Source organism: Comamonas sp. Z1 (assembly GCF_008121555.1).
Taxonomy (GTDB): Bacteria; Pseudomonadota; Gammaproteobacteria; order Burkholderiales; family Burkholderiaceae_C; genus Comamonas; species Comamonas thiooxydans.
Genome location: NZ_VOQT01000002.1, coordinates 227,531 through 284,570, shown reverse-complemented (window position 1 = coordinate 284,570; position 57,040 = coordinate 227,531). Strand labels below are relative to the sequence as shown.

Annotated in this window: 51 protein-coding genes (2 of these 51 cut by a window edge); 32 read left to right on the top strand and 19 right to left on the bottom strand. The window is 62.4% G+C overall.

The genetic code is table 11. From position 1 onward, the window contains the following. The 9 genes from FSY45_RS04665 to FSY45_RS04625 form a co-directional block, all read left to right on the top strand. Positions 1-256, top strand: the end of a protein-coding gene (locus FSY45_RS04665) for an acyl-CoA dehydrogenase C-terminal domain-containing protein (RefSeq protein WP_148747928.1). It extends 1,541 nt beyond the left edge of the window; 256 of the gene's 1,797 nt are visible here — the last part of the coding sequence; the start codon falls outside the window, past its left edge; the stop codon is at positions 254-256. A gap of 87 nt (positions 257-343) precedes the next feature. Then, entirely contained in the window at positions 344-787 is a 444-nt protein-coding gene (locus tag FSY45_RS04660) for a DUF2147 domain-containing protein (RefSeq protein WP_148747927.1), read from the top strand. Positions 788-869: 82 nt separating this feature from the next. Continuing rightward, positions 870-3,272, top strand: a complete 2,403-nt coding sequence (locus FSY45_RS04655; protein WP_148747926.1) for a 3-hydroxyacyl-CoA dehydrogenase/enoyl-CoA hydratase family protein — start codon at positions 870-872, stop codon at positions 3,270-3,272. Positions 3,273-3,452: 180 nt separating this feature from the next. Continuing rightward, positions 3,453-4,649, top strand: a complete 1,197-nt coding sequence (locus tag FSY45_RS04650) for an acetyl-CoA C-acyltransferase (protein ID WP_046460550.1) — start codon at positions 3,453-3,455, stop codon at positions 4,647-4,649. A 14-nt stretch (positions 4,650-4,663) separates the two neighbouring features. Then, positions 4,664-5,629 (top strand): alpha/beta fold hydrolase, encoded by a 966-nt coding sequence (locus FSY45_RS04645; protein WP_003068062.1) that lies wholly within the window; start codon positions 4,664-4,666, stop codon positions 5,627-5,629. Positions 5,630-5,666: 37 nt separating this feature from the next. Further along, entirely contained in the window at positions 5,667-6,500 is an 834-nt protein-coding gene (locus FSY45_RS04640) for an acyl-CoA thioesterase II (RefSeq protein ID WP_046460551.1), read from the top strand. A gap of 46 nt (positions 6,501-6,546) precedes the next feature. Then, positions 6,547-7,341 (top strand): enoyl-CoA hydratase, encoded by a 795-nt coding sequence (locus FSY45_RS04635; RefSeq protein WP_039050041.1) that lies wholly within the window; start codon positions 6,547-6,549, stop codon positions 7,339-7,341. A 260-nt stretch (positions 7,342-7,601) separates the two neighbouring features. Continuing rightward, positions 7,602-8,114, top strand: coding sequence for a thioesterase family protein (locus tag FSY45_RS04630; protein WP_046460552.1), 513 nt, complete (start codon positions 7,602-7,604; stop codon positions 8,112-8,114). Between the two features lie 241 nt (positions 8,115-8,355). Then, a complete protein-coding gene (locus FSY45_RS04625; RefSeq protein ID WP_034362797.1) occupies positions 8,356-9,000 on the top strand; it encodes a polymer-forming cytoskeletal protein in 645 nt (214 codons plus the stop codon). 67 nt (positions 9,001-9,067) lie between these two features. Here FSY45_RS04625 and FSY45_RS04620 read toward each other — a convergent pair whose 3' ends face one another. Then, positions 9,068-9,535, bottom strand: coding sequence for an acyl-CoA thioesterase (locus tag FSY45_RS04620; protein ID WP_003068067.1), 468 nt, complete (start codon positions 9,533-9,535; stop codon positions 9,068-9,070). A gap of 212 nt (positions 9,536-9,747) precedes the next feature. On the opposite strand from FSY45_RS04620, the gene FSY45_RS27770 reads away from it, so the two are divergent. From FSY45_RS27770 to FSY45_RS04575, 9 genes are all read left to right on the top strand, one after another. Beyond that, positions 9,748-10,239, top strand: a complete 492-nt coding sequence (locus tag FSY45_RS27770) for a hypothetical protein (RefSeq protein ID WP_003068069.1) — start codon at positions 9,748-9,750, stop codon at positions 10,237-10,239. Continuing rightward, on the top strand, positions 10,197-12,026 hold the full coding sequence (locus FSY45_RS04610) for an ABC transporter ATP-binding protein/permease (protein WP_012839889.1): 1,830 nt from the start codon (positions 10,197-10,199) through the stop codon (positions 12,024-12,026). The genes FSY45_RS27770 and FSY45_RS04610 overlap by 43 nt, the downstream gene beginning before the upstream one ends. A 182-nt stretch (positions 12,027-12,208) precedes the next feature. Continuing rightward, the gene (locus FSY45_RS04605; protein WP_046460553.1) at positions 12,209-12,973 is read left to right on the top strand and encodes a GntR family transcriptional regulator; all 765 of its coding nucleotides are present in this window, start codon (positions 12,209-12,211) and stop codon (positions 12,971-12,973) included. A 71-nt stretch (positions 12,974-13,044) separates the two neighbouring features. Then, positions 13,045-14,121 (top strand): aromatic ring-hydroxylating dioxygenase subunit alpha, encoded by a 1,077-nt coding sequence (locus FSY45_RS04600; protein ID WP_034354483.1) that lies wholly within the window; start codon positions 13,045-13,047, stop codon positions 14,119-14,121. 107 nt (positions 14,122-14,228) lie between these two features. Further along, positions 14,229-14,708: a MarR family winged helix-turn-helix transcriptional regulator gene (locus FSY45_RS04595; RefSeq protein ID WP_003081275.1), complete on the top strand. Its 480-nt coding sequence runs from the start codon at positions 14,229-14,231 to the stop codon at positions 14,706-14,708. A 161-nt stretch (positions 14,709-14,869) separates the two neighbouring features. Continuing rightward, on the top strand, positions 14,870-16,228 hold the full coding sequence (locus FSY45_RS04590) for an MFS transporter (RefSeq protein ID WP_148747925.1): 1,359 nt from the start codon (positions 14,870-14,872) through the stop codon (positions 16,226-16,228). A gap of 14 nt (positions 16,229-16,242) precedes the next feature. Next, positions 16,243-17,322: a Rieske 2Fe-2S domain-containing protein gene (locus FSY45_RS04585; RefSeq protein ID WP_046460555.1), complete on the top strand. Its 1,080-nt coding sequence runs from the start codon at positions 16,243-16,245 to the stop codon at positions 17,320-17,322. 30 nt (positions 17,323-17,352) lie between these two features. Next, positions 17,353-18,321, top strand: a complete 969-nt coding sequence (locus FSY45_RS04580) for a PDR/VanB family oxidoreductase (RefSeq protein WP_046460556.1) — start codon at positions 17,353-17,355, stop codon at positions 18,319-18,321. Positions 18,322-18,414: 93 nt separating this feature from the next. Further along, positions 18,415-19,356: a 2-hydroxyacid dehydrogenase gene (locus FSY45_RS04575; protein WP_046460557.1), complete on the top strand. Its 942-nt coding sequence runs from the start codon at positions 18,415-18,417 to the stop codon at positions 19,354-19,356. 287 nt (positions 19,357-19,643) lie between these two features. Here the strand turns inward: FSY45_RS04575 and FSY45_RS04570 are convergent, their stop codons facing one another. From FSY45_RS04570 to FSY45_RS04560, 3 genes are all read right to left on the bottom strand, one after another. Then, positions 19,644-20,681, bottom strand: a complete 1,038-nt coding sequence (locus tag FSY45_RS04570) for a DctP family TRAP transporter solute-binding subunit (RefSeq protein ID WP_046460558.1) — start codon at positions 20,679-20,681, stop codon at positions 19,644-19,646. 204 nt (positions 20,682-20,885) lie between these two features. Continuing rightward, the gene (locus FSY45_RS04565) at positions 20,886-22,184 is read right to left on the bottom strand and encodes a TRAP transporter large permease (protein ID WP_046460559.1); all 1,299 of its coding nucleotides are present in this window, start codon (positions 22,182-22,184) and stop codon (positions 20,886-20,888) included. Next, positions 22,181-22,744, bottom strand: a complete 564-nt coding sequence (locus FSY45_RS04560; protein WP_003068089.1) for a TRAP transporter small permease — start codon at positions 22,742-22,744, stop codon at positions 22,181-22,183. Before FSY45_RS04560 ends, FSY45_RS04565 begins: the two co-directional genes overlap by 4 nt. Positions 22,745-23,169: 425 nt before the next feature. Between FSY45_RS04560 and FSY45_RS04555 the strand changes: the two genes are divergently transcribed. The 5 genes from FSY45_RS04555 (at position 23,170) to FSY45_RS04535 (ending at position 27,870) form a co-directional block, all read left to right on the top strand. After that, positions 23,170-24,120 (top strand): LysR substrate-binding domain-containing protein, encoded by a 951-nt coding sequence (locus tag FSY45_RS04555; protein WP_039050033.1) that lies wholly within the window; start codon positions 23,170-23,172, stop codon positions 24,118-24,120. Positions 24,121-24,550: 430 nt separating this feature from the next. Further along, a complete protein-coding gene (locus FSY45_RS04550; protein ID WP_003051113.1) occupies positions 24,551-25,450 on the top strand; it encodes a transporter substrate-binding domain-containing protein in 900 nt (299 codons plus the stop codon). A 113-nt stretch (positions 25,451-25,563) separates the two neighbouring features. Further along, positions 25,564-26,316: an amino acid ABC transporter permease gene (locus FSY45_RS04545; protein WP_003068095.1), complete on the top strand. Its 753-nt coding sequence runs from the start codon at positions 25,564-25,566 to the stop codon at positions 26,314-26,316. A 1-nt stretch (position 26,317) separates the two neighbouring features. Then, the gene (locus FSY45_RS04540; protein WP_003068096.1) at positions 26,318-26,989 is read left to right on the top strand and encodes an amino acid ABC transporter permease; all 672 of its coding nucleotides are present in this window, start codon (positions 26,318-26,320) and stop codon (positions 26,987-26,989) included. A 143-nt stretch (positions 26,990-27,132) separates the two neighbouring features. After that, positions 27,133-27,870: an amino acid ABC transporter ATP-binding protein gene (locus FSY45_RS04535; RefSeq protein ID WP_003068099.1), complete on the top strand. Its 738-nt coding sequence runs from the start codon at positions 27,133-27,135 to the stop codon at positions 27,868-27,870. 77 nt (positions 27,871-27,947) lie between these two features. Here the strand turns inward: FSY45_RS04535 and rocF are convergent, their stop codons facing one another. Then, positions 27,948-28,901 carry an arginase gene (gene rocF, locus FSY45_RS04530; RefSeq protein WP_046460560.1) on the bottom strand — a complete coding sequence of 318 codons (954 nt, stop codon included), beginning with the start codon at positions 28,899-28,901 and terminating at the stop codon, positions 27,948-27,950. A 13-nt stretch (positions 28,902-28,914) separates the two neighbouring features. Next, positions 28,915-30,021: an ornithine cyclodeaminase gene (locus FSY45_RS04525; protein WP_003068103.1), complete on the bottom strand. Its 1,107-nt coding sequence runs from the start codon at positions 30,019-30,021 to the stop codon at positions 28,915-28,917. Positions 30,022-30,150: 129 nt separating this feature from the next. Here FSY45_RS04525 and pyrC point away from each other — a divergent pair, with 129 nt between their 5' ends. From pyrC to FSY45_RS04495, 6 genes are all read left to right on the top strand, one after another. Then, the gene (pyrC, locus tag FSY45_RS04520; protein WP_034362813.1) at positions 30,151-31,197 is read left to right on the top strand and encodes a dihydroorotase; all 1,047 of its coding nucleotides are present in this window, start codon (positions 30,151-30,153) and stop codon (positions 31,195-31,197) included. Positions 31,198-31,346: 149 nt separating this feature from the next. After that, positions 31,347-32,228 (top strand): NYN domain-containing protein, encoded by an 882-nt coding sequence (locus FSY45_RS04515; protein ID WP_046460561.1) that lies wholly within the window; start codon positions 31,347-31,349, stop codon positions 32,226-32,228. A gap of 14 nt (positions 32,229-32,242) precedes the next feature. Further along, positions 32,243-33,061, top strand: coding sequence for a DUF3025 domain-containing protein (locus FSY45_RS04510; protein ID WP_080944388.1), 819 nt, complete (start codon positions 32,243-32,245; stop codon positions 33,059-33,061). Positions 33,062-33,134: 73 nt separating this feature from the next. Next, positions 33,135-34,007: a protease HtpX gene (gene htpX, locus FSY45_RS04505; RefSeq protein ID WP_003068113.1), complete on the top strand. Its 873-nt coding sequence runs from the start codon at positions 33,135-33,137 to the stop codon at positions 34,005-34,007. A 124-nt stretch (positions 34,008-34,131) separates the two neighbouring features. Further along, the gene (locus FSY45_RS04500) at positions 34,132-34,500 is read left to right on the top strand and encodes a YXWGXW repeat-containing protein (protein ID WP_046460562.1); all 369 of its coding nucleotides are present in this window, start codon (positions 34,132-34,134) and stop codon (positions 34,498-34,500) included. An 86-nt stretch (positions 34,501-34,586) separates the two neighbouring features. Further along, positions 34,587-35,381 carry an oxepin-CoA hydrolase, alternative type gene (locus FSY45_RS04495; protein WP_046460563.1) on the top strand — a complete coding sequence of 265 codons (795 nt, stop codon included), beginning with the start codon at positions 34,587-34,589 and terminating at the stop codon, positions 35,379-35,381. 18 nt (positions 35,382-35,399) lie between these two features. Here the strand turns inward: FSY45_RS04495 and FSY45_RS04490 are convergent, their stop codons facing one another. From FSY45_RS04490 to FSY45_RS04470, 5 genes are all read right to left on the bottom strand, one after another. Continuing rightward, entirely contained in the window at positions 35,400-35,969 is a 570-nt protein-coding gene (locus tag FSY45_RS04490) for a hypothetical protein (protein WP_046460564.1), read from the bottom strand. 176 nt (positions 35,970-36,145) lie between these two features. Continuing rightward, positions 36,146-37,930 carry an NAD(P)/FAD-dependent oxidoreductase gene (locus FSY45_RS04485; protein WP_046460565.1) on the bottom strand — a complete coding sequence of 595 codons (1,785 nt, stop codon included), beginning with the start codon at positions 37,928-37,930 and terminating at the stop codon, positions 36,146-36,148. A 220-nt stretch (positions 37,931-38,150) separates the two neighbouring features. Then, the gene (locus FSY45_RS04480; RefSeq protein WP_148747924.1) at positions 38,151-40,118 is read right to left on the bottom strand and encodes a TRAP transporter large permease subunit; all 1,968 of its coding nucleotides are present in this window, start codon (positions 40,116-40,118) and stop codon (positions 38,151-38,153) included. Further along, positions 40,115-40,687, bottom strand: coding sequence for a TRAP transporter small permease subunit (locus tag FSY45_RS04475; RefSeq protein ID WP_003068125.1), 573 nt, complete (start codon positions 40,685-40,687; stop codon positions 40,115-40,117). Before FSY45_RS04475 ends, FSY45_RS04480 begins: the two co-directional genes overlap by 4 nt. A gap of 116 nt (positions 40,688-40,803) precedes the next feature. Next, positions 40,804-41,919, bottom strand: a complete 1,116-nt coding sequence (locus tag FSY45_RS04470) for a TRAP transporter substrate-binding protein (RefSeq protein ID WP_003068127.1) — start codon at positions 41,917-41,919, stop codon at positions 40,804-40,806. A 339-nt stretch (positions 41,920-42,258) separates the two neighbouring features. On the opposite strand from FSY45_RS04470, the gene FSY45_RS04465 reads away from it, so the two are divergent. After that, complete coding sequence (locus FSY45_RS04465) at positions 42,259-43,203, top strand: intradiol ring-cleavage dioxygenase (protein ID WP_223305620.1); 945 nt, start codon at positions 42,259-42,261, stop codon at positions 43,201-43,203. Positions 43,204-43,211: 8 nt separating this feature from the next. Here the strand turns inward: FSY45_RS04465 and FSY45_RS04460 are convergent, their stop codons facing one another. Genes FSY45_RS04460 through FSY45_RS04445 form a run of 4 tightly spaced genes read right to left on the bottom strand, consistent with a single transcriptional unit; the run spans position 43,212 to position 48,461 of the window. Next, a complete protein-coding gene (locus tag FSY45_RS04460; RefSeq protein ID WP_046460568.1) occupies positions 43,212-46,643 on the bottom strand; it encodes an AAA family ATPase in 3,432 nt (1,143 codons plus the stop codon). Beyond that, positions 46,640-47,884 (bottom strand): exonuclease subunit SbcD, encoded by a 1,245-nt coding sequence (gene sbcD / locus FSY45_RS04455; RefSeq protein ID WP_046460569.1) that lies wholly within the window; start codon positions 47,882-47,884, stop codon positions 46,640-46,642. Before sbcD ends, FSY45_RS04460 begins: the two co-directional genes overlap by 4 nt. 30 nt (positions 47,885-47,914) lie before the next feature. Then, the gene (locus FSY45_RS04450) at positions 47,915-48,193 is read right to left on the bottom strand and encodes a hypothetical protein (RefSeq protein ID WP_046460570.1); all 279 of its coding nucleotides are present in this window, start codon (positions 48,191-48,193) and stop codon (positions 47,915-47,917) included. Between the two features lies 1 nt (position 48,194). Beyond that, positions 48,195-48,461 (bottom strand): DUF2164 domain-containing protein, encoded by a 267-nt coding sequence (locus FSY45_RS04445; protein ID WP_003068137.1) that lies wholly within the window; start codon positions 48,459-48,461, stop codon positions 48,195-48,197. Between the two features lie 241 nt (positions 48,462-48,702). On the opposite strand from FSY45_RS04445, the gene FSY45_RS04440 reads away from it, so the two are divergent. Both FSY45_RS04440 and FSY45_RS04435 read left to right on the top strand, forming a co-directional pair. Next, positions 48,703-49,677 (top strand): quinone oxidoreductase, encoded by a 975-nt coding sequence (locus tag FSY45_RS04440; RefSeq protein ID WP_046460571.1) that lies wholly within the window; start codon positions 48,703-48,705, stop codon positions 49,675-49,677. A gap of 15 nt (positions 49,678-49,692) precedes the next feature. Beyond that, the gene (locus FSY45_RS04435) at positions 49,693-50,637 is read left to right on the top strand and encodes a LysR family transcriptional regulator (RefSeq protein WP_046460572.1); all 945 of its coding nucleotides are present in this window, start codon (positions 49,693-49,695) and stop codon (positions 50,635-50,637) included. Between the two features lie 78 nt (positions 50,638-50,715). Here the strand turns inward: FSY45_RS04435 and FSY45_RS04430 are convergent, their stop codons facing one another. The 4 genes from FSY45_RS04430 to FSY45_RS04415 form a co-directional block, all read right to left on the bottom strand. Further along, the gene (locus tag FSY45_RS04430) at positions 50,716-51,957 is read right to left on the bottom strand and encodes a LuxR family transcriptional regulator (protein WP_046460573.1); all 1,242 of its coding nucleotides are present in this window, start codon (positions 51,955-51,957) and stop codon (positions 50,716-50,718) included. 215 nt (positions 51,958-52,172) lie between these two features. Beyond that, positions 52,173-53,417 carry a TolC family protein gene (locus FSY45_RS04425; protein ID WP_046460574.1) on the bottom strand — a complete coding sequence of 415 codons (1,245 nt, stop codon included), beginning with the start codon at positions 53,415-53,417 and terminating at the stop codon, positions 52,173-52,175. A gap of 65 nt (positions 53,418-53,482) precedes the next feature. Further along, positions 53,483-56,581, bottom strand: a complete 3,099-nt coding sequence (locus FSY45_RS04420) for an efflux RND transporter permease subunit (RefSeq protein ID WP_046460575.1) — start codon at positions 56,579-56,581, stop codon at positions 53,483-53,485. Then, positions 56,581-57,040, bottom strand: the final stretch of a protein-coding gene (locus FSY45_RS04415) for an efflux RND transporter periplasmic adaptor subunit (RefSeq protein ID WP_046460576.1). Its footprint extends 608 nt past the window's final position; the window shows 460 of its 1,068 coding nt (coding positions 609-1,068); the start codon falls outside the window, past its right edge; it ends in the stop codon at positions 56,581-56,583. Before FSY45_RS04415 ends, FSY45_RS04420 begins: the two co-directional genes overlap by 1 nt.

Below are 57,040 nucleotides of genomic sequence, written 5' to 3'. Positions count from 1 at the left end.
CCCCGACGAAGTCGGCGCTGCGGCCGTGGACTATCTGCGTGTGGCGGGCCATCTGGTCTTCGGCTACCTGTTTGCCCGCATGGCCCAGGTGGCGCTGCGCGAGATCGCGGCGGGCAATGCCGATCCCTTCTACCAGGGCAAGCTGCAGACCGCGCGCTTTTACTTCGCCAAGCTGTTCCCCGAGACGGCGACGCTGATGCGCACCGCGCGCGCCGGCAGCCAGTCGCTGATGGACAGCGACGCGGCCCTGGCCTGATGTTCCGCAGGCGCATGCTGTAATGCTATTGAAAGAGTAGCTGTATGCGCCTATTCATCCCTTGTTTTGAATATAAAGGACTAGGAAATGAAGAAGATAAAAGCGGTAATAGCTCTGGTATTGATAGCGGGCAGCATGTCGGCCGCCTGGGCGCAGATGTCGCCCGTGGGCACCTGGCGCAGCATGGATGAAAAGGAAAACACGCCCAAGGCGCAGGTGAAGATCACCGAGGCCGGAGGCGTGGTCACGGGCAAGGTCGAGGCCCTGCTGCGCAAGGGCGCTGACCCGAATGCGCTGTGCACCGAGTGCAAGGACGAGCTCAAGGACAAGCCCGTGGTGGGCATGACGCTGATCAGCGGTGTCAAAAAGGTCGAGGGCAAGGAGGTCTGGGAAGGCGGCAGGATTCTCGATCCCGAAAACGGCAAGACCTATACCGTGCGCCTGACGCCCGTCGATGCAGGCCAGAAGCTGGAAGTGCGCGGCTCCATCGGTCCTTTCTGGCGTACCCAGACCTGGATCCGCGTTCAGTAAATCTCAAGACAGAAAACAGCCAGCACCTCAGTCCCATGCTTTGTCCGTGGCAAGGCCGCTGGCCCTTAATGGAACATAGCTCATGTCCCGATTCAATGTGAAAAAAGTCGCCGTGCTGGGCGCGGGCGTGATGGGTGCGCAGATCGCCGCCCATCTGGTCAACGTCAAGGTGCCGGTCATTTTGTTCGACCTGCCCGCCAAGGAAGGCTCCAAGAGCGGCATTGCAGAGCGTGCCATTGCCAATCTGAAGAAGCTCAAGCCTTCGCCGATCGGCGTGGCCGATGATGTGGAACTGATTCAGGCGGCCAACTACGAAGAGCATATGAAGCTGCTCAAGGGCTGCGATCTGGTGATCGAGGCTATTGCCGAGCGCATGGACTGGAAGCTGGACCTGTATCACAAGATCGCTCCCTTCGTCGCCAAGCACGCGCTGCTGGCGTCCAATACCTCGGGCCTGTCGATCACCAAGCTGTCCGAGGCCTTGCCCGACGCCATCAAGCCGCGCTTTTGCGGCATCCACTTCTTCAACCCGCCGCGCTATATGCAGCTGGTGGAGCTGATCAACACGCCCACCACGCAGGCCGAGGTGCTGGATCAGCTCGAAGCCTTTGTCACCAGCACGCTGGGCAAGGGCGTGGTGCGAGCGCACGACACGCCCAACTTCATCGCCAACCGCATCGGCATCGCCGGCATGCTGTCCACGATGAAGGAGGTCGAGAACTTCGGTCTGTCCTTCGACGTGGTGGACGACCTCACGGGCAAGAAGCTGGGCCGTGCCTCCTCGGGCACCTTCCGCACTGCCGACGTGGTGGGCCTGGACACCATGGCCCATGTCGTCAAGACCCTGCAAGACAATCTGAGCCTGGAGACCGACCCCTTCTATGGCAGCTTCGGCACGCCGCCCGTACTGGCCAAGCTGATCGAGCTGGGCAACCTGGGCCAGAAGACCAAGAAGGGCTTCTACAAAAAGGTCGGCCGCGACATCTTCCAGTTCGAGCTCGACAGCGAGGACTACATTCCCGCAGGCGGCAAGGCCGACGAAGTCTACGGTCGCATGCTCAAAAAGCCCGCTGCAGAGCGCCTCAAGCTGCTGCGCAATGCCGAGGGCAAGGAGGGCCAGTTCCTCTGGGCCATTCTGCGCAACAGCTTCCACTATGCTGCCGTGCATCTGCAATCCATCGCCGATTGCGCACGCGATGTGGACCAGGCCATGCGCTGGGGCTTCGGCATGAAGCAGGGTCCGTTCGAGCTGTGGCAGGAAGCCGGCTGGCTGGAGGTGGCCAAGATGGTCCAGGAGGACATCGACGCCGGCAAGGCGCTGTGCAAGGCGCCGCTGCCCCAATGGGTCTTCGAAGGCCCGGTGGCCGAGGCCGGCGGAGTACACACAGGCAATGGTTCGTGGAGCCCTGCGCGGAACCAATTCGTGCCGCGCCGTGTGCTGCCCGTGTACGAGCGCCAGCTGTTCCCCGAGAAGCTGCTGGGTGAAACCGATCTGCCCGACTGGCAGACGGCTGGCACGACGATTGCCGAAACCAGGGCGCTGCGCACCTGGACGCTGGACGGCAAGATCTTGATCGCCAGCATCAAGAACAAGATGCACGCCATCAGCCCCGAAGTCATGGAGGGTCTGATGGAGGCGGTGGATACGGCCGAGAGCGACTTCGACGGCATGGTCATCTGGTCCGGCGATGCACCCTTCAGCGTGGGCGCGGACCTGGAGGCCACCATGCCTGCTTTTGTGATCGGTGGAGCGGACGCCATCGAGAGCATTGAGCAGGAGCTGCAGAACCTGATGCTGCGCCTGCGTTATGCACAGGTGCCGGTGGTGTCTGCCATCCATGGGCTGGCGCTGGGCGGCGGCTGCGAGATGGCGGTGTACTCGGCACGCCGCGTGGCCCATATGGAAAGCTATATCGGCCTGGTGGAGGTCGGCGTGGGCCTGGTGCCCGGCGCCGGCGGCCTGACCTATATCGCCCGCCGTGCTGCCGAAAATGCCGCCACCAGCACCGGCAAGGATTTGCTGCCCTTCCTGACCGAAGGCTTCACGGCCGCAGCCATGGCCAAGGTGGGGACCAGCGCGCTGGAGTCGCGCAAGCTCGGCTATCTGCTGGACAGCGACATCGTCGTGGCCCACAAGGACGAGGTGCTGTTTGTCGCCATCAACGAGGCCAAGGCCATGGCAGCCAGCGGCTGGCGTGCGCCGCACAAGCGCAGCTTCCCCGTGGCGGGCCGCAGCGGCCAGGCCACGATCAAGGGCTCGCTGGTCAATATGCGCGACGGCGGCTTCATCAGCGAGTTCGACCAGCATATTGCGGGCCTGATCGCCAATGTGGTCTGCGGCGGCGATGTCGATGCCGGCACGCTGGTGGATGAGGCCTATCTGATGAGCCTGGAGCGCAAGGCCTTCTGCCATCTGATTGCTCACCCCAAGACCCATGAACGAATCCTGGGCATGTTGAACACCGGCAAGCCGGTTCGCAACTGATTTGATATGAGCATCCCCCTGAGTCGCTGCGCGCCTTCCCCCTTCTCTCGCGTTGCGGGAAGGGGGACGCCAGCAACGCTGCGGGGCGGCCCTTGCTCGCTGGCTGCTGGTATGCGCCGCGAAGTCATTGAAGCCTCGCACACAGGTTAAAGAGCTAAGAGACAACCAAGGAATTTGGTCATGAAACAAGTACAAGACGCCTATATCGTTGCTGCCACGCGCACGCCCATCGGGCGCTCGCACAAGGGTTTTTTCCGCAACTACCGTCCCGACGATCTGCTGGCTACCACGCTCAAGGCGGCGTTGGCCCAGGTGCCTGGCCTGGACCCCAAGGCGATCGAGGACATCGTCTGCGGCTGCGCGATTCCCGAAGCCCAGCAGGGCCTGAACGTGGCGCGTATCGGTGCAGTGCTGGCGGGACTGCCCACCAGCATCGGCGGCATCACCGTCAACCGTTTTTGCGCCTCCGGTCTGTCGGCCGTGGCCATGGCGGCGGACCGTATCCGCGTCGGTGAAGCCGATGTGATGGTTGCTGCCGGCGTGGAGAGCATGAGCATGGTGCCCATGATGGGCAATGCGCCCAGCCTCTCGCCCAGCATTTTCGAGCGCGACGGCGATGTGGGCATTGCCTACGGCATGGGCCTGACGGCGGAGAAGGTGGCCCAGCAGTGGAAGGTCTCGCGCGAGGCGCAGGATGCGTTTGCACTCGAATCGCACCGCCGCGCGATTGCCGCGCAGCAGGCCGGCGATTTCGCGGCCGAGATCACGCCGATCGAAGTCACCGACCGCACGCTGAACATCGCCACCGGCGAGGCCGTGGCCAGCACGCGCACCGTGAGTCTGGACGAAGGCCCGCGCCCCGATACCAGCCTCGAAGGCCTGGCCAAGCTGCGCACCGTGTTTGCGGCGCGCGGCACGGTCACGGCGGGAAATAGCTCGCAGACCAGTGACGGTGCGGGCGCGCTGATCCTTGCCAGCGGCGATGCCGTCAAGCGCTTTGGTCTGACGCCGCTGGCGCGCTTCGTCAGCTATGCCAGCAAGGGCGTGCCGCCCGCCATCATGGGCATTGGCCCCATCGAGGCCATTCCCGCCGCGCTGCGCTATGCGGGTCTCAAGCAGGACGATATCGACTGGTACGAGCTCAACGAGGCCTTTGCGGCCCAGTCCCTGGCTGTCATCAACACCCTGGGTCTGGACCAGAGCAAGGTCAACCCCATGGGCGGTGCGATTGCGCTGGGCCATCCCCTGGGGGCGACCGGTGCCATCCGTGCCGCCACCGTGGTCCATGCGCTGCAGCGCAAACAGCTCAAGTACGGCATGGTGACCATGTGCGTGGGCATGGGTCAGGGCGCGGCAGGCATCTTCGAGCGCGTCTGAACGCCGCAGCCGCCATGCAGACCGCCCAGTCGCAAGCCTCCGTACAAGTTCCGGTGCAAGCTGCCGTGCAATGGACGGAGATGGCCTTGCCCATCTCCGTGGGTTCGGCCCATCTGGTGCTGCGCCAGTGTCAGCCCAGGGCGGCAGCGCCGCTGGCGCAGGTGGTGGTGGCTGGCGCCATGGGCGTGCAGCAAAGCTATTACCAGGCCTTTGCCCGCTGGCTGGCGGAGCAGGGCTATGGCGTCACCACCTTCGACTACCGTGGCCATGGCCTGTCCCTGCAAGTGCCGCTGCGCGACGCCAGGGCCGACTTGCTGGACTGGGCCAAGGACTGCGAGCTGGTGGCAGCGCAGCTCAAGCAGCAGTTTCCTGAGCAGCCGTTGATCTGGATCGGTCATAGTGTGGGCTCGCAATTGCCGGGTCTGGCTTCCATCCCTCTGCCCATCAACGGCTTGCTGTCTGTGGGCAGCGGCAGCGGCTACTGGCGCGATAACGCGGCGCCAACCAAGCGCATGGTCAGGCTGTTCTGGTGGGGCGTCGCTCCGCTGGTCACTGCTTTGTACGGCGCGTTTCCGGGGCGCAAGCTGGGCATTGTGGGCGATCTGCCGGCAGGCGTGATCTGGCAATGGCGTCGCTGGTGCCTGAATCCTTTGTACGCCATGGGGGTGGAGGGGCGCTGGGCGGCCGAGGCCTATGCGGCAGCCCACTACCCCTTGCATGCGCTGTATTTCGAGGACGACGAAATGATGTCGCTGGCCAGCGTGCAGTCTTTGGTGGACTGGTACAAAAGTGCGCCCAGCACGCTGGAGCGTGTCGATCCGGGCCTGGCTCCGTCCGGACGCATAGGCCATCTGGGGTATTTCAAGGAAGAGATGCGTGAGCTACTGTGGCAGCCCCTTTTGCCCTTGCTGCAGAGCTGGCGCGACGGTGACCGTGGCCCAGGCAAACCCTTGTTCGGGCCGCTTGAGTCACCTGTTTGACGGCTTTCATTCCCGCCCTTGGGCAACACTGCCAATCATGAGCACAGACCTCCACCCCTTTGATCGTGCCGTAGCGCTGAGCGCTACGGGCGTGCCCAATCAGTACCAGGGAACGGCTTCGCCCGATTACTGGAATATGGTCGGCCCTTATGGCGGCATCACGGCGGCCAGCCTGGTGCAGGCCATTCAGCAACACCCTCAGTGTCTGGGCGATCCGCTGTCCATCACCGTCAACTATGCGGCAGCCGTGGGGCCGGGTACGTTTGAGATCGACGCCAACCCGGTGCGTACCAACCGCTCTACCCAGCACTGGCTGCTGACCATCACCCAGCCCGATGCCCAGGGCCAGCCGCAGGTCGTGACCACGGCCACAGCCGTGACGGCGGTACGCCGTCAGACCTGGAGCGTCAGCGATATGCCCATGCCCGAGGTCCGGGCTGCTGCCGAGGTGGAGCGCGTGCCGCCGCTGTTCAAGGCCTCCGAGTGGCTGACCCGTTATGAGATGAGATTTGTCGACGGCATCCTGCCGCGTGAGGAGGACGGAGCCGAGCGCGACAGTTTGACGCGGCTGTGGGTGAGAGACAATCCGCCGCGTCCGCTGGATTTCGCGTCGCTGGCCGCGGTCTCCGATGTGTTCTTTCCACGGGCGTGGTTGCGCCGCGCCAAGCGCGTGCCGGCGGGTACGGTGTCCATCACGGTCTATTTCCATGCCGGACGCGAGGAACTGGCTGCAGCAGGTGACGGATTGCTGCTGGCGCAGGCGCGAGGGCAGGAGTTCCGCAACGGCTTTTTTGACCAGACGGCCCAGCTGTGGAGCCAGTCCGGTCAGATGCTGGCGACCAGCCACCAGATTGTTTACTACAAGGAATAGCGCGCCGAAACCAGCAAGCTGTTCACATCATTCACAAGGCAAGACCATGAGCAATACCCAGGATAGCCAGGACATCCTGGTGCACACCGAAGAGGGCGTGTGCACCATCACCTTCAACCGTGCGGCGAAGAAGAACTCCTTCACCGAGGCCATGTATACCCAGATGGCGGATGCATTGGCCGCCGCCAAGGTCGACGCAGGCGTGCGCGTGGTGGTGTTTCAGGGCGACATCGCCATCTTCAGCGCAGGCAACGATATTGCGGACTTCCTGAAGCAGGCCTCAACCCCCGGTGCAATGGGGGCCGATGCGCCCGTGTGGCGTTTTCTGCAGGAAGTCTCGGCCTTCCCCAAGCCTCTGATTGCTGCCGTCTGTGGTCCGGCCGTGGGCATTGGCACGACGCTGCTGCTGCACTGCGATCTGGTCTATGCCGGCGATAACGCCGCATTCTCGCTGCCCTTCATCAACCTGGGCGTATGCCCCGAAGCGGCATCCAGCCTGCTTCTGCCCCAGATGCTGGGTTATCACCGTGCCGCCGAAGCCCTGCTGCTGGGCGAGCCCTTCATGGCAGAAGCCGCGCTGGAAGTGGGCCTGATCAACCGCGTGGTACCGCCCAGCGAATGCAATGCCCTGGCACAGGCCCAGGCCAGGAAGCTGGCGCGCAAACCCCTGTCCTCGCTGATCGAGACCAAGCGCCTGATGAAGGGCGGCCAGGCCAAGGCAGTGGGCGAGCGTATCGTGGAAGAGGGCGCGGTCTTCGCCCGCATGCTGCGCGAGCCCGCGGCCAAGGAAGCACTGACGGCCTTCATGGAAAAACGCCACCCTGACTTCAGCCAGTGCTGAAGTTAGACATTGCGGCAGCAAGACGAGCGCAGCGATGGGGGGCGATTTCGCCAAAAACGCCACCCTGACTTCAGCCAGTGCTGAAGTCAGACATTGCGGCAGCAAGACGAGCGCAGCGATGGGTGGCGGTGTTACCCAAAGCGCTATCCGGATTTCGGCATGTGTCGAATCCGGGCCAGCTTCGCCAGCTTGTACCAGTGCCGATCTGAGAATCGCCCCTTGCCGGGCGATTTTTCTTTGACCTCTTTTCAGGGTTGCCTATGACATCCAGGTCCGTATCGTCCCGTCATTCAGCGCAGGAAATCGCCGAGCCCGTGCAGTTCGAGCCTGAGTTCATCTCCGGCTTGCGAGAGATCTTTGAAACGCGCGTGGCCTTCAACCAGACTATCGGTCTGAAGATCGGCGAGATCACGCCCACGCTGGTGCAGGGGCATATCGCCATGCGACCTGATCTGATCGGGCATTCGGCCTACCAGCGCATTCATGGCGGCGTGATCAGCGCCGGCCTGGACTCCATGGGCGGGCTGGCTGTGATGGCGGCCATTGCGGCCAAGCATATGGACGATACGCCCGCGCAAAGACTGCATCGTTTTTCCCGGCTGGGCACAATCGATCTGCGTGTGGACTACATGCGCCCCGGCATCGGCAAGGAATTTCTGCTCACGGCCAGAGTGCTGCGCCTGGGCTCGCGGGTGGCGAATACTCAGATGGAGTTTCTGTCGGTGGATGGTGAGTTGCTCTCTACCGGCACGGCGGCCTATATCGTCTCTTGACGATCTCTGAAACGAGAGCGTAAAGCGCCGGCGAAATATGGGCTGGCAGCAAAAAGTGCCTCAAAGACAGGCAAGTGAACGCTTGCCCGGATGCTGCCAAATCTTTCATTGTGTGAGATCAGGCAATGCATGCAAGTAACTGAAACTTGTGAAAGCTTTGCTTACCGTTATTGCGAGATGACGGTAAATGTTGCTACTTATGCTGCATAGGATGGCACTTTCTGACTAGGAGATTCCCGCCATGGCTGTGCAAAACCCGTTCTTCGGCAAACGCGATAACGATAACTTTCCTTCACGCAGTTCCGTCACCGGGCTTTCGACAGCGAATACCGCTGCGACATCTGGCGCCAGCTCCCTGAGTAACGCGGGCCTTGGCACGGCACCATCCAGCCCCATGCGTGCGGCTGCGACTGCTGCTCCCACCGCGCCTGTTGCGGAGGAAAACGGTGGCAGCAAGCTGACCGTCGGTCCGAACATCAAGCTCAAGGGCGTGGAAATCACGGACTGCGATACCTTGGTCGTGGAGGGAACGGTTGAGGCGACCATGAACTCCCGCGTCATCAAGATTGCCGAGCAGGGGGCGTTTCACGGTACGGCCGAGATCGATATTGCAGAAATCCACGGCAAGTTCGACGGTACTCTCACGGTGCGCGAAAAGCTGGTGATCTATGGCTCCGGCAAGGTCAGCGGCACGATCCGCTATGGCAAGGTGGTGATCGAAGAGGGTGGCGAGTTGACGGGGCAGATCGAAGCGGGAACCCGTTCCGGCACCAGCAGTTCCAGCAATGCCTCCGCTTCCGCCTGGAGCAAGAGCAGTGCCGGCAGCAGCACGGCGACAGCTGCAGCCAGCAGCAGTGAAACCACGGGTAGCGCTGCTGTCGCCTGAATCTCTGCGCACAGCCCATGAAAAAAGCGACCGCTAGAGGTCGCTTTTTTCATGCTCGATGCATGGATCAGCTCTTGGCGGCCGCCTGAGCCTGGAGTTTCTCGCGCCAGGCACGTGTCTGCTCGGTATCAGGCAGAGACTGGGGCTTGCCGGTGGCATCAATGGCCACATAGGTCAGGCGGGCCTCGGTCACCTTCACATATTTGCCCTGGTCGGAAAAGCGCTCGGCAAAGACTTCCACATCCACAGCGACCGAGGTGCGACCCACATGCTGCACGCCCGCGTAAAAGGACAGAATGTCGCCCACGCGCACGGGCTGCTTGAAGATGAACTCGTTGACGGCCACAGTCACCATGCGGGTGTGGCTGATGCGCTGAGGCAGCACCGAGCCGGCCAGGTCCACCTGCGCCATGACCCAGCCACCGAAGATGTCGCCATTGGCATTGACATCGGCAGGCATGGGCACGACTTTGAGGACCAGTTCCTTGTCGGCGGGCAGGGCAACGCTGGGAAGGTCGGGCGAACGGGGAGGCATGGAAATCTGTGACACGAATGGAAAGATTGAATTGTCCCTCAACATCGGGTTTCTACCATGTTGGCGAGAGAAAGCCACTAGCGACGGTTCGGGCAAGTAAGTAGGGGGTAACTATGGGACGGTGTTTGTGGTGGATCTGTGGATGCCTGAGTGTCGTGCTGGCGGCTTGCAGCAGCCATCCGGTAAAAGCCCCAATATCGGGCAGAGACGATGTGACATCGGCAAGGTCGCTCAAGCCGCCTGTGCAGGCCGTGCAGCCCTCCTGCCATCCGGAACCCCTGACCGGCGCGGCAGCGCTGGCCGGACCTTTCACTGCAATGAATCCCAGGCAGGCCTTGCAGGCCGGTGCGCTGAATGCGCGTGTCTGCTGGGCTGGCGGGCTGCGCACCATAGCGGCGGTCGGCGAGCAGCGCGATTGCATGGTTCTGTTGCATGCCGAGTTCAGCGAACAGGGCTTTCTGTCCTGGCCACGCGAGGCGAGCTTTTTCAAGGCCTGCGGTGCTGGCCCGTATGACAGGCAGTTGCTGCAGCCCTTCACCCTGGTCTGGGTGAGCGCAAAAGTGACGGGACAGGCAGAATTCGCGGGTACCCCGATTCCCGTCATAGAAATAGACGCCCTCTACCGCGGCTCCGACTGCCAGCAGGGCGACACAGCCCCACAATGCGTTCACAGTTACCTGCAACCCCAGAAGAAGCCGCAGTAGCGGCAAACCAGTCAGACGGCGCCACGCTGCGTCGCCTCTTTCCCTATATCTGGCGCTACAAATGGCATGCGCTGGCGGCGCTGGCGTTCATGATCTGCGCCAAGCTGGCCAATGTGGGCGTGCCCATCTTGCTCAAGCATCTGGTCGATGCGCTGGATATCAAGCCCGGGCAGGCCCAGGCCGTGCTGGTGGTCCCCGTGGGTCTGCTGGCGGCCTATGGATTGCTGCGGTTTTCCTCAACGATGTTCACCGAGCTGCGCGATCTGGTCTTTTCCAAGGCCACGCAAGGGGCATCGCGCTCGATTGCGCTGTCGACCTTCGAGCATCTGCATGCGCTGAGCCTGCGCTTTCATCTGGAGCGCCAGACCGGAGGCATGACGCGCGACATCGAGCGCGGTGTGCGCAGCACCGAGTCGCTGATCTCGTATTCGCTCTACTCCATCTTGCCCACACTAATTGAAATGGCGCTGGTGCTGGGCATTCTGGCCGTGCGTTTCGACATCTGGTTTGCCGTCATCACGCTGGCAGCGCTGGTGTTCTATATCGGCTTCACGGTCACAGTGACGGAGTGGCGCACACGCTTCAGAAAAGAGGCCAATGCCCAGGAGTCGGCGGCCCATACCAAGGCCATCGATTCCTTGCTCAATTACGAGACCGTCAAGTATTTCAACAACGAACAGTTCGAGTCAGCGCGCTACGACGAGAACCTAGAGAACCTGCGCCGCGTGCGGCTCAAGAGCCAGACCACGCTGTCCATGCTCAACTGCGGCCAGCAGCTCATCATCGGTGCGGCGCTGGTGGCCATTCTGTGGCGTGCCACGCAGGGCGTGGTCGACGGCAGGCTGACGCTGGGCGATCTGGTCATGATCAATGCCTTCATGATTCAGCTCTATATCCCGCTGAATTTCCTGGGCGTGATCTACCGCGAGATCAAGCAGAGCCTGACCGACCTGAACCGCATGTTCACGCTCATGGACAAGGAGCGAGAGGTGGCCGATGCGCCCGGTGCCCAGTCCTTGCAGATCGACAATCCGCCGCCCGAAGTGCGCTTTGAAAACGTGCAGTTCGCCTACGATAGCGCGCGGCCCATACTGCATGATGTGAGCTTCACCATTCCTGCGGGCAAGACCGTGGCCGTGGTCGGTCCCTCGGGTTCGGGCAAGAGCACGCTGGCGCGTCTGCTGTTTCGCTTCTATGACGTGCAGGGCGGCCATGTGCGCATTGCCGGGCAGGACATCCGCACGGTGACCCAGAGCAGCGTGCGCCACTGCGTGGGCATTGTTCCGCAGGACACGGTGCTGTTCAACGACACGGTGGCCTACAACATCGCCTATGGCCAGCCGGGCGCCACGCAGGAGCAGGTGGTTGCAGCGGCCAAGGCTGCGCGCATCCATGACTTCATCGAGCGCACGCCCCAGGGCTATGCCACGCGTGTGGGTGAGCGCGGCCTCAAGCTCTCGGGCGGTGAAAAGCAGCGTGTGGCCATCGCACGCACCCTGCTCAAGAATCCGCCGATCCTGATCTTCGACGAAGCGACTTCGGCACTGGACAGCGCCAACGAGCGTGCCATCCAGAACGAGCTGCGCAGCGCGGCGCAGGGCAAGACATCGCTGGTCATTGCCCACCGCCTGTCCACCGTGGTCGAAGCGCATGAAATCCTGGTCATGGACAGCGGCCGCATCATCGAGCGCGGCACGCACGAGGAGCTGCTGGCCGCCGGAGGGCGTTACTCCAGCATGTGGAATATGCAGCTCAATCAGCAGGAGTCATCGGAGATTCCCGCCTGAGTGCGGCGGCCTCTCGCCAGACGTTTGATAAGCCACCTTCGGGTGGCTTTCTTTTTGACTGCTTTGCTTATATGTATACATGTTGTTAGGTATTTACCCTTGGATTAGCAATTAAATCACTGTTTTTTGATTTTTATGTATACATTTCTTCCGTCTGACAAGAACTAAATACCCCGCGAGACATGCCACCCTCCATTGCCCCCGCTGCTGCAGCGGAAGAAAACCATTCCCAGGTCGTGAAGGCGCAGCTGCAGCTGCGCGAAATGATTCTTGCCGGCGAGATGGCGGCCGGAGAGCGCATCTCCGAGCTGGTGCTGGCCGAGCGTCTGGGTATCTCCCGCACTCCCATACGTGCAGCGCTGATGCGGCTTGAGCAGGAGGGCATGCTGGAGGCCACGTCCGGCGGGCGCGGCTACAAGGTGCGCGTGCTGTCCGAAGCCGATGTCTCGGACGCCATCGAGCTGCGCGGCACGCTGGAAGGTCTGGCGGCGCGCATGGCGGCCGAGCGCGGGGTCGATGAAGCCCTGCTGGCGAGAGCCGCGCGCTGTCTGGATGCCATCGACCGTGTGCTGGATGCCCTGAACTGGGGCGACGAAGCGTTTTCCGCCTATGTGGCCTTGAACTCCGAATTTCACGACATCCTGCTGGAGATGTCGGGCAGCAGTTTCATGCAGCGCGAGCTGGAGCGGGTCAAGCGCCTGCCCTTTGCCTCCCCCTCGGGCTTTGTGGTGGCCGACTCCGAGTCGCCGCGCGCGCTGCGCAGCCTGATTCTGGCGCAGGAGCAGCACCGTGAAGTGATTGACGCCATCGAGCACCGCGAAGGCGCGCGTGCCGAGGCGCTGATGAAAGAGCACTCACGCATTGCGCGGCGCAACCTGCGCGAAGCCATGCGCTCGCCCGAGACCACGCGCGTACCCGGTGCGCAACTGATTCGCGCCAGCCGCTGATACCCGGTCCGTGGCGCAGCAGGCGGTGCCCGGACCAGACCCCGACCGATAAATACAAGGAGACACCCACGATGAGCAAGCAAGCACAGCCCACCTATCCTCGCAACACCTGGTATGTTGCTGCCACTGCGGCCGAAGTCACGGACAAGCCGCTGGGGCGCCAGATCTGTGGTGAGCGCATGGTTTTCTACCGCGCCCTGGAAGGCAAGATGGCCGCCGTCGAGGACTTCTGCCCGCATCGCGGCGCACCGCTGTCGCTGGGCCGCGTCTGCGAAGGCAAGCTGGTCTGCGGCTATCACGGGCTGGAGATGGGCTGCGACGGCAAGACGGTTGCCATGCCCGGCCAGCGCGTGCGCGGCTTTCCTGCCATCAAAAGCTATCCGGTGGAAGAGCGTTACGGCTTTGTCTGGGTCTGGCCGGGTGACAAGGATGCGGCCGATGCAGCGCTGATCCCGGATCTGCAATGGCATGACAACCCCGAGTGGGCCTATGACGGCGGGCTGTTCCACATCAAGGCCGACTATCGCCTGATGATAGACAACCTCATGGACCTGACCCATGAAACCTATGTGCATGCCAGCAGCATCGGTCAGGCCGAGATCGACGAGACGCCCTGCAAGACCGAGGTCATGGGCGACAGCGAGGTGGTCACCAGCCGCTTCATGGAGAACATCGAGGCACCTCCGTTCTGGAAGATGGCATTGCGCAGCAATGGTCTGGCCGATGACGTGCCTGTGGACCGCTGGCAGGTCTGCCGCTTCACTCCTCCCAGCCATGTGCTGATTGAGGTCGGTGTGGCGCATGCCGGCAAGGGCGGCTATGACGCCGCTGACGAGCACAAGGTCTACAGCATGGTGGTGGACTTCATCACTCCGGAGACCGATGGCAGCATGTGGTACTTCTGGGGCATGGCGCGCAAGTTCAATCCCGGCGATGCATCGGTGACGGCGGCCATCAAGCAAGGCCAGCACAAGATCTTCAGCGAAGACCTGGAAATGCTGGAGCTGCAGCAGCGCAACCTTGAGGACTATCCGCAGCGTCAACTGCTCAAGCTCAATATCGATGCCGGCGGCGTGCAGTCGCGCAAGATCATCGAGCGCCTGATCGACGAAGAGAAAAGCGAGTCGCGCGTTGCGGCGCTGGCCTGAACGGCCGCAGGCGGGGTAGATCATGTCTGTAGATGGAGTAATCTTGCAGCTCCTCGAATCGGAGTCAGCGATGCCCATAGGCAGCGCTGCCCTTGCTACGCTGCTGCATGGAATCGCCCACCACACCCAACCCGCTTTCCCTGGATCTCTACGACCAGCCAGGTCATCTGATTCGACGAGCCCAGCAGATTGCTGCGCTGCTGTTTCGAGAAGTGCTGGGCCCCGATGTGACGCCGGTTCAATACGCCATCCTGCGCATGCTGCAGGAGTCTCCCGGCATCGACCAGGTGACGCTGGCGCGTCTTGTCGCATTGGACAACTCGACCACGGCCGATATCGCTGCGCGTCTGGAAAGCAAGGGCTGGATTCATCGGGAGCTGCTGCCCAGGCGTCAGCGCCGTTTGAGTCTGACCACCGAGGGCGAAGCCATGCTGGCCGCGTTCGTGCCCAATGTCTACGAGCTGCAGCAGCGCATGCTTTCCGCGCTGGAGCCCGAGGAGCAGGCGGAGTTCAAGCGTCTGCTGCGCAAGTTCGTGCAGTTGCACGACAGCACTGAAGCCGGCGAGCAAGCGGCGATCAACGGCTAGCAGCCCGTTCTGGCGCGGCGGCTTCACCACGATCACACCGGCCAGCGCCGGCGGTAAACCGGCACGACTAGGGAATTCACTTGTGCTGGATCAAGAGTTCATTCAGTAAACTGAATGTGATTCAGTATGCTGAATGAATGATAAAAAGCAAGGAGACAACGATGGAACAAGATTTGCGCGCGCATCTGGACCAGCGGCCCATGACGACCTTCCAATGGTCGGTCATCGCGGTATGCATGGCCCTGAACATGATTGATGGTTTTGACGTGCTGGTGATGGCCTTCACGGCTTCGGCGGTGTCGGCGCACTGGAAGCTCAGCGGCTCGGAGTTGGGCTTTTTGCTCAGTGCCGGCCTCTTCGGCATGGCCGCAGGTTCGCTGCTGCTGGCGCCCATGGCCGACAAGCTGGGGCGCCGTCCCCTGATTCTGCTGTGCCTGGCCGTTTCCGGGCTGGGCTTGCTGGCTTCGGCCTGGAGCCAGACGCCCACGCAGCTTGCGGTGCTGCGCGTGATCACGGGCCTGGGCGTGGGCGGCATTCTGGCTTGCAGCAATGTGATTGCCAGCGAATATGCCTCGCTGCGCTGGCGCAGTCTGGCAGTCACGCTGCAATCGACCGGCTATGCGCTGGGCGCGACCATTGGCGGCAGTATTGCGGTCTGGCTGCTCGCGCACCATGGCTGGCGTTCCGTCTTCCTGTTTGGCGGTTGCTCCACGCTGGCGGTGCTGGCTCTGGCCTGGTTTGCCTTGCCCGAGTCTCTGGACTTTCTGCTGGTCAAGCGACCCGCCAATGCGCTGCAGCGTCTCAATGGACTGATTCGCAAGATGGGCCTGCCCGCACTGGGTTCCCTGCCTCAGGCCGTGGCGGCAGGCAGCGGTGAAGGCAAGCGCATAGGCCCTTTGCAGCTGCTGTCTCCCAAGCTGCTGCGCCCCACGGTGCTGGTCTGGCTGTCCTTCTTCTCGGTGATGTTCGGTTTCTATTTCGTGATGAGCTGGACGCCCAAGCTGCTGGCTGCCTCGGGCCTGACGCCCGAGCAGGGCGTGACCACGGGCGTGCTGCTGAGTCTGGGCGGCATTCTGGGCGCGACCTTGCTGGGCCTGCTGGCGGCGCGTTTCGCGATTCACCGTGCGCTGGCGGTCTTCATGCTGGTGACGGCAGTGCTGCTGTGCTTTCTGGTGGGTAGCTCCGGCGCGCTGTGGATGTCGTACACGCTGGCCTTTCTGATTGGTGTGTTTGTGAATGCCTGTGTGGCCGGCCTCTATGCGATTGCGCCTGTGGTCTACGGCAGCGATGTGCGCGCCACGGGCGTGGGCTGGGGCATAGGCATCGGCCGCATCGGGGCGATTGTGTCGCCTCTGGTGGCCGGTGGCCTGCTGGATGCGGCCTGGTCGCCCGATCAGCTGTACTTGGGTTATGGCCTGGCGTTTGTCCTGGCTGCCGTCATCGTGTCCATGCATCGTATTGCAGGCCCGCAGGCTGCGGACAGGCGCGCTGCGTCCGAGACAGTGGCTGCCGCTCATTGACCAGGGAGACTTCGATGAACCAGATTTCTCAACCCATGAGCGCGGCCCTGACGGCCTTTCCGCTGGATCAATGGTATGTGGCAGGCTTTGCCTGGGAGCTCAAGGACCAGCCGGTGGCGCGCACCTTGCTGGGCCAGCCCGTGGTCTTGTTCCGCACGGAAGATGGCCGGGTCGCGGCGCTTGAGGATCGCTGCTGCCACCGCGAGCTGCCGCTGTCCTGCGGCACGGTGGAAGCTGCGGGTCTGCGCTGCGGCTACCATGGTCTGCTCTTCAGCCATGAGGGGCGCTGCCTCGAAATACCGGGCCAGGAACGGATTCCGGCCAAGGCCTGCGTGAAGTCCTTCGAGCTGCGCGAGCGCGACCAGATTCTCTGGATCTGGATGGGCGCGACACCGGATTCCGCGCCGGGCACGGAGCCGCCGGCCTATGCCGTGCACAGCGACCCGCAATATCGTTTTGGCGGCGGCGTCTACCACTACGACGCTCCGTATCAGCTGATTCACGACAATCTGCTGGACCTGAGCCATCTGGGCTATGTGCACCTCAAGACCATAGGCGGCAATGCCCGCTTGCATATGAACGCGGATCTCAAGGTCAGCCAGGACGGGGACAGCGTGAAGGTGGTGCGCTGGATGCCGGATTCGGACCCTCCACCTACTTATGCACAGGCCTGGCCTTTTCAGGGCCGCATCGACCGCTGGCAGGAAGTGGAGTTCCACCCCTCGCATGTGCGTATCTGGACCGGTGCCATGGATGCGGGCCAGGACAGACTGGACAACCCGGCGCGCGAAGGATTCCATATGCGCGGCTTTCACGGCGTGACGCCGGAGACGGAGACCAGCGCGCATTACTTCTGGACGATTGCGACCAATCCGCATCCGCAGATGCAGGACACCACACAGCTGGTGATCGATCAGACGGCTGCCACTTTCGAAGAAGACAAGGTGGTCATCGAAGCCCAGTTCCGCAACCAGCAGCGGTTTGGTTCACGCGCCGTGGTGGATATCCACGTGGATGTGGGGCCCAACCGTGCGCGGCGCGTGATCGAGCGCTTGCGCCAGGCCGGCGCGCAAGCCTCGCAGGCGCTGGCCTAGGGACGCACAAGCAAAAGAGAAGTACCCGAGATGAAGACTGAAACCACGTTCGAGGTGCGCATTGCGCACAAGCAGGAGCAGGCAGCTGGTATCTGCAGCCTGGAATTGCGGGCTCTGGAAGGCGCCAGCCTGGCGCCGTTCAGTGCGGGTGCGCATATCGATGTGCACCTGCCTGGTGGGCTGGTGCGCCAGTATTCGCTGAGCAACGATCCCGCCGAGCTGGACCGCTATGTGATTGCCGTGCTGCGCGAGCCCGCCTCGCGCGGTGGCTCGGCGGCCGTGCATGAGCAGCTGCAGGCCGGCCAGCAAATCACCATCAGCCTGCCGCGCAACCATTTCGAGCTGCATGCGCCGGCCCGCAAGCATCTGCTGCTGGCAGGCGGCATAGGCATCACGCCGATTCTGGCCATGGCGCGCAAGCTGGCGCGCGACGGTGCGGATTTCGCACTGCACTACTGCGGTCGCTCGCGCGAGCGCATGGCGTTTTCCCAGACCATAGAGGCTGCGCAATGGGCTGACAAGGCGCAGATCCATGTGGATGACGTGAATGGAAAGTCTTCGCTGGGATTGAGCGAATTGCTGCAGCAAAGAGAGCAGGGGCAGCATCTGTATGTGTGTGGACCCAAGGGCTTTATGGACGCCGTGCTCGATACGGCACGAGCGGCGGGCTGGCCTGCCGAGCAGCTGCACTATGAGTTCTTTGCCGCTGAAGTGGAGCACCGCGCCGACGACGAAAGCTTCGAGGTGGAGGTCGCCAGCAGCGGCCAGGTGGTGCGCGTCACGCCGGCGCAGACCGTGGTGCAGGCGCTGGAGTCCATCGGAGTCTGCGTTCAGACCTCGTGCGAACAGGGCGTCTGCGGCACCTGCCTGACGCGCGTCATCTCTGGTCAGCCCGATCACCGCGATATGTATCTGACCGAAGACGAGCAGGCTGCCAACGACCAGTTCCTGCCCTGCTGCTCGCGCGCCAGGTCCGGCCGTCTGGTGCTGGATCTGTGATGAACGGATCGGGCAGGTTTTGACCATGCACGGGCAGGGCTGGCGCAGCCTGCTCAAAATAGGTGTTTTCCATGAAAGCGCCGCGTTCCCGCCATGAAGCCTGCCCTGCTAGTCCTGAATCTCCAGGTCCCCGCCCATCTGCAGCAGATGGAGCAGACCTTTGCCGACTTTGATGTGATCTATGCGCCCGAGGCCGATCAGGCCGAGGCCGCAATCGCCGCCCACGGAGCTCGCGTGCAATGCGTGTGCACGATTGGCGCAACGGGCCTGTCGGCCGCGCAGATGCAGCGCATGCCCGGGCTTGCTCTGGTCTGCGCCATGGGCGCGGGTTACGAGAACATCGACGTGGCCTATGCCAAGGCGCACGGGATTGCCGTCGGCAACGGCGTGGGGACCAACGACGACTGCGTGGCCGACCACGCCATGGGTCTGCTGATCGCTGCGGTGCGCGGCATCGTCAAGCTGGACAAGGCCACGCGTGCCGGCATCTGGCGCTCGGCCCTGCCGCTTCCGGCCAATGTCTCGGGCAAGCGTCTGGGCATCGTGGGGCTGGGCCAGATCGGCGCCAAGATCGCCAGGCGCGCGGCCGCCTTCGATATGCCCGTCGGCTATCACAACCGCAAGCCGCGCGAGGGCGCCGACTACCGCTACTTTGACGATCTGCTGGCGCTGGCTGCCTGGGCCGATGTGCTGCTGGTGGCCACGCCGGGCGGCGCTGGCACGCGCCATCTGATCAATGCCGAGGTGCTCGATGCGCTGGGCGAGAAAGGCGTGCTGGTGAATATCGCGCGCGGCTCGGTGGTCGATACCGCAGCGCTGGCCGACGCCGTGCGTGCAGGTCGCCTGGCCGGAGCCGGACTGGATGTCTACGAAAGCGAGCCGCTGCCGCCGCGGGAACTCATCGATCTGGACGCCGTGGTGCTGACGCCCCATGTGGGCGGCTGGTCGCCCGAGGCCGTGCAGAACTCGGTGGACCGCTTCATCGCCAATATGCGCTGCCATCTGGATGGCAAGCCCTTGGTTTCGCCCATTTGAGTGCTATTGAATTGAAAGCTGCTTGCGATTGATATGGTTGTATTTCAATTTGATTTGATGTTGAAATTCAATTATATCGGGCGCTTACAGCTTTGATATTCATAGCAAAAAAATCCCCGCCACGGCAAGCCGTGCGGGGATTTTTACTATCTGCGGCGCCATGAAGCTGGCGCGGACCAAACCAGTGACACCAAGCAAGGGCCGCCCCGCAGCGAGGGTGTCGTCCCCCTCCCGAAGAGAGAGGGGGAAGCCGCGGGGCCGCCTAGGCGTAGCAGCTCAGGGGGAGCTTATTTCTGGCTGGCTGCAATGGCCTTTTCGGCCTTGTCGACCAGCGGTGCGCCGATCTGGCTCTTCCACTTGTCGTAGACGGGGCGGGTGGCCTTGACAAAGGCTTCGCGCTCGGCAGCGTTAGGCGTGGTCACCGTCACGCCCAGGCCTGCCAGGTCCTTGAGCAGAGGCTTATCGGCCTCGACCAGGCCCTTGCGTGCAATGGCGATTTCTTCCTTGGCGGCATCCAGCGCGGCCTGCTTGACGATGGCCTGGTCGGCAGGCGTCCAGCTGGCCCACACGTCCTTGTTGACGACGAAGATCAGCGGGTCGTTCATATAGCCCCACATGGTCAGATGCTTCTGTCCCACGGACTGCAGCTTGGCCGCCATGTAAACGCCGATGGGGTTCTCCTGGCCGTCCACGGCGCCGCTGGCCATGGCGGGCTGGGCATCGGCCCAGCTCATCTGCGTGGGATTGGCGCCCAGGGCCGTGAAGGTGTCCAGGAACAGGGGCGAGCCCACGACGCGGATCTTCATGCCCTTGAGGTCGGCGGGCGTCTTGATGGCGTGCTTGGAGTTGGAGATTTCGCGGTAGCCGTTCTCACCCCAGGCCAGAGGCACGACGCCGCCTTTTTCCAGGGTCTTGAAGATTTCCTGGCCCACTTCGCCCTGGGTCACGGCATCCACGGCCTTGAAGTTGGGGAAGAGGAAGGGCATGGAGAACAGGTTCAGCGACTTGACCTGGGGCGACCAGTTGATGGTCGAGCCCACGGCCATGTCGATCACGCCCTGGCGCAGCGCGGAGAACTCGCGCGTCTGGTCGCCCTGCACCAGCGAGGTGCCGGGGTAGAGCTTGATGTTGATGCGGCCCTGGGTGCGCTCGCGCACCTTGTCGGCCCACAGCTCGCCACCCTTGCCCCAGGGAAAGGCCGTGCCCAGCACCAGGGACATGCGGTATTCGCTCTTGTACTTGGTCTGGGCCATGGCCATGGGCGATGCAAAGGCCAAAGCGGCGGCCGTGGCCACGGCGGATGCGAGGAAGGTACGAAGTTTCATTTGGTTTGTCTCCCTTTTAGAAACGAAAAAATGCTTTGCTTGTTGGAGGCATTGCACATGGAATCAGCACGGCCCATCTCAGCGGACACCGCGCAAGGGCCGAAGCTGGCCGCGCCGCCCCGCAGCACTGGTGTCGTCCCCCTCCCGAGAAGCGAGAGAGAGGGGGGAAGTGGTGGGGCCGCCTAGACATAGCCGCTCAGGGGGTCAATAGCCAAGTCTTGCGGGCAGCCACAGCGCGAGCTGGGGGAAGGCAATGACCAGAATCATCACGACGAACATGGACAGCAGCATCCAGCCCACCCAGCGCACGGTGGACTCCATGCGCACGCCTGCAATGCGGCAGCTGACCATCAGGTTCACGGCCAGCGGCGGCGTGAACTGGCCCAGTGCCACCTTGAGCGTGAGGATCACGCCAAACCAGACGGGATCCCAGTGGTAGTGATTCATGATGGGCAGCAGCAGGGGCACAAAGATCAGGAAGATCGAGATGCCGTCGAGGAACATGCCTACGGTGATCAGCAGCAGGATCAGCAGACCCAGCACGCCGTATTCGCCGAGACCGGAATTCACGATGGCATTGGCCACTGGATCGATCACGCCCAGGGTGGACAGCGAGAAGGCAAAAATGCCGGCCAGCGACACCACCAGCAGGATCACGGCCGACAGCTCGCCCGCTTCGCGCAGAATCGGAAACAGGTCGCGCAGGCCGATGGTGCGGTGAATCACCATGCCGACGAACAGCCCGTAGAACACGGCAACCACGGCGGCTTCGGTGGGGGTGAACCAGCCCATGCGCATGCCGCCCAGGATCAGCACCGGAGCGGCCAGGCCCCAGGAGGCCTCGCGCAGGCTTTTCCAGAACGGCGGGCGGGGCATGGAGGCTTCGAGCGCACCCATCTTGTGCTTGCGCGACATCCACACGGCGGGAATGATGAGCGCGATACCCGCCAGCACGCCGGGAATCATGCCGGCCGCGAACAGGGCCGGCACCGAAGCGCCGGGCACCAGCACCGAGTAGATGATGAAGGCCACCGAAGGCGGAATCAGAATGTCCGTCGCTGCGGCCGCTCCGACCACGCTGGCCGAGAAGCTCTTGGGATAGCCCGCGCGGCTCATGGCGGCGATCATCACGCCGCCCACGGCCGCCGCATTGGCCGGCCCGGAGCCGGAGATGCCGCCCAGGAACATGGCCACGGCAATCGCCACCAGCGGCAGCATGCCGGGGCCGCGGCCCACGATGGCCACGGCAAAGTTCACCAGCCTCAGGGCAACGCCCGAGCGATCGAAGATGGAGCCCACCAGCACGAACATGGGAATCGCCAGCAGCGGATATTTGCCCAGCCCGGCATAAAAATTCTGCGGCACGGCCAGCAGACCGAACCACTGTGTATCGGCATTGGCCAGGGCAATCGCCGCCGCACCGGCCAGACCGAGGGCGGCGCCTATGGGTACGCCGATGAACATCAGGCCCAGAAAGGCCACGAACAGCAAGGTGGCGATCATGCGATCTCCTTGCTGTGGTCTTTTTCCACGGGCTCGTCGGGGAAGGCGCCGGGCTTGCCCTGGCGGATGAACAGGCCGATGGCGCGTGCAGTGATCAGTGCCGAGACCACGGGCAGCCAGATCGAATACCACCATTGGGGCAGGCCGATGCCGGGCGAGGTCTCCTCGAAACGGAAGTCGTCCCAGACCACGCGCACGCTGAGCACGGCAATGATGGCAAACAGCAATGCCACCATCAGAGAGCCGAACCGGGCCAGTGCCTTGCGGCGCTGGACGGAGCCGCTGTCCGAGAAAAACTCGATGCGGATATGCTGATTGCGGGCCACGGCGGCAGAGCCTGCGACCAGGGCCAGCAAGATCATCAGAAAGACCGAGATTTCCTCGGTCCAGGCGAAGGATGAGTTGGTGAAATAGCGCACCAGCACATTGGCAAAGGTGATCAGGGCCAGAGCGGCCATGATGATCACGGTCAGCCAGTCTTCAATGCGCAGGGAACGAGGCTCGTCCGGGCGCGCGCCGGCATCGGCTGCACCATCGGTCTCGGGAGGAGTGGAGGACATGAACGCGGAAAGTCAGAAAAACACACAGGAGTCAGGGCAGCTCGCCTGAATGGCGTGATCCGCGCGCACTCGATGAGAATGCCCTTATGTTCACGACTTACGCAAAACGGGTTCCGGCAAGACGATTGCCTCAGGAGGCAGGCCGTCGTTGCATTCTTGTTTGCGTAAGTCCTTATGTTGTTCCTTGACCTTCACGGCGTTGTGCGCCGGGATGGCTTGGAGCGAGTAGACACACCGGATAGATGTGAGCAAATATTATCAAGGTATCTATGTCGCAGGGCTTACGTCTGGCGGCAGGCATTACCCTAGGGTCTGGCGACCAAGGCATGGCTCATCGTCGAGTCTGTGTTTTGTCCCATTTACTAGCCAACAAGGATTACCTCCGTTGCACAGCTTTGGTGCAGGGCAGCGGATAATGAGAGTCTATGGAAACCAAATGGCTTGAAGATTTTGTCAGCCTTGCTGAAACCCGCAGTTTCAGCCGCTCGGCCCAGCTGCGCCACGTTACGCAGCCTGCGTTCTCGCGCCGCATCCAGGCGCTGGAGGCCTGGGCGGGAACCGATCTGGTCGACAGAAGCTCGTACCCGACGCGACTGACGCCAGCAGGCAAGACCATGTACGAGCAGGCGCTGGAGATACTGCAGTCCTTGCAGAGCACCCGCACCATGTTGCGTGCCCACGTCAGTGCGGGCAAGGGCATGGTGGGCTTTGCCGTGCCGCATACCTTGGCGTTCACGTTCTTCCCGAACTGGGTTTCGGCCGTGCACGAGAAGTTCGGCCCCTTCCGCAGCCGTCTGTTCGCACTCAATGTGCATGACGCGGTGATGCGTCTCGTGGAAGGTGGCTGCGATCTGCTGATTGCTTACTACCACTCTTCTCAGCCCTTTCAGCTGGACCCTTCGCGCTATGAGATGGTGAGCCTGGGGCATGAGGTGCTGGCTCCCTACTCCAAGCCGGACGAGAACGGCAACCCCATCTTTGCCCTGCCCGGCCGCCAGGGCCAGCCCTTGCCATACCTGGGCTATGCCGCTGGCGCTTATCTGGGGCGGGTGACGGAGCTGATCCTCAAGGAGGCGGCCGAGGCCGTGCACCTCGAGCGCGTCTATGAAACCGATATGGCCGAAGGCCTCAAGGCCATGGCGCTGGAAGGTCATGGCGTGGCCTTTTTGCCCTATAGCGCGGTGCGCGGCGAGCTGGAGTCCGGTCGACTGGTGCGTGCAGTGCCGGAAGGTGTGACCGGTTTTCAGATGGACATGGAAGTGCGGGCCTATCGGGAAAAACCCACGGGCGATGCCCCTCAGGGAGGAGCGGCTGCGCTATGGAACTTCCTCAAGGAGCAGGGCGAGATTGCGGGTGGCGAGGTCAAGGCTGTGTAACCCGATCGAGTGTTGCTTTTCTTCCAAAAGGGCCAGTTGGCCCTTTTTTTGCTTGTGTGACCAGCTTGCCGTGATTTCAGGTGTTTTACTGGTGAAAACCCTAATGTTATGCATCGGGTTAATACTGAATATGCAAGTTGCGCATAAGGATTTTTGCCATCGGCATTGGCTTGTGAAATCACGAAAGCATTAGAGTTCGCAGCTTGCACAAAAAGAGGTGCTGCTTTGCAACACAAGATTGAGGCGGTAAGTAGGTGGTTGCCTTCCTGAATTGCCTACGGGAAAAGTCTTAGAAATGATTGCATTTCAGCCATCTTCATGACTGCACAATGTGTGCAGTACATTTGTTAACGCAACCTGTCCACCCTCACAAAGGGCGATGCGTTAAGGAGTGGCAAGCGTTTTTGGTCCTTACCAATAGGAGATCCGTATGAAGAAGCATTTGTTGGCCATCGCCGTAACCGCACTGGCAACTGGCACCGTGTTTGCACAGGCCAATGACACCTTGGCCAAGATCAAGTCCACCGGCAGCGTCACTCTGGGCGTGCGTGAATCGTCCGGCCTGGGCTATACGCTGGGCAATGGCAAATATGTAGGCTTCCATACCGAAATGGGTGAGCGCATTCTCAAGGACATCCAGAAGCAACTGGGCCTGACAGCGCTGGAAGTGAAGTACCAGCCCGTGACCTCGCAAAACCGTATTCCTCTGGTGCAGAACGGCACCGTGGACATCGAGTGCGGCTCCACCACCAACAACACGGCTCGTCAGAAGGATGCAGCCTTTGCCTTCACCACCTATGTGGAAGAAGTGCGCATTGCCACCCGTGCCAACTCCGGCATCACCGGCATCAAGGACCTGAACGGCAAGACCATCGTGACCACGACGGGTACGACTTCCGTGCAGACCCTGCGCAAGAACAAGCGCGCCGACGGCCTGACCTTCAAGGAGGTCATGGGCAAGGACCACGCCGACAGTTTCCTGATGCTGGAAACCGGCCGCGCCGATGCCTTCATCATGGACGGCTCCATCCTGGCCGCCAATATTTCCAAGTCCAAGGCTCCCAACGATTACAAGATCGTGGGTGAAGTGCTGTCGGTGGAGCCCATCGCCTGCATGATGCGCAAGGACGATCCCGCCTTCAAGAAGGCTGTGGACGAATCCATCGTGCGTCAGATCAAGGATGGTTCTCTGACCAAGCTGTACGACAAGTGGTTCCTGCAGCCCATTCCTCCCAACAACGTGAAGGTGGGTCTGCCACTGTCGGCAGCGACCAAGGATGCGTGGGCTCACCCCAACGACAAGCCCATGGAAGCTTACGAAGTCAAGTAATCCCGCCTATAGGTGTACCGCCCCTTCTGCCAAGCGGTTAGAAGGGGCTTTTTTGTTGCGAGGGCCGGTGTGAGCGTTTGCCCTCATAAACCAAGAATGAAAGAGGTGCTCGTATGAGTTGGGATTGGCAGGTGTTCTGTCAGGACACCATTACCCAAGAGGTCGGGCAGAGTTGTTTTGGCAAGAACGGTGACATCACCTATCTGGATTGGATGATGTCGGCCTGGGGCTGGACCGTGTCGGTGGCATTGCTGTCGCTGGTCATCGCTCTGGTGCTGGGCGCAGTCATCGGTACCTTGCGTACCTTGCCCGATCGTCCGTGGATAGTGCGCCTGGGCAATGCCTGGGTGGAGTTGTTCCGCAATATTCCCTTGCTGGTCCAGGTGTTCATCTGGTACCACGTGGTTCCGGCCATCTTCCCCGCAATGAAGTCCCTGCCGGGCTTTGTGCTGGTGGTGTTTGCGATCGGTTTCTTCACCTCTGCCCGTATTGCCGAGCAGGTGCGCTCCGGTATTCAGGCTTTGCCACGGGGCCAGCGCTACGCCGGCATGGCAGTAGGTTTCACAACCTTCCAGACCTACCGCTATGTGCTGCTGCCGATGGCGTTTCGCATCATCATTCCGCCGCTGACCAGCGAGGCCATGAACGTGTTCAAGAACTCGTCCGTGGCGTTTGCCGTGTCCGTGGCCGAACTGACCATGTTCGCCATGCAGGCCCAGGAAGAGACGGCTCGTGGCGTCGAAATTTATATGGCTGTGACAGGTCTGTATGTGATTTCTGCCTTCATCATCAACCGCATCATGGCCTTCATCGAGAAGCGTTCTCGCGTGCCCGGCCTGATTGCAGCCAGCGGTGGAGGCCACTGATATGAATCTCAACCTCGACTGGTCGTTTTTCTCGTGGGACCTGTTCAGCAACTTTGTGCTGAAGGGGCTGTATTTCAGCGTGTCCCTGACCGTGATCGCCACGCTGGGCGGCATCTTTTTCGGCACCTTGCTGGCGCTGATGCGCCTGTCGGGCAAGAAGTGGCTGGACCTGCCTGCCACCATCTATGTCAACGGCATGCGCTCCATCCCGCTGGTGATGGTGATTCTGTGGTTCTTCCTGCTGATGCCCATGCTGATCGGCAAGCCCATCGGTGCGGAGACTTCGGCCATCATCACCTTTGTGGCGTTCGAAGCAGCATATTTCTCTGAGATCATGCGTGCCGGCATCCAGTCCATTCCACGTGGACAGGTGTTTGCCGGACAGGCGCTGGGCATGACCTATGGTCAGAACATGCGTCTGGTGGTGCTGCCTCAGGCCTTCCGCAACATGCTGCCCGTGCTGCTGACCCAGACCATCATCCTGTTTCAGGATACCTCGCTGGTCTATGCGATCGGTGCCTACGACATGCTCAAGGGCTTCGAAATCGCCGGCAAGAACTTCGGCCGACCCATCGAATCCTATCTGGCGGCTGCCGTGACCTATTTTGTGATCTGCTTTGCACTGTCTTGGTTCGTCAAGCGTCTGCACAAGAAGATTGCCATTATTCGATGAAACACCCCCTGAGTCGCTTCGCGCCCTCCCCCTCAAGGGGGACGACGGCCTCGGCTGCGGGGCGGCCCTTGCTGGCCGTCCCTGGCCTGACCGAGCCCGTTGCAGGCGCTGCGATGGATCACTGACAAAAGTCGGAGTGAAAAATGATTGAACTCAAGAACGTTTCCAAGTGGTACGGCAGCTTTCAGGTGCTGTCCGATTGCTCCACCAATATCAACAAGGGCGAGGTGGTGGTGGTGTGCGGCCCTTCGGGCTCCGGCAAGTCCACGCTGATCAAGACCATCAATGCGCTGGAGCCTTTCCAGAAGGGCGAGATCTTTGTGGACGGCACGGCAGTGCACGATCCCAAGACCAATCTGCCCAAGCTGCGCAGCCGCGTGGGCATGGTGTTCCAGCACTTTGAGCTGTTCCCTCACCTGTCGGTGACGGAGAACCTGACCATCGCACAGATGAAGGTGCTGGGCCGCAGTGCTGCCGACGCCAAGACCCGTGGCCTCAAGATGCTGGACCGTGTGGGCCTGACCGCTCACAAGGACAAGTTTCCCGGCCAGCTCTCCGGCGGTCAGCAGCAGCGCGTGGCCATTGCGCGCGCTCTGTCGATGGATCCCATCGTGATGCTGTTCGACGAACCCACTTCGGCACTGGATCCCGAAATGGTGGGCGAAGTGCTGGACGTGATGATGGGCCTGGCCAACGAAGGCATGACCATGATGTGCGTGACCCATGAAATGGGATTTGCGCGCAAGGTGGCAAGCCGTGTGATCTTCATGGACGTGGGCGGCAAGATTCTGGAGGACTGCAGCAAGGAAGAGTTCTTCGGCCATCCCGAAAACCGCCAGCCGCGTACCAAGGAATTCCTCAACAAGATCCTGCAGCATTGATGCTGCAGGCAAGCCGCAAAAAGGCGCTCGCAAGAGCGCCTTTTTTCATGGCCTCGTGCCAGACCCAGACCGGCCGCTCAGCATTGCAGCACGCCGCGAGGCTCGCGCATCAGCGTGCTCTGCCCGAACAGGCTTTGCACCAGATCCACCACCAGCTCCGCCGTCTGGTTGCGCAGGTCCAGCGCCGGGTTGAGCTCCACAATGTCCAGCGAGGCAAGACGGCCGGAGTCGGCAATCATTTCCATGCACAGCTGGGCCTCGCGGTAGGTGGGGCCGCCGCGTACCGGCGTGCCGGTGCCGGGAGCAATGTCAGGATCGAGAAAGTCCACGTCAAAGCTCAGATGCAGATGGATGTCTCTGTCGTTGCGTCCCAGCAGGCTGACCAGGGCGCGGCGCATCACTTCACGCATGCCCAGCTCGTCAATGGCCCGCATGTCGTAGACCTCCAGCCCCAGCTCTCGGATCATGTGCTTTTCGCTCTCGTCCACGCTGCGCAGGCCGATCTGGCAGAACGATGAGGCAGGCAGGGCGGGAGTCGTGCCCGACAGCGAGGCCAGTTCCGCCGGTCCCAGTCCGCAGAGGCTTGAAACCGGCATGCCGTGCAGATTGCCCGTGGGCGAACTTTCGGGGGTGTTGCAATCCGAGTGGGCATCCAGCCAGAGCACGCGCAGCTGCTTGCCCGTGGCGCGGCAATGGCGGGCCACGGCGCTGATGGAGCCTGTGGCCAGCGTATGGTCGCCACCCAGCAGTATGGGCAGCCGGTGTTGCTGCAGCACCTGCAGCACAGCGTCATGGGCGATCCGGTTCCAGCTCAGGCATTCGGCCAGATTGCGCAGACCCTGGGCATCGCGCGCGCCACGCGGGTTGGCGGGGCCGCTCAGATTGCCCAGATCGCTGACCTGCACACCCAGCCGTTGCAGCGCCGGACCGAGCTGGGCCACACGCAGGGCATCGGGCCCCATGGCCGCGCCAAGGCGCGAGGCACCGATATCGGTGGGCAGACCGATCAGTGTGGACGATGTGTATGCCATGAGCCGCTCCGCTTCAGGCCGTCTTACGGGCCGCAAGATTGATGATCTGGGGACTGGCTGCCTGTCTCACCATGGCAAACAGATCCTTGGGGTCGGCGAGCTCCGGCACCAGCTCGATCTGTGACAGCAGGCCCGCGCCTCGTGCCAGGCTGTGCATGGTGCGCAGCGCCGAGTAGTCCTCCAGCGCGAAGCCCACGGAGTCGAACAGGGTGATCTGGGCATCCGATGTCCGGCCCGGCGCCAGCTTCTGCAGCACGCGCCAGAGCTCGGTCACGGCAAAGTCGGCGGGCATTTGCTGCAGCTCGCCCTCGATGCGCGTCTGCGGCTCGTACTCGACAAAGACCTGCGCACGCTGCAGGGCGCTGGCATCGAACTCGGTCTTGCCGGGGCAATCACCGCCCACGGCATTGATATGCATGCCGGGCTCCAGCAAATGTCCGGGGATGATGGTGGCGCGGGTCTTGTCGGCGGTGGCGGTGGTCACGATGTCCGTGCCGGCCACGGCGTCCCGCACGCTGGTGCAGACGATGGCCGTGGCGCAAAAGCCGGGCAGGAACGGCTGCAGGTTGCGCAGCAGCTTTTGCGATGCCGCAGGGTCGATGTCGAACAGGCGCAGCTCGCGCACGCCCAGCAGCTCCATGAAGGCCAGAGCCTGGAATTCGCTTTGCGAGCCATTGCCGATCAGCGCCATGCTGCGGTTGCCGGCGCGCGCCAGATGGCGCGCAGCCATGGCGGATGTGGCGGCGGTGCGCAAGGCTGTGGTCAGCGTCAGCTCGCTGACAAAGCGCGGCATGCCGGTGGCGACATCGGCCAGCGCGCCGAAAGCCATCACGGTGGGCAGGCCCAGGCGCGGATTGTGCGGGTGGCCGTTGACGTATTTGAAGGCGTAGTCCCGCGCATCGGCCACCGGCATCAGCTCGATCACGCCGCTGGCTGAATGGGCGGCGGTGCGCGCGCTTTTGTCGAAGTCCTGCCAGCGGCCGAAGTCGGCCTCCAGGGCTTGGCTGATCAGGCGCAGCACCTGGGTGATGCCGACGCGCGCGACCAGCCGGGCTGCGTCGCTGGCGCTGAGAAAGTCGGTGCGCAATGGTGTGCCGGCCAGAGCTTGAGGAACAGACATAAGACCTCCTCCTTGGCTTCATTTTTGAGGATTTTTGCGCCAAATGCCAGAGAGAAGAGCCTGCGGTCGCCGTGGGTGCACTGCTCTTGCGGGGTCGGGTGCGGCCTTGCCGCCAGCGAAGATGGGACAATATCGGCCATGACTCAGACCATCACGATTACCCGTCCCGATGATTGGCACTTGCATGTGCGCGATGGCGATGCCATGCGCTGTGTGGTGCCGCACACTGCCCGCCAGATGGGCCGTGCCATCATCATGCCCAACCTCAAGCCCCCGGTCACCACGGCGGAGATGGCTGCGGACTACCGCGCCCGCATTCTGTCGGCCGTGCCTGAAGGCAGCCAGTTCCAGCCGCTGATGACGCTGTATCTGACGGACAACCTGGGCCCTCAGGAAATCGTGCGCGCCAAGGCGGCCGGCGTGGTGGCCTGCAAGCTTTACCCCGCAGGTGCCACGACCAATTCCGACCATGGCGTGACCGATCTGCGCAAGATCTATCCCACGCTGCAAGCCATGCAGCGCGAAGGCCTGGTGCTGCTGGTGCATGGTGAAGTCACCGATCAGAGCATCGACCTGTTCGACCGTGAAGCCGTGTTCATCGAGCAGCAGCTCAAGCCTCTGCGCAAGGATTTCCCCGAGCTCAAGATCGTCATGGAGCATGTGACGACCAAGGAAGCCGCCGAGTACGTGGCTGAGGCCGATGATTTCCTGGCTGCGACCATCACGCCCCAGCATCTGCTGTTCAACCGCAACGCCATCTTCCTGGGCGGCGTGCGCCCGCATTTCTATTGCCTGCCGGTCCTCAAGCGCGAAACCCATCGCCTGGCGCTGGTGCAGGCCGCCACCAGCGGCAGCAGCAAGTTCTTCCTGGGCACGGACAGCGCTCCCCATGCCGCGCACCTGAAGGAAGCCGCGACCGGCTGCGCCGGCTGCTACAGCGCCCACGCCGCCATCGAGATGTATGCGGAGGTGTTCGACGGCGTTGGCGCCCTGGACAAGCTGGAAGCCTTTGCCTCCTTCAACGGCGCTGATTTCTACGGCCTGCCCCGCAACACCGACACCATCACCCTGGTCAAGGAAAGCTGGACACCTCCCGTGAGCTTTGCATACGGCGAAGGGGCGCAGCTCAAGCCGCTGCGCTTTGGCGAAGCCTTGCCCTGGAAGATGCTGGATTAAAAACAGTAGCTGCAAGCGCCTGTGTTCACTTGAATCAAAGGTGTTTTCGGTCTGAAATCAAGAAAGGAGTTGCGCAAGCTGCTCCTTTTTTAATTTGGCTTTAGGCAAGGCCTCGGTTAGGCTTGGCCAAACAGCGCTCAGGAGATTGCATGCCCAACGATGTCCAGCCCAGGATTGCCTTGCTGATCGATGCGGACAACGCGCCCGCGGAGATGATTGACGAGATATTGACCGAGCTATCCACCTTCGGCCTGATCAATATTCGCCGTGCCTATGGCAACTGGACCAAGGCCGGTCTGCATGGCTGGCAGAGCAAGCTGCTGGAGTACGCCGTGCGGCCCATGCAGCAGTTCGATTACTCCAAGGGCAAGAACGCGACCGATATGGCCATGACGGTGGATGCCATGGAGCTGCTCTATACCGAAAAGCCCGATGCCTTCGGCATCGTTTCCTCGGACGCCGACTTCACGCCGCTGGTCATGCATTTGCGCGCCAAGGGCGCTGCGGTCTATGGATTCGGTGCGGAGCAGACGCCCAGGGCTTTCGTCAATGCCTGCTCGCGCTTTCTGTATTTCGATGCGCTCAAGGAACTCGGCGACGGCATTGTCAGCCGCAGTGAACGCCGCGAAGCACTGGAGGCCGAGGCAGTTCCACGTGCAGTGCCTGCGGCAAGCCAGCCATCCGAGCAGACCCTCCCTGTCAGCAATGGCAAGGTGGCCGGTGGCACGGGCGCTGCGGCCCCGGCATGCACCACGTTGCGCGTGCCTTCGCACATGCTCAAGGAAGACAGGCAGCTCATTGGCATGCTGCGCGATGCCGTCAAGGCGACGCAGGACGAAGCCGGCTGGGCACGTGTGGCTGCGGTGGGCACGCATATCGGCAACAAGTTGTCCTTCGATGCGCGCAACTATGGCTATGCCTCGCTGACCAAGCTCATGGCCGCGACCCAGGTGTTCGAGTTGCGTGACGAGGGCACGGCCCGCGTGGCGGTGCGCGATCTGCGTGGGCATCAGGACGAGGTGCTGCCTTGATGCAGCCAGCCGCAATGCAGTCAGTGGATTGGGCCATTGACTGGCAGGCGCCCTGGCTGGCACCGCTGCAAGCGCTTGGACGTCAGGTTCATGACCGGGTGCTGGGCGGTGCCGGCGTGGCCCGGGCCTTGCAGGAGGTGGCTGCCGCCCAAGGACTGCTGCCGGGCTGGCAGTTCGTCGATCAGCTGCAGCTGCCTGCCGGCCAGGCCTATGAGGCATTCATCCACAGCCGGCGCAGCATTCCCACGCGCGACAATCTGCATGACTTCTTCAACGGCCTGATCTGGCTGCACTGGCCGTTGCTCAAGCAGCGGCTCAACGCGCTGCAGGCGGTCGAGATCGCGCGCCAGGGTGTGGGAGCGCAGCGCGGGCGCCTGCGCGATTCGATCACGGTGCTGGACGAGAACGGCGGCTTGCTGCTGGCGCCGCAGGCACTGTGCGATGCGCTGCGCGACAAGCGCTGGCAGGAGCTGTTTGTGGCCCGGCGTGCGCTGTGGGAGCAGGCGCGCTTCCTGCCCATAGGCCATGCCCTGCTGGAAAAGCTGGTTCAGCCGCGCAAGGCCATCACCGCGCATGTGATCTGCGTGCCGCTGGAGCAGGCGCCGCGCCTGGCATCGCTGGCCGAGGCAGACGGCTGGCTGGACCATCAGTTGCGGACCCAGTCTTGCAATCTGGCCAGCAAGCCCTATCTACCAATTCCCATATTGGGAATCCCGGACTGGTGCCTGCAAAACCAGAACTTTTCCTTCTATGATGACTCTCTAGTTTTCCGAGCCCCACGTACCGCACAAACAACACAACAACGGGTACTGCCAGAAAGAGAACTGGCTTGATGAGCATTCGTCCTGCACAGGCGGTGCCTCAGGGGTTCTGGTCATTTTGTCCCCTGTGTGGAGTACACCCTCGATGAAACGTATTGCCTTATTTCTACTGACCAATATCGCCGTGGTGGCGGTATTGGGCATCGTCGCCAGCTTGCTGGGCGTCAACCGCTACCTCACTGCCAACGGCCTCAATCTGGGCGCCCTGCTGGGTTTTGCCTTCATCATGGGCTTTGGCGGCGCCATCATCTCGCTGCTGATCTCCAAGCCCATGGCCAAGTGGACATCGGGTGTGCAGGTCATCAACGAGCCGCGCAACGCCGATGAGGCCTGGATCGTCAACACCGTGCGCGGCTTTGCCGAAAAGGCTGGCATCGGCATGCCCGAGGTCGGCATCTATGAGGGCGAGCCCAACGCCTTTGCGACCGGCGCTTTCAAGAACTCGGCCCTGGTGGCCGTGTCTACAGGTCTGCTCGAAGGCATGACCCGTGAAGAGGTCGAGGCCGTGATCGGTCACGAAGTGGCCCACATCGCCAATGGCGACATGGTGACCATGACGCTGATCCAGGGCGTGATGAACACCTTTGTGGTCTTCCTCTCGCGCGTGATCGGCTATGCGGTCGACTCCTTCCTGCGCCGCAACGACGAGCAAAGCTCCGGCCCTGGCATCGGCTACATGATCACCACCGTGGTGCTGGATATCCTGCTGGGCTTTGTCGCCGCCATGATCGTGGCCTGGTTCTCGCGCCAGCGCGAGTTCCGTGCCGACGCGGGTGCTGCCCAGCTCATGGGGCGCAAGCAGCCCATGATGAATGCGCTGGCCCGTCTGGGCGGAATGCATCCGGGCGAGCTGCCCAAGAGCGTGGCGGCCATGGGCATTGCCGGTGGCATCGGCCAGCTGTTCTCTACCCACCCGCCCATCGAGCAGCGCATTGCTGCACTGCAGAACGCCCGCTAAGCGTACGCATGTGTAAACGGCAGTAGCCGGTCTTTACCGCTGCTTCACAAGCCCCTGTCAACAACCGGCAGGGGCTTTTGCGTTGTAGGAGCATATACATGTCCCCGGACTTTCAGGAGTTGTGATGTCCTTCATCTCTCAAACCATGACCCGCCGACTGCTGTCGGTCTTGCTGCTGGGCGGCTCCGCTGCCCTGCTTACGGGCTGCGTGGTGGCCCCGGCCTATCCGGCTTATGGAACCGAGGTGGTTGCGGGCGACGTCTATGCACCCATGGCCCCGCCTCCCCTGATCAACGAGGTGATCCCGGTGGCTCCCTCGCCGGCCTATGTCTGGATCGGCGGCTCCTGGGGCTGGGGCGGCGGGCGCTACAACTGGCGTCCCGGCCGCTGGGCCATGCCGCCACGTCCCGGCTATGGCTGGCATGAGGGTGGGTGGAATCATGGTCCTGGCGGCTGGCATCACGGCGGCGGCCATTGGGGACCGCGCCGCTGAGGGCGTCCGCTAGGTGACAAGAGAGGGCATCCGCCCGCTAGGCGGGCCGTGCCTGTATCGCTAGAGTCGGATGCAGGAGGTTTGCCGTGAATCCTGCTCTTGTCACCCGCCGCGAAGGCGCTGTTCTCATCCTCTCCAACAACAACCAGGCAGCGCGCAATGCGCTGTCGCCCGAGTATTACCACGCGGTCATGGAAGCGCTGCGTGCGGCCGGCACCGATGCCTCGGTGGCCGCCGTGATTCTGACAGGCGAGGGCGGTCATTTCTGCGCTGGCGGCGATCTGAACCAGCTGGCAACGAGGCGCGAGATGCCGCTGGCCGAACGCCGCCTAAAGCTTGAGGACCTCAACCATCTGATTCGTGCCATACGCGACTGCCCCAAACCCGTGATCGCGGCGGTGGAGGGCGCTGCCGCGGGTGCAGGCCTGTCTCTGGCCATGGCTTGCGACATGCTGGTGGCTGCAAGGTCGGCGGTTTTCTCGGTGGCCTATGTGAAGGTCGGCCTCACACCCGACGGTGGCGCGACTTCGTTTCTGGCCGAATTCATGTCCCGCCAATTGCTGACCGAGCTCTGCCTGACGGGCGAGCGCATCAGCGGCGAGCGCATGCACGCGCATGGCTGCATCAACCGTTTGACGGAGCCGGGCCAGGCCCTGGCCCAAGCGCTGGAGCTGGCGCGGCAACTGGCCCAGGGGCCGGAAGTGGCGACTGCGCGAATCAAGGCGCTGTGTCGGGTGGCCCACAGCCACAGCCTGGAGCAGCAGCTGGCGCTGGAGGCCGACCATATGGTCGAGGCCCAGGGCAGCGAGGAGTCCCGCGAAGGCATTGCGGCCTTTCTGGAAAAGCGTGCGCCCGACTTTGCCAGGCTGCGCGGAGCCTGACAGGTCGTTCCCGACGGCCTAGCGAACCGTGTAGTTGAGCTGGAACATCACGCCGGCGTTGCCAAGGACGTTGATCTGGGCGCCCCAGTTGCTGTTGAAGTCGTAGCCCACGGCCGGAATGGCCGTGATGCCCCAGCCATGCCGGTTGTTGAACGGGATCTTCTTGTTGTACGGAAACTTGTAGCCGTGAATGATGCCGCCCGTGACCTTGAAGAAAAGGCCTGGCACGCTGTCAAACGGCCTGAAGCGCCAGCCGTAATAGGCGTACTGGCTGGGCTGACCGAATGAATTCCTGAAATAGGCAAAGCCTGCGATATGGCGTTCGCCCAGCTCCTTCTCGGCCTGGATCAGCCAGACATAGGCGTGCTTTTGTTCGTCGGGCTCGAAATCGTTTTCCTTCTTGGCATCGGAGAAATGCCAGTCCAGAGGGGCGTAGCCGAACATCCAGCCCGAGAGCGCCGAGGGCTTGTCGGCGCTCTTGTCCGCCGCGGCAGCGGGATCACTGGTTTGTGCGCCGGCACTGGCGGCAGCCAGCCAGCAGGCCAGTCCCAGGGTGGCACAGGCAGGGGCGAGTCGCAGAGATTTCATGGTGACGCTGGCATGCGATGAAGTCCCCAGCGTAGCGATGCCAGGCCCTGGACCATGTCAGTCAGCGTCCCAAAACTTGTAAAAGCCATGACCGCCGGTGTGCTCGTGCCCCTCAAAGGCAGCCAGCCGCGGGGCAGCCATGCCTGGGACACACAAAGAGGCCGCTGCCGCGTTGCTTACAGCGCGCCGCCCGAGCCGCGCGCGCCCGAGGAGGGCACCTCTACGCCGAGAATCGCCGCAGCCACGGCCTCGCCGACCTTGATGCCATCCACACCGGCCGACAGAATGCCGCCTGCGTAACTCGCACCTTCACCGGCCGGGTACAGACCACGCGTGTTATCGCTCTGGAAGTCGGCGCCGCGGCCGATCTTGACCGGGGACGAGGTGCGGGTTTCCACACCGGTCAGCACCGCATCCTTCATGTCGTAGCCGCGAATCTTCTTGCCAAAGGCGGGCAAGGCCTCGCGCATGGCCTCGATCGCATAGGCGGGCAGGGCCTGGTGCAGATCGCCGAGGCTGATGCCGGGCTTGTACGAGGGTTGCACCTCGCCAAATTCGGTGGATGGCTTGCCAGACACAAAGTCGCCCACGAGCTGGCCGGGCGCACTGTAGTTCTGGCCGCCGAGCACATAGGCCCTGGACTCCAGCTGGCGCTGTAGCACAATGCCGGAAAGCGGGTGATGCTCGCCTTTTTGCTGCTTTTCAACACCAAAGGTCTTGCCGTCAAAGGCCCAGGCAAAGCTCTCGGTGTCTTGCGGGTAGTCCTCGGGGCTGATGGCGCAGACCATGCCGGCATTGGCATTGCGCTCGGCGCGCGAATACTGGCTCATGCCGTTGGTGACGACGCGCCCGGGTTCGCTGGTCGCAGCCACCACGGTGCCGCCCGGGCACATGCAGAAGCTGTAGACGGCGCGGCCATTTTTGGCATGGTGCACCAGCTTGTAGTCGGCAGCGCCCAGCAGCGGGTGGCCGGCATCCTTGCCCCAGCGGGCGCGGTCGATCACGCTTTGCGGATGCTCGATGCGAAAGCCCACGGAGAAGGGTTTGGCCTCCATGGCCACGCCGCGCTCGTAGAACATGGCAAAAGTGTCGCGCGAGCTGTGGCCCAGAGCCATCACGGCATGATGGGTGGGCAGCGCATAGCTTTGGCCTGTGGCCTGGTCGAGCACCTGCAGGCCGACCAGTTGGCGCTGGCCGTCGACTTCTTCGATCTGTACATCGGTCACGCGCTGCTCGAAGCGGATTTCGCCGCCCAGGCGCACGATTTCCTCGCGAATGCCTTCGACCAGCTTGACCAGCTTGAAAGTTCCGATATGGGGGTGAGCCGCATAGAGAATTTCGGGCGGCGCGCCATAGGTCACGAACTCGGTCAGCACCTTGCGGCCCAGATGGCGCGGGTCCTTGATCTGGCTGTAGAGCTTGCCGTCGGAGAAGGTGCCGGCGCCGCCTTCGCCGTACTGCACATTGGACTCGGGCGTCAGCTCGCGCTTGCGCCACAACCGCCATGTGTCCTTGGTGCGCTCGCGCACGGTCTTGCCGCGCTCCAGCACGATGGGCTTGAAGCCCATCTGGGCCAGAACCAGCCCGGCAAACATGCCGCAGGGGCCAAAGCCCACGACCACGGGGCGCTCATCCAGATCCGCCGGGGCCTGGCCCACGGGTTTCCAGCTCATGTCTGGCGTCGGGTTGACATGGGGATGGTCGGCAAACTGCGTCAGCAGCGCGGCCTCCTGGCCCTCGTCGGCCAGCGTGATGTCGACAATGTAGACGGCCAGCAGTTCCGCCTTGCGCGCATCGAAGCTGCGCTTGTGCACATGCAGCTTGGCAATGGCGGCGGCCGCAATTCCCAGGCGCTCGGCAGCAAGCTGCGTGAGCTTGTCCGTGGGCTGGTATTCGGTGTGGTTCTCGGGGTGGTATTCAACCGCCGAGAGAGGGAGTTTGAGTTCTGCGATCCGGATCATGGCTTGTACCTATCAAGCAAGGGTCTGGATGGTACGGCAAAGACCTGATGACTGCGCGACAAGGCCATGGTGACCTCGGCTTTTGTTGTGCTTATCGCTTCTAAGAAGATAGCGGTTCGCGCTTGATACAGCTCATGTTCTCATCTCTTTGAACACGAAGTTGCTATGTAACAAGCGCGGCCAGCTATGCATTTGATAGTGATGTGCTGGTGGCCTTTTGTTATTTGTAGAGCAGTTGCGGCAGCCACAGACCGATCTGCGGCCAGATGTAGAGCAGCACGATGGCCAGGATTTGTATGCCCATGAAGGGCATCATGCCCACGAATATCTGGTTGAGCGTCACCGAAGGCGGTGCCACCCCCTTGAGGTAGAAGGCAGACATGGCCACGGGTGGAGAGAGGAAGGCCGTCTGCAGATTCAGCGCCACCAGCAGGCCGAAGAACAGCGGGTCAACGCCAAAGTGGTTGAGCAGAGGGATGAAGATGGGCATGAAGATGACGATGATCTCCGTCCATTCCAGCGGCCAGCCCAGCAGAAAGATCACGACCTGGGAGAGGATCATGAACTCTATCTTGCTGAGGTTCATGGACAGCACCCAGCGCTCTATCAGCTCCTGCCCGCCCAGCAATGCAAAGGCGGCGGAGAAAATGGCCGAGCCCACAAACAGCCAGCAGACCATGGCCGAGGTCTTGGCGGTCAGGTACACGGACTCCTTGACGACATCGATACTCAGGCGCTTGTAGGCAGCGGCAAGCACAAAGCCGCCCAAGGCACCCATGGCAGCCGCTTCGGTCGGCGTGGCCAGGCCAAAGACAATGGAGCCGAGTACGGTCAGGATCAGCACCACCAGCGGAAAGAACGAGCCCAGCAGCATCTTGAAGATTTCCAGCCGCGCAAAACTCAGAAACAGATAAAACAGTGCGGTGCAGGTCCCCAGCACTGCAAAGCCAATCCACCACCAGGTGGGGGCTGGCTGGGTTTCAGCCTGGCTGGCAGCAGGCACGCCCGGTGCGTTGCTGCCTGTTTCAGGCTCTGCCGGCGCCGTTGCTGCCACCGGGGCGGAGGACTCTGAGTCGGGCGGCTCCTGTAGCCCTCCTTCTGTGGGTGGTTCCTGCAAGCCACCTTCTATGGGCGGCTCGGCAAGGCCAGTGCCGGAGCTGGAGCTGGAGCTGGAGCTGGAGCTGGAGCTGGAGGAGCTGCTGCTTTCCATGCCTATGGGCTGGATCTCGAACTGTTCCTGCACCGCAGGCGTCGTCACTGCCTGCCAGCTGCTGGCAGCCAGCAGCAGGAACAGCATTCCGGGCAGAACCACCACGGCCAGCTGGCGCAGCAGATAGCCCGTGGGAACCTGTGCATTGCGCTGGCCTTTGAGTGCGGCCAGCAGGCGCATGGGGGCGTATTGCTGAGCGGTGGCGGGCAGCTCGCGAGTCAGGGACGGTAGAGCTACCTGGCGCTCGGCGGCTGACAGCGGTGGTGCCCAGGCCGGCTTGATCTTGGCCATGATAACCACATAGCCCACGTACAGGCCGGCAAGCATCAGGCCAGGGAAGAAAGCGCCGGCATACAGCTGGACGACGGAAACGCCTGCTGTCGCGCCATAGAGAATCAGCAGCACCGAAGGCGGTATCAAGATACCCAGGCAGCCACCCGCCGTGATGGCCCCTGCCGCCATGGACGTGCTGTAGCCGGCACGCAGCATGGTGGGCAGTGCCAGCAGGCCCATGAGCGTGACCACGGCGCCCACAATGCCGGTGGCGGTGGCAAACACGGTGCAGGTCACCAGCGTGGCCACAGCAAGCGAGCCCGGCACGCGGGCCATGGCCAGGTGCATGCTTTTGAACAGCTTTTCGATCAGGTTGGCGCGCTCGACCAGATAGCCCATGAAGACGAAAAGGGGGATGGCGATGAGCACGTCATTGGTCATGCTCTTGTAGGCTGACTGCACCATCAAATCCAGTGTGCGTGTGGTATCGCGCTCATAGGCCAGCCAGGTGAAGATCATGCCCATGCCCATCAGCGTGAAGGCAGTGGGAAAGCCCAGCATGATGGCGACCACTACCAGCGACAGCATCAGCAGGCCCAGATGGCCGTTGGTGATGTTTTCTACGCCCAGCAGCAGCACGATGGCCGAGAGCACGACCAGGGCCATGATGGAAAAGCCGAACCAGAGTTCCTTGCGCATCTTCATGCTTTGCCCTCCTGCACCATTTCCTTGAGCTTTTCCACATCCACTTCTTCCACGTCTGCGCCGCGACGGGGCCATTGGCCGTCGCGCAGGCACAGCATGCAGCGGGCGATTTCAGCCAGGCCCTGAAGCAGCAGCACGCCACCAGCCAGCGGAATCATGAATTTGAATGGATACAGCGGCAACGGATGGGCAGAGAAGGTCTGCTCGCGAATATCCAGCGATTCGTGGGCATAGGTCCAGCCGGCCCAGGTCAGCGCCAGTACGCCAGGCAGGAAGAACAGGATGTACAGGCACAGATCCACGGCAGCCTGCGCACGCGGGCTGAAGAAGCCATAGAGCACATCGCCGCGCACATGGCCGTTCTTGGACAGGGTGTAGGCGCCGGCCAGCATGAACATGGTGCCGTAGAGCATGATCTGTGCATCCAGCACCCAGGCGTGAGGTTTGTTCAGTGCATAGCGGGAGAACACCTCCCAGCTGATCAGCATTGTCAGCAGCACCACGGCCCAGGCCGCCACCTTGCCGATAAAGGTCGAGAACGCATCGACAGCAAGCAGAATTTTTTGCATGGCAGTCTCCGCTGCGTGATGCAGCGAGGTGCGAAGAAGATGAGATGCCCGCCTGCCGGGGCGGGACTGCGGGAGGCAGACAGGCGCAGCCCCTGCTGGGCTGCGCTGCGTCGGAATCAACTGCGCTTTTGCGCGAAGTAGTGGTTCCAGGCCATCTTGAAGTCGAGGTCGGTATCGTTTTGCCAGCGTCCGCTGCGCTGGGCAAACGTGCGCATGGAGTCCATCACCCGCTTGAACATGGGGTTCTCGGCGGCCTTCTTGGATGTCACCTTGTCCCAGGCAGCCAGTTGGGCGCGCAGGATGGCGTCGGGTGTCTTGTAGAACTTCACGCCTTGCTTGGACTGCATCTCTGCATAGTCCTTGGCATAGCGGTCGGTGGCCTTCCAGCTCATGTCGGCGCTGGCGGCCTGGGTGGCGTACTCGATGATGGACTTGATCTCGGCCGGCAGGGCGTTGAACTTGGTCTTGTTGAACAGCACCTCGAACTGCTCACTCGACTGGTGAAAGCTTTGCAGCATGCAGTTCTTGGTCACATCCGGAAAGCCCAGCACGCGGTCGCTGGATGCATTGTTGAACTCGGCGGCATCCAGCAGGCCGCGATCCAGGGCTGGAACGATCTCACCGGCAGGCAGTGGGTTCACAGCCAGACCCATTTCCGTAAACACATCCACGGCAAGGCCGACGGTGCGGAATTTCAGTCCCTTCAGGTCTTCCACCTTGGCCACGGGTTTCTTGAACCAGCCCAGCGGCTGGGTCGGCATGGGGCCATAGAGTTTGGAGACCACGTCCATTTTCAGGCCGCCGTAGATCTCGTCCAGCAGCTCCTTGCCTCCGCCATAGTTGTGCCAGGCCAGCACCATATTGGCATCCATGCCAAAGGCCGGTCCGGACCCCCACAGCGCTACGGCCTGGCTTTTGCCATACCAGTATGCAATCACGCCGTGCCCGCCATCCAGCGTGCCTTTGGATACGGCATCCAGCAACTGGAATGCAGGCACCACGGAGCCGGCAGGCAGCACCTCGATCTTGAGGCGGTTGCCAGTCATGTCATTGACTTTCTTCGCGAAGTCCTGGGCAAACTCGTGAAAAATATCCTTGGCCGGCCAGGTACTCTGAAAGCGCCAGGACGTGGTCTGGGCCGTGCTTATCATGGGCACGGACATGGCGGAAGCAGCCACCGCGGCACCTTTGAGTAGGTTGCGGCGGCCGGTTTTCTGGGTCTCCTGTGTCATCTACTTCATCTCCTCTGGGTGGTTATCCTGGCCTTCCGCCAGTGCATGCATCTTTGAAGCGAGTGACAGGCCGGCGCAGAGGGTTAACACCAGACTTGATGAGTGGATGGCGGCTTGAATTCTTGATATTTTCTTATTGAAATCAATCTATTACGCCCGAAATTAAAGTGGTGTTTGCTATGGATTGGTGAGTGTTTGGCAGTGCTGGAGATTTGCCGGTTAAGGGTAATTTGGGGGGCACTGCGTGGATGTATCGTTGCGGTAAAGCTCGCAAGGCAAGCGCCTGAATGACTTGCCGTGCACTAGCATGCAGTCAGTCTGACTTGACGCCAAAGCTGCATGTCTCATTCATCCTCCGACTCTTTTCTACCGCTTACCCGCAGACATTGGCTGCAGCATTCCGGTGCTGTGCTGGGGGTGCTGCCCGTCATTCCCTTGCTCGGCTGCGCAGCTCCCGCTGCGGAGTCGGTGAGGAGCGTGGGGAAAGCGGCTGCTCCATGGTTGAGCGGTGGCACCAAGGCCATCACCGCCGCCGTGCGCGGCATCAACCCGTTTGCCGGTGCCGGGCTGGCGGGCAGTTGCCGCCTGACCTGCGAGGCCACCATCGGCCCCTGCCATACGCTGTCTCCCGAGCGCATGGATGTCAGCGATGGCTGGGATGGCCTGCCGCTGCATATGCAGATCCGCGTGGTCAACGAGCGCTGCGAGCCGGTGCCGGGCACGATTGTGGAGATCTGGCATACCAATCACACGGGCGGTTACTCGGGCCAGATTCACCGCATGTGCAACAACGATGCGACCGATGGGAACAAGCAGTTCTTTCGCGGCTATCAACGCACCGACGGCAATGGCGTGGTGCGCTTCGACAGCTGCTACCCCGGCTGGTATCGCGGCCGCGCCGTGCATGTGCACTTTCGCATTCTGCAAGGCAGCTACGACCCGGCGGACAGCGCTGCATCGTGGCTGACCAGCCAGTTGTTGTTCAGCGATGCGCTCAACAGCGAGATCTTTGCGCAGGCGCCGCTTTACAGGGACAAGGGCCAGCCCGATACCCGCCTGGATGTGGACAACGTGGTCGGGCAGGAGCCGGACAAGACGCCTTATGTCTTCGATGTGCAGAACCTGGGAGGGGTGATGCTGGCATCGAAGACCGTGGTGGTGCGCAGCGATAGTGCCGACAAGCTCTGCCAGGTCAAGGGCTCCATGCCGCCAGGCGGGCCAGGAGGCCCGGGGCGGCGGCCGCCGCGCCCGGGCATGATGCCGCCACCTCCGCCCGGCACCTGAACCAGGCTTCAGATCACCAGTCTGGAGTAGCCGATTCCGGCTGCTTTTTCCACGCGGATCTGCGCCGGAATGCGCTCCTTGAGTGCTTCCACATGGCTGATGACGCCAATCATCTTGCCGCTGGCGTTGAGTGCATCGAGCGCGGCGAGGGCCATCTCCAGCGTATCGCCGTCCAGCGTGCCGAAACCTTCGTCGAGGAATAGCGAATCGATCGAGGTCTTGCTGCTGACCAGATCGGACAGTGCCAGTGCCAGTGCCAGGCTGACGAGAAAGGCCTCGCCGCCCGAGAGCGTGCGCGTGTCGCGCGCCACATCGCCCTGCCAGCCGTCCACGATGTCCAGCTCCAGCTCGCCAGTGGGCTTGCGCCGCAGCAGATAGCGACCGTGCAGGCGCTCCAGGTGTCGGTTGGCCAGATGCAGCAGATGATCCAGCGTCAGCCCCTGTGCGAACTTGCGGAACTTGTCGCCTCTGGCGGAGCCTATCAGGCTGTCCAGGTGTTGCCAGAGATCGCTGTCCTGTTCCTGCTCGGCAATCCGGGCCAGCAAGGCTTGCTGGCCCGCGCGGCGGTCATCGTCATCTTTGAGGCGGGCGCGGTGGGCGCCCAGTTGCTCGGCTTGCTGGGCGCGTTCGGTCTCCAGCTGGGTAATTTGCTCGGTAATGGTTTCGGGTGCTTCGTCGCTGAGCGCCTGTGTCTGCAGTGCGGTCAGGCGCTGGCTGGCGTCTGCCTGCAAGGCGGCTGCGCGTTGTGCCGCGCCCTGAAGCTGGTTGCTCAGTGCCCGCAGACCTTGCTGTTCGGCATCGGACAGCAGGGCTGCGGTGTACTGCGCTTCGTCGGAGAACGGGCTGGCCTGCAGCGCCTGCTGCCATTCGGCCTGGGCCTGCCGCGTCGATTGCTGCAGCTGCTCAAGCGTGGCTTGTGCCTGGCTTGCCTGACCTTGCAGCCTGGCCAGTTGCTGCGCTGTTTGTTCGAGCAGAACTCTGCAGTCCTGCAGCGTGGCGGCGGCTGGCACTGTATAGGCGGTGGCGTCGGCGGACATGTCAGGCAGGGCCTGGCTGCGTTGCAGCCAGTGCTCGGCATCCTCTGCGGCTTGCTCGACCTGGCGTTGCAGAAGGTCGATCTGCTGGGTAAGCTCTTGCATTGCCTGTTGCTGGCGCTGCCATTGCTGCCATTCCTGCTGACGCGCATCCAGCCAGTCTGCGGTGTCTGCGCTGTCGGGCAATGCGTAGCCTGCCGTCTGCAGAGCAAGCTGCAAGCGAGTTTGCAGGTCGCCGGCCTGCTGCATCAAGGCTTGCAGTGCCTGAGCGGTCTGCTCCTGCTGCGTCAGATTGTTCTGCAGAGCCTGCCGGGTGCTGGCCTGTGCATGCTCGATCTGCTGCTGGTGTTGCAGAGCCGCCTGGCAGGCGTCCTTGGACTGTTGCAGCTGGCGTTCGGCAGTTTCGGCATCGGCCAGGTTCTGCTGCAGCTGCGCAATCTGCTGCCCGGCTTCAGCGCAAGCGGTGTGCAGTGCTTCGGGCTGCTGCCATGCCGCCTCATCCAGCGGCACTGCGCTCTGCGCGCGCAAGTCAGCCCAGCGTGACAGCCATTTTTCAATCTGCTGGGCAATGGCCTGGTGCTGCTCCTGCTGCAGCTGCCGCTGGCCCTGGGCAGTGGCCAGCGCGGTGTTCAGCTGTTCGCCCTGGCGCTGCAGCGACTCGAGTTCGCTCTGTGCCTGCTGCAGCGCAGCGGCTGTGGCTGATACATCCAGCGCCGCGTATTCGGTGATGGCTGGGTGATCCAGAGACCCGCACAGCGGGCAGGCATCTCCGGGCTGCAGCGCGGCGCGGTGCTCTTGCAGGCTTTGGATGAGGCGCTCCTGGTCAAGCAGGGCTTGCTTGTCGGCCACCTTTTCCTTGAGAGCCTTGTACTGCGCACGCAAGTCATCGCGTTGCGCCAGCTGCTCCTGAATGCGGGAATCAACGGAGCTCAGCGCCTGCGAATTGCGCTGCTGCTGCACGTCCAGGGGCTGGCGCAGTGCGGCATGTTCCTGCAACTGCTGCCAGTGATGCAGCTGGCGCTCTGCGTTTTGCCAGTGGCTGCGCAGCTGAGACAGGCTGCCGTGCGTGGTCAGCTGCTGCTGCAGGGCTTGCTCTGCGGCCTGCTGCTGTTGCCGCGTCTGGGAGACTTGCCGTGTCGACTGCGTGGATTGCTGCGTCTGTGCGTCTGCTTGCTGCTGCAGTTGCCGGGCGAGCTTCTGCAGCTGCGTCATCTGGCCTTCTGTCTGGACGGTTTGCCGTTGCAGTTGCTGGCCTTGCTGCAGCTGCTCGCGCCAGCCGCTGAGGTTTTCACCCAGCAGGGCGCGGCTGGCATGGGCTTGCTGCCATGCCGTCAAGTCGGCCTGCCGGGCCTGTGCAGACTGCAGCTGCAGCCTTGACTGCTGCAGCTGATCGTCAGCCAGTTGCTGGGCCTGTTGGTGTTGATGCCATTGCGCGCTTTGGGCTTGCAGCCGCAGGGTATGCAGTTGCTGCAATTGCACGGCCTGTTCGCTTTGCTGGTCTTGTGCCAGCTGCCAGCGATGGTGCATGGGCTGGATTGCCTGCGCAGGTCCGTGGGCCTGCAGGCGCAGCAAATCTTGTGCTGCGTCACTCAGCGCTTGCTGGGCGTTCGCTTGTGCATTGCGCGCCTGCTCCACCTCCTCCATGGCCTGCATGGTCTGTGCCTGCCAGCGTTGTACGGTTTGCAGTTGCTGGTGGCGTGCCTGCAGATCCATCAAGCCGGTCTGCAGCAGTGCCGTCTGGGACTGCAGCTGCTCGCGTGTGCCTGCATCCAGCAGTTGCATGCCCTGTGCCTGGGCCTGTTGCTTTTCCAGGGCCTGGCGGGCGTCGCGCGCTCTTTCGAAAACGGACTGCGAGATGCGACCGTAGATATCGGTGCCGGTCAGTTCTTCGAGCAGCTCGGCGCGCTCATTGGCCGTGGCCTGCAAGAAGGCGGCAAAGCCTCCCTGGGCCAGCAGCATGGACTTGGTAAAGCGCGCAAAGTCCAGTCCGGTGATTTCGGCGATGCGCCGGGTTTTGTCCTTGATATGGGTGGTGAGTATGCTGCCGTCCGCCACCAGTGCCAGCTCCACCCTGGGAGCTTGAAGGGCGGCATCCGGCTTGCCGCGCGCGCGGCGCTGGCTCCAGAAGGCGCGGTAGGCCACGCCCTTGACTTCGAACTCCACCTCGGCTTCGCACTCGCCGGTGTGGCGCGTCATGATGTCGTTGCTGCCGCTGATGCTGTCGAGGCGCGGCGTCTGGTGATAGAGCGCAAGGCAGATGGCATCGAGCAGCGTGGACTTGCCAGCGCCCGTGGATCCGGTGATGGCAAACAGGCCGTTGTCGGCAAAGGGGGCAGCGGTGAAGTCGATGTTCCACTCGCCCTTGAGCGAGTTCAGGTTCTTCAGCCGCAGTTTGAGAATTCTCATGCCGCTGCTCCTTGCTCGTCGTGGAGGCCGTGCAGCACCTGTTGATAGCGCTCGGTCAGCGCCGATTGCAGTGGGGGCTCCAGGCTCTCCAGGGCCAGTCGGCGTGCAAACACATCGAGCGGGGTGAGTTCATCCAGCGACTCGCGGGCTTCGCCGGACAGCTGTGCCGCAGCCTGGCCGCGCTGGCGCTTGATGCGCAGAATCTCCACGGGCAGTGACTCGGCCATGGTTTGCACGCGCGCCGTGAGGTCGGAGAGATAGTCGTCTTCCTGTACCGTCACCTCCAGCCAGACCGGTCGATCGGCTTGTGCCTGGGCCGAGGCAGATTCCAGCAAGGCTGGCATCTGCGCCAGGCTGCCGATGATGGAGGCCATGGGCTGGAACACCGGCACGGGCAGGGGGGTGACGGTCTGCAGTCCGTCGGCATTCAGATCCACCAGCAGTACCTGCTTGGTCTGCCTGGCTTCGTCAAATCCCAGCGCGATGGGAGAGCCGCTGTAGCGAATGTGATCGAGTCCGCCGACAAGCTGCGGCTTGTGGATATGGCCAAGGGCGATATAGCAGGCTGGCGGGAAAGCATTGGTCGGAAAAGCCTCCAGTGCGCCTACATAGATTTCACGCACCGATTCATTGCTGCTGGCACCCACCATGGTCAGATGGCCGGTGGCAATGATGGGCAGCAGTTCGCCCTGGCTGGCCTGTATCTCATTCTGCGTTTGAAGGGCTGCGGCATACACGCGCTGGTAGGTGGATGCAATCGCGGCTTGCAGTGCCTGTTGCTTGTCCTGTGCGCTTTGTCCGGCCTGGCTTTGCTGCACATCACGCGGGCGGATGAAGGGCAGTGCGCAGACGATGCAGCCAGGCTCCCGCGCTGTGCCACGTCGAGGCAGCGTGACGACATGCCGGGCCTCATCACCGGTCGAGCTGACCACCTGGGCGCCCAGGTAGGTCAGCAGCTCGCGGCTTTCATCGAGCACGCTGACCGAGTCATGATTGCCCGCCAGGATCAGCAAGGCCGCGCCTGCGTCGTGTAGGCGCACGATGAGCTGGTTGTACAGCTCGCGCGCATAGCTGGGCGGGGCTCCGGTGTCGAAGATGTCGCCGACGATCAGCACGGCATCCACGGCATGGGCCTGCACCTTGGTGAGCAACCAGTCGATCAGGGCCTGATGCTCGGCCTGACGGCTGCGGCCCATGAAGTGCTGGCCCAGATGCCAGTCGGAGGTATGGAGAAGACGCATGCGGCGATGGTATGCCAGCTGGCCCCCGTCTTACTCGCTGTCCAGCCGTGCTTGCGACAGCTCCTGCTCGAACAAGGCATGGCCTTTGGCCCAGCCGCCACCCCAGATCAGGTCCATGATCCCGGCCAGCGCTTCCAGACGCGGTTCATCGAGGTCCGAGCGCGAATGCTCGGCCTGGAACAGGCGGTAGAGCGCGGCCTGGCTCATGCCTTCATCCCTGAGGGAATGAGCCAGTTTCTCCAACGCCGCCGCAGTCGGTGCCGGCTGGTCTGGCCGCAGAGCTGCCTGCAGGCGTCTGGCTGGAGTCATTTCAGCGCTTGCCTGTGCGCTTGGCCGTCCAGTAGCTGAATTCTTCCTTGCCGACTTCATAGTCCAGCTCCTGCAGCCTGGCCTGCAGGTTTTCCTGCACATCGGCCACGGCACGGTTGTAGATGCTGGGGCCTATTTCCGCGAGAAAGAAATTCAGCAGGGCACCGGATTGCATATTGCCTATGGGTTCGTCCATGTTTTCGCGGAAATAGCGTTCTATGGAGGCAATGGCCTGCTGCTGCGCGTGTTTGGGGAGTTCTATGCTCATTGATCAAGCTTTCTTGTAAATTTTCTTTCGCTTCAAGCGTCGGATTCTTCTTCAGCTGACTAACTACCTTGTCTCGCAACTGGCGGTGTGACAGTGGCAGTCCGCTTCATGGCTTCGGCCAAGCACGGAGCGTCATGCGGTGATTGCTGCACCACATGCACTTATTATGTGCATGAGCTCATGTTGATGCACGCAGATGGCATGAATACGATGTCTTCTTCATCATTCCCAAGGAAAAGCCATGGCTGTCGCCATTCGAATCTACAGCTCAGGTGCGCCCGAAGTGATGCAGCTCGAAGAGCTGGATCTGCCGTCACCGGGGCCGGGCGAAGTTCTGCTCGAGCAGACCGCCATCGGTGTCAATCCTCTGGATGTCAATCAGCGCAAAGGGCTGGTCCCGATTGCATTGCCTTCGGGACTGGGTCTGGAGGGCGCGGGAACAGTGGCAGCCGTGGGCTCGGGAGTGTCGGGCCTGAAGTCGGGGGACCGTGTCGGCTACGCAACCGGGCCGCAGGGCGCGTATGCCAGTGCGCGCTTGTTCCCCGCTGATCGTCTGATCCGGCTTCCGGACAGTCTCGCGGATGATGCCGCCGCGTCGGTCCTGTTCAAGGGCATCACGGCTCAGTACCTGCTCAAGACCACCGGCCAGGTGAGTCAAGACAGCCGAGTCCTGATTTATGGCGCTGCCGGGGCTCTCGGACAGCTGATGTGCGCGTGGGCCAAGCATCTGGGCGCCCAGGTTCTGGGCGTCGTCTCCAGGCCCGCCAGTGTGGAACGAGCCAAGGCGGCAGGCTGCGATCAGGTGTTTGTCTTTGATGCGCAGACACTGGCATCCCAGGTGATGCAGGCCACGCAGGGACGAAAGGTGGACGTGGTCTACGACTCCATCGGAAAAGACACTTTCCTGGCTTCGCTGGACTGCCTGCGACCCAGAGGGCTGATGGTGTCGTTTGGTGCCACATCGGGCCTGCCGCCTGCCATTGAGGTCGGCGTGCTCAATGCCAAGGGCTCGCTGTTTCTGACCCGTCCGTCTCTGGCCGCGCATACGGCAACGATAGAGGAGTATCAGAGCCGTGCGCAGGACGTGCTTGACGCCATCGCAGGCGGCATACTCACGCCTCGCATATGGAAAAGCTACGCGCTCAAGGACGCAGCCCTGGCGCATGCAGACTTGGAGCAAGGACGCTCGCAAGGCTCGATCATCCTCACCCCCTGAATCGCTACAGACACCATGGAGACATTCGACAGCCAGCACACGGATGAGCTCGCCACGCTGGTCGCACTGGCAGACCAGGGTTCGTTTGCCGCTGCGGGACGATTGCTGGCGCGTCACCCTTCGGTGCTCTCCAAGCGCATGCAGGCTCTCGAGCGAAGACTGGGCGTGCGCCTGGTGGAGCGCACCACGCGCCAGCTGCATTTCACCAACGAAGGCTGGCGACTTGTCGAAAAGCTGCGCCAGGCTGCCCATCTGATTCGGGATGCAGAGCAGGAAGCAGCTCAGGGAGCGCAGGAAATACGGGGGCGCCTGCGCTTGTCCATGCCCGCGACGATGGGGCGGCGGTGGATCAGCCCCATGCTGGCGGATTTTTCCCTGGCCTACCCGGAAGTGGCGCTCGAAGTGGAGTACAGCGAGCGCATCGTGGACATTGTGGGAGAGCGTTTTGACGCCGCCATACGTATCGGCAATCTGGCGGACAGCCGGCTGGTTGCCACGCGGCTATGCGATCAGTACCGCCTTCTGTGTGCATCATCCAGCTATCTTGAGCGCCATGAAGCGCCAGACAGGCCTGCAGATCTCGTCCGTCACAACTGCCTGGGCTACACCGGCCTCCTGGACTTTCCGCAATGGCGACTGGTTCAGTCGGCAGGAAAGAAGGTCGCCAGTGTTGCCGAATCAGTGCGCGTCAGCGGCTCCATCCTCAGCAACGACAACGAAGCCTTGCTTCATGCGGCAATCAAAGGGGTGGGCATCATCGCCGGCAGTGACTGGCACCTCATGCCCTCCATCCATGCTGGAGAGCTGGTCCGCATACTGCCGCAATGGACATTGGGGGAAGCCGGCGGCATCTACCTGCTACGACCTTCGGGGCAGTACAACACGGGCGCCATGAAGGCGTTCAAGCAATGGGTGACGGAGGCTTTCGCGGCGGCTCCCTGGCGGCCCTCAGACCGCTGAGGAGTCCTGCCTGCCCTGCTGCTTCAGGGCGATGAGTACAGGTCGCTCAAGGCCTGGAACTCGGTTGCCGCGCGAGGATCAGGAGCCGCTCTTGCTTCCCAGCCAGGCAGCGCTATTGAGAAAAAAGCGTACCAGCTCGCTTTGACGGCGGGCGCCGGTCTTGGAGAAGATGGAGCGCAGGTGAGCTCTTGCGGTATTGAGGCGAATGCCCAGCGCTTTGGCTGCTTCCTCCAGCGTCAGGCCGTGGGTCAGCTGGATCACCAGCGCGGTCTCCGCCGACGTGAGCTGAAACAGCTGCTGCGCCAGGTGCGCTGACGGATCGGCCTTGTCATCGGTGTTGCGCATGAACACCGCGACGCAGGGACGGCTCTTGGCCTCTGCGTTGTCACCCGAGGAAATGCTTTGGACCACAAGCCCCCAGTTGAGCTGACCCGAAGGACGGGCAATCGAGATGCCTTCGGTCATGACGGACGCGGATGCCAGGGAGGACAGCAAGGCATCCTTGACCAGTCGCTGGAGCTTTCGGTTGTCGCTGGCATATTCAGCCTCCAGCATGCCACCGGAGATCCTGAGTCCATCCTGAGCATCGAGAATGCCTTTGGCCGCTGGATTGCTTTCCAGCACTTGGCCATTCTGGTCCAGGATGACGACACCCACCATCAAGCGAGCCGTGACGGTGCTGTACAGCGACATGACCTGGCGATCATGGTGCAGTGCCAGATGCATATTCAGTGCACGGCGGATGTGCGGCATGATCATGCGCCCCAGATCCAGATCCCGCTGGCTGAAGGCCGGTTCCGACTCGGGGCGCGTGATCCGCAGGCCGTAGACACTGCCATCGGTGGTCACGATATCGGCAGCCATCACATGGAAGATATTGTGCACACGGCACCAGTCCTTGTAATAGACGCTGCTGCGCCATTCGCTTTCGGACATCAGGTCGGGAATGGTCTTGAATTGTTCCTTGGGCATGCCAAGGAAAGGACTGTGCTCGCTGTAGACGTCGTGCGTAAGCAAGCCCTCAAGCCCTCCGGATGCGGTGATCGTCAAACCGATATTGTCTCCCTCGGTCTGGCGGATGATCAGCACTGCAAAATTGCTGCGCATATGCGTGCGAATCACCTCCAGGCAGGGAACCCAGGCCTCCGGCAAAGAAGCCGCATCGTAGAGGTGATTGATGAATTCGCTGAAGCGCTCCGCACTGATCAGCTCTGCTGTCTCTGGGCTCTGAACTCCGGAGATCGAGCCATCTTTGAGAGCAAAAGTCATTGAGGCTTGTGCGTAATCCATGGGTTTCAGTTTGCCGTAGGTGGGGCTCATTGCGTTGACCTCTTGCTGTCTCGCATTATCTGCGCCTGATTGTTCGGCTTCGATTTGCAAGACTTCATCCATGGTGTCATTAGTGTCCCTGGCTCCGGCGCTGGCCAGGACGAGCCGGCAGGAATTGGCAGGGCCGACACTCTCGGTCCTGGCCCGATCAGCACCGGCAGCCGCAGGTGCCGGCACACGGAGGCATCGCACTGCTTGGCGAGACATCAATCGTCAAAGTCCCAGAGCTCATGCAGGTCCAGGCGCAGACGACTATCGCTCTCCAGCGTGTCCATACGTGCCATGCGCTCGGCCAGCACTGCGTCGGCAAGCACACGGCGCGCAGCCAGGAGCTCGGCCAAGCCGGACTCGCCGGCACGATAGGCGCGCATTGTGCGGTCGGTCGCACTGCGCTGAAGCGTCGCCGCTCGGACCTGCGCCGCGGCTGCAGCACGCCTGCCATTCAGCTGACTCCAGAGCACATCGAAGTCCGCCCCCAGGCGTCTGGCTACCGCCAGGCGACGCGACAGCGCCACATCGGCATCGGCCAGCGCGGCCGCAGCCTGGGAAGCCCGGTGGGCGGAGCCCAGTGGCAGACTGATGCTGAGGCCTGCAATGCGCTCGGCACCACCACGCTCGCTGCTGGCAAACACACCGATCGTGAGGTCTGGGCGGCGCTCAAGATCCGTGCGGCGGGCCTGGTGCAGCGCAAGAGTCTCCTCGGACAGGGCCAGCAAATACTCATGGCTGTGCTCTATGTAGCGCGAGCGCAGCTGAGCCTCCGATCCGTTCGGGAGTGCGGGCAGCGCGCTTGCGTCGATTGAAATGCCGGCCAGAGGGCAGAGGTCGGGAAAGCGTGAGCAGAGCTCGGCCTGCGCCGAGGCCTGTGCGGCCTCTGCTGCGGCCAGCGCAGCCTGCATGCGGGCCTGTTCGGCGGCCGCCAGCTCGGCTTCAAGCCTGGCCGCATCGCCCGCGCGCAGACGGCGCTCGGTGATGCTTGCAAGCTCTGCGGCGGCATCGGCATTGCCCTGCGCCGCCTGCCGGGCTTGAGCAGAGCGCTGAACCGAAAACCACAAGGCCAGCAATTGGCGTGCAGTCTCGTGCCGGGCGTCTTGCGCTGCCAGCAGGCCGGTGGCCCGGGTTGTCTCGGCCAGCTCGGCGTCGACGGCTGCCTTGCCCCAGAGTCGTAGCGGTCGCTCGATGGCAATCTGGCCTTCGGTGAATCGCTGGCCGGAGCCATCATGGGTCCAACGGCGCTGACCACTAGCTCGGACCACCGTTTCATGAGGGCCCACGCGCAGACCGTCGGCTCGAGCCTGAGCACCCCTTCGTGCTGCGTCGGCCGCTTGCACAGTAGGCGACTGTTCTACCGCCATGCGCACCGCCGTCTCCGAAGGCAGGTAGCTCTGAGCCTGGGCTGCACTCGTAAAAAGTAGAACTGCGGCACAGGCATGAAGCAGACGATTTTTCATAGGCAAACTCAGAAAATACGATTTGGAGCTACCGTGTGCTCTATTGCAAAAAGCGTTTGCAGCTTTCATTTTTGTACTTCCCTAGCACTGCGTGCTACGCCAAAGCGCTCAAACAGCAGTGGTAACAACAGCAAGGTCAGAGCCGTGGAACTGATCAATCCCCCTGCCACGACAACGGCCAACGGACGCTGAATTTCCGAGCCAGGGCCAGTAGCCAGCAGCAGCGGCACCATGCCCAGAGCCGTGATGCAGGCCGTCATAAGCACAGGCCTCAGACGGTCGCGCACGCCTTGACGTACAGCCTGGGTCAGCTCCATGCCCGACACCAGCAGTGCGTTGAAGTGCGAAACCAGCACCACGCCGTTGAGCACGGCAATGCCCAGCAGTGCAATAAAGCCCACAGAGGCGGGCACCGACAGGTATTCGCCGCTTATGCGCAATGCGGCCATGCCTCCCACTAGTGCGAACGGAATGTTGGCAATGACCAGCAAGGCCTGGCGCATTGAACGGAAGGTGAGAACCAGCAACACGAAGATCGCCGAGAGCGCCACAGGAACGACCAACGCAAGGCGGGCAGCCGCGCGCTGCTGGTTTTCGAACTGGCCGCCCCAGACAATGCGCAGATCCTTGAGTGCGGGGTCGGCAGTCAAAGATGCCCGGGCCTCGCTAACGAAGCTTGCGAGATCGCGTCCTTCGACATTGACCTGAACCACGGCGAAGCGCGCTCCGTCCTCATGGTCGATACGTACCGGTCCGTCCTGAGGGGAAAGTGTCGCTAGCGAAGTGAGTGGCCAAGTCGTCCCGTCGGGGGCGGTCACAAGAAGGCTTGCCAGGCCTTCGGGTGATTGCCGCAGTGTCGTTCCGCCACGAAGCAGTAGCGGCGTACGCACCATGCCTTCGGGCACGATGCCTATACGATCGCCCTCAATCAATGCGCGTAACTGGGCCTGCAAGGCATCACCGGAAAAGCCGGATTGGCCAAGTGCAGCACGATTGAGAACGACTTGCAGATATTGCACGCCGCTGTTGCTGGGGGCAATGACTTCGGAGGCGCCGGAGACGGTGCGCATGCGTGCAGCAATCGCCTGGGCCGCGGCATCGATCTTGGTCAGGTCGGTACCGAAGATCTTGATGGCCACGTCGCCTCGCGAGCCGGTCAGCATCTCGGACACGCGCATCTCGATGGGCTGCGTAAAGCCGTAGATCAGGCCCGGAAAGCCTTCCATCACGCGGCGGATGGCATCTGCAATATCTTCCTTGCTGCCGCGCCACTCAGCACGTGGCTTGAGCACAAGAAAAGTGTCGGTCTCGTTGAGGCCCATGGGATCCAGCCCCAGATCGTCCGAGCCCGTGCGCGCCACGATGGAGCGGATTTCCGGGACGCCTTCGAGCAGGGCTTGTTGCACGTGCTGATCCATATCCAGCGATGCGGTCAGTGAAATTGACGGAGCTTTTTGCAGCTGCACGATGAGATCGCCCTCGTCCATGGTTGGCATAAAGGTCTTTCCCACTGACAGATACAGGGCTGCCGCGCCGGCCAGCGTCGCCAGTGCGATGCCAAACACCGTGCGCCGGTGCGCCAGGCTCCAGGCCTGTAGCCAGGCAAAGCCGCCGGACAACTTTCGCATCAGCCAGGGCGTATCGCTGGCGTGCGAGCGCAGCAGCAGTGAAGCCAGCGCCGGAACAACAGTAAATGCAATGAGTACAGAAGCACTTAGGGCCAGTACGATGGTCAACGCAACCGGCGCAAACAGCTTGCCTTCCAGGCCTTGCAGCGTCAGCAGCGGCAGGAACACAATGGCGATGATGGACACGCCTGCCAGCATGGGAGCAGACACTGCCGATACGGCATCCCGGATCAGGCCGAAACGGTCCACGGACTTTGCCGAAGACGCATCTTCTTGACTGTGCGCCAGTGCTGTCTCGATGTTCTCCACCACCACCACCGAGGCATCCACCAACATGCCCAAAGCGATGGCCAGACCACCCAGGCTCATCAGATTGGCCGTCAAGCCCACGTAGCGCATGAGCAGGAATGTGGCCAGCATGGACAGAGGGAGTGTGGCCGCCACTACCAATGCAGCGCGCACGCCGCCAAGGAACAAATAAAGGATGACGACTACAAGCACACTGGCTTCGACCAATGCGCGCACTACGGTGCCGGCGGCACGCGAAACCAGTTCGCCCCGGTTATAGAACACCTGGATGCTCATCCCTTTGGGCAGGCGCGGTTCCAGTTCGTCGAGTCTGGCCTGCACTGCATCGACCAGACTACGAGCATCCACGCCGCGCAGTCCCAGCACCAGTCCCTGGACGGCCTCGCCCTGGCCATCACGACTCACGGCGCCGTTGCGAGTGGCCTCGCCCAGGCGTACCGTGGCCACATCACCTACCGTGGCTGCGGCCTGTCCGTTTCTGGCCGGAACGATCACGACGGCCCGCAAATCGTCGAGCCCGCGCACGCCACCTTCCACGCGCACCACCCAATGCTCCTCACCTCGGTCCAGCCGGCCTGCTCCATCGTTGCGATTGTTGGCATCGAGTGCCTGACGCAACTGATCCAAGGTCACGCCACGCGCGCGCAGCCTCGCAGGATCGGGAATCACCTCGTAGCCCCGTACCACGCCACCCAGGGCATTCACGTCGGCAACGCCGGCGACAGTGCGCAAGGCTGGCCGTATCACCCAGTCCAGCACACGTCGGCGTTCGGCCAGAGAGTAGCTCTCGCCATCAACCGTAAACATGAACATCTCGCCCAACGGCGTGGTGATGGGGGCCAGCCCACCTTCTGCGGTAGCAGGCAGGTCGCGCTGTATGCCGGTCAGCCTTTCGGAAACCTGCTGGCGAGCCCAGTAAACGTCCGTGCCTTCCGAGAAGTCCACGGTCACGTCGCTGATGCCGTACTTGGAAACGGAACGCACGATGGTCTTGTGCGGCAGACCCAGTAGCTCCTGCTCTACCGGTGTGGAGACGCGCTGCTCCACTTCTTCAGGCGTCATGCCGGCCACCTTCAGGATCACTTTGACCTGGGTTGGTGAGATGTCGGGGAACGCATCTATGGGTAGATGCACATAGGCCCAGGCGCCGGCCAGTGCCAGGGCCAGGGCCGCGAGTAGCACCAGAGCCCGCTGACGTAGCGAAAAATCGATCAGCCTAGCCAGCATCACTGACCTCCGGACAGCAGGTTCTTGAGCGCAGCGATACCTGCGATCGCAATCTCCGCATTTGCTGGAAGCACTCCGCGCACCACGGCTGTAGCTTCGTCTCTGGTGTCCACCGACAAGGGGACGAAGCGCACGCTCTTGCCCGTGCGAATGAACACACCGGTCTGGCCTTGCCAGTACACCAGTGCTGAGGCTGAGATGCGCAGACGGTTTCCTGCTTTCGACTGCGCCTTTTCCGTGTCTGAATCTTTCAACGTCAATATGGCTGTAACACTTTCTCCCAAGCGCAGATCCCCGCTCTTGGCCAGCGCAACACGCACACGCATCCCCGCGCTACCGTCGCCAACTGGTGCAATACCCTCGACACGGCCTGCGGCGCCGCGAGTGATGACCTGCACACAGTCACCTACGGCGGGCAGTGGGACCTCTCGACCCAGTAGCAAATCAAGCTCCAACGCC

Bases quoted from the DNA above. Each gene is read 5' to 3' on its own strand.
- FSY45_RS04440 (WP_046460571.1), top strand. From the start codon at position 48,703: ATGGCTGTCGCCATTCGAATCTACAGCTCAGGTGCGCCCGAAGTGATG.
- FSY45_RS04430 (WP_046460573.1), bottom strand. From the start codon at position 51,957: ATGAGCCCCACCTACGGCAAACTGAAACCCATGGATTACGCACAAGCC.
- FSY45_RS04470 (WP_003068127.1), bottom strand. From the start codon at position 41,919: ATGACACAGGAGACCCAGAAAACCGGCCGCCGCAACCTACTCAAAGGT.
- FSY45_RS04570 (WP_046460558.1), bottom strand. From the start codon at position 20,681: ATGAAACTTCGTACCTTCCTCGCATCCGCCGTGGCCACGGCCGCCGCT.
- FSY45_RS04540 (WP_003068096.1), top strand. From the start codon at position 26,318: ATGAATCTCAACCTCGACTGGTCGTTTTTCTCGTGGGACCTGTTCAGC.
- FSY45_RS04595 (WP_003081275.1), top strand. From the start codon at position 14,229: ATGGAATCGCCCACCACACCCAACCCGCTTTCCCTGGATCTCTACGAC.
- FSY45_RS04445 (WP_003068137.1), bottom strand. From the start codon at position 48,461: ATGAGCATAGAACTCCCCAAACACGCGCAGCAGCAGGCCATTGCCTCC.
- FSY45_RS04640 (WP_046460551.1), top strand. From the start codon at position 5,667: ATGAGCACAGACCTCCACCCCTTTGATCGTGCCGTAGCGCTGAGCGCT.
- FSY45_RS04605 (WP_046460553.1), top strand. From the start codon at position 12,209: ATGCCACCCTCCATTGCCCCCGCTGCTGCAGCGGAAGAAAACCATTCC.
- FSY45_RS04590 (WP_148747925.1), top strand. From the start codon at position 14,870: ATGGAACAAGATTTGCGCGCGCATCTGGACCAGCGGCCCATGACGACC.
- FSY45_RS04630 (WP_046460552.1), top strand. From the start codon at position 7,602: ATGACATCCAGGTCCGTATCGTCCCGTCATTCAGCGCAGGAAATCGCC.
- FSY45_RS04545 (WP_003068095.1), top strand. From the start codon at position 25,564: ATGAGTTGGGATTGGCAGGTGTTCTGTCAGGACACCATTACCCAAGAG.
- FSY45_RS04555 (WP_039050033.1), top strand. From the start codon at position 23,170: ATGGAAACCAAATGGCTTGAAGATTTTGTCAGCCTTGCTGAAACCCGC.
- sbcD (WP_046460569.1), bottom strand. From the start codon at position 47,884: ATGCGTCTTCTCCATACCTCCGACTGGCATCTGGGCCAGCACTTCATG.
- FSY45_RS04480 (WP_148747924.1), bottom strand. From the start codon at position 40,118: ATGAAGATGCGCAAGGAACTCTGGTTCGGCTTTTCCATCATGGCCCTG.
- FSY45_RS04460 (WP_046460568.1), bottom strand. From the start codon at position 46,643: ATGAGAATTCTCAAACTGCGGCTGAAGAACCTGAACTCGCTCAAGGGC.
- FSY45_RS04475 (WP_003068125.1), bottom strand. From the start codon at position 40,687: ATGCAAAAAATTCTGCTTGCTGTCGATGCGTTCTCGACCTTTATCGGC.
- FSY45_RS04565 (WP_046460559.1), bottom strand. From the start codon at position 22,184: ATGATCGCCACCTTGCTGTTCGTGGCCTTTCTGGGCCTGATGTTCATC.
- FSY45_RS04585 (WP_046460555.1), top strand. From the start codon at position 16,243: ATGAACCAGATTTCTCAACCCATGAGCGCGGCCCTGACGGCCTTTCCG.
- FSY45_RS04660 (WP_148747927.1), top strand. From the start codon at position 344: ATGAAGAAGATAAAAGCGGTAATAGCTCTGGTATTGATAGCGGGCAGC.
- FSY45_RS04580 (WP_046460556.1), top strand. From the start codon at position 17,353: ATGAAGACTGAAACCACGTTCGAGGTGCGCATTGCGCACAAGCAGGAG.
- FSY45_RS04515 (WP_046460561.1), top strand. From the start codon at position 31,347: ATGCCCAACGATGTCCAGCCCAGGATTGCCTTGCTGATCGATGCGGAC.
- htpX (WP_003068113.1), top strand. From the start codon at position 33,135: ATGAAACGTATTGCCTTATTTCTACTGACCAATATCGCCGTGGTGGCG.
- FSY45_RS04655 (WP_148747926.1), top strand. From the start codon at position 870: ATGTCCCGATTCAATGTGAAAAAAGTCGCCGTGCTGGGCGCGGGCGTG.
- FSY45_RS04490 (WP_046460564.1), bottom strand. From the start codon at position 35,969: ATGAAATCTCTGCGACTCGCCCCTGCCTGTGCCACCCTGGGACTGGCC.
- rocF (WP_046460560.1), bottom strand. From the start codon at position 28,901: ATGGCATACACATCGTCCACACTGATCGGTCTGCCCACCGATATCGGT.
- FSY45_RS04420 (WP_046460575.1), bottom strand. From the start codon at position 56,581: ATGCTGGCTAGGCTGATCGATTTTTCGCTACGTCAGCGGGCTCTGGTG.
- FSY45_RS04625 (WP_034362797.1), top strand. From the start codon at position 8,356: ATGGCTGTGCAAAACCCGTTCTTCGGCAAACGCGATAACGATAACTTT.
- FSY45_RS04600 (WP_034354483.1), top strand. From the start codon at position 13,045: ATGAGCAAGCAAGCACAGCCCACCTATCCTCGCAACACCTGGTATGTT.
- FSY45_RS04435 (WP_046460572.1), top strand. From the start codon at position 49,693: ATGGAGACATTCGACAGCCAGCACACGGATGAGCTCGCCACGCTGGTC.
- FSY45_RS04450 (WP_046460570.1), bottom strand. From the start codon at position 48,193: ATGACTCCAGCCAGACGCCTGCAGGCAGCTCTGCGGCCAGACCAGCCG.
- FSY45_RS04610 (WP_012839889.1), top strand. From the start codon at position 10,197: ATGCGTTCACAGTTACCTGCAACCCCAGAAGAAGCCGCAGTAGCGGCA.
- FSY45_RS04525 (WP_003068103.1), bottom strand. From the start codon at position 30,021: ATGTCTGTTCCTCAAGCTCTGGCCGGCACACCATTGCGCACCGACTTT.
- FSY45_RS04560 (WP_003068089.1), bottom strand. From the start codon at position 22,744: ATGTCCTCCACTCCTCCCGAGACCGATGGTGCAGCCGATGCCGGCGCG.
- FSY45_RS04645 (WP_003068062.1), top strand. From the start codon at position 4,664: ATGCAGACCGCCCAGTCGCAAGCCTCCGTACAAGTTCCGGTGCAAGCT.
- FSY45_RS04535 (WP_003068099.1), top strand. From the start codon at position 27,133: ATGATTGAACTCAAGAACGTTTCCAAGTGGTACGGCAGCTTTCAGGTG.
- FSY45_RS04425 (WP_046460574.1), bottom strand. From the start codon at position 53,417: ATGAAAAATCGTCTGCTTCATGCCTGTGCCGCAGTTCTACTTTTTACG.
- FSY45_RS04575 (WP_046460557.1), top strand. From the start codon at position 18,415: ATGAAGCCTGCCCTGCTAGTCCTGAATCTCCAGGTCCCCGCCCATCTG.
- FSY45_RS04465 (WP_223305620.1), top strand. From the start codon at position 42,259: ATGTCTCATTCATCCTCCGACTCTTTTCTACCGCTTACCCGCAGACAT.
- FSY45_RS04620 (WP_003068067.1), bottom strand. From the start codon at position 9,535: ATGCCTCCCCGTTCGCCCGACCTTCCCAGCGTTGCCCTGCCCGCCGAC.
- FSY45_RS04500 (WP_046460562.1), top strand. From the start codon at position 34,132: ATGTCCTTCATCTCTCAAACCATGACCCGCCGACTGCTGTCGGTCTTG.
- FSY45_RS04550 (WP_003051113.1), top strand. From the start codon at position 24,551: ATGAAGAAGCATTTGTTGGCCATCGCCGTAACCGCACTGGCAACTGGC.
- FSY45_RS04485 (WP_046460565.1), bottom strand. From the start codon at position 37,930: ATGATCCGGATCGCAGAACTCAAACTCCCTCTCTCGGCGGTTGAATAC.
- FSY45_RS04635 (WP_039050041.1), top strand. From the start codon at position 6,547: ATGAGCAATACCCAGGATAGCCAGGACATCCTGGTGCACACCGAAGAG.
- FSY45_RS04650 (WP_046460550.1), top strand. From the start codon at position 3,453: ATGAAACAAGTACAAGACGCCTATATCGTTGCTGCCACGCGCACGCCC.
- FSY45_RS04510 (WP_080944388.1), top strand. From the start codon at position 32,243: ATGCAGTCAGTGGATTGGGCCATTGACTGGCAGGCGCCCTGGCTGGCA.